Source organism: Psychrobacter sp. DAB_AL32B (assembly GCF_002224105.1).
GTDB lineage: Bacteria > Pseudomonadota > Gammaproteobacteria > Pseudomonadales > Moraxellaceae > Psychrobacter.
Genome location: NZ_NEXU01000020.1, coordinates 1 through 55,035, shown reverse-complemented (window position 1 = coordinate 55,035; position 55,035 = coordinate 1). Strand labels below are relative to the sequence as shown.

Sequence of the window (55,035 nt, the reverse complement as noted above, 5' to 3'; positions counted from 1 at the left end):
CTTTGGTTGATCTGCTGCATCTAAAATTACATTATCAAAACGCCAATCATTATGAATAATGCAGGTTTTGCTATCAGCAGGCGTATGCTTACCAAGCCATTGTCTTACCAGTGCAAAGCTTGGTACGTTAGGCGTCTTGGCTTTGACATAGCGCTTATCCCAGCCACTTACTTGGCGCTCACAGTAGCCATCACCGCGACCAAGGGTCACCAATTCAGGATGCTCTTTATAATCTACTTGATGCAATTCAACCAAAGCATCGATGACATTTGTACATAGCGTACGTGTTTGCTCTGGATCTAAATCAATACCTTTTGGTAAATTGGCACGCGGAATAATGCCTTCCATGCGCTCCATGACATAAAAATCAGCACCGATAACGTCTTCATTGGTACATAGCGCGACCATTTTTGGTACATAAGGATAAGCGTCTTTTAAGGCTTTTTGAACGGTGTATTCTCGTACCATATCATGCGCAGATTTGGCTTTGGTGCCTTTTGGTGGGCGACGCAAGATTAAGTCTTGGTTTTTCCCTTCACCATCATATTGCAAGCGATAAGTCCAGTTTGAAGCGCCACCTGAGAATTGAGTAACCGTAGGTTCGCCTTGAATGTCGACACCTTGGTCGCGTAACCATGAGCTGACAGCTTGTGCATCAAGCTCTTCGCCCTCTCGCACTTCGCCACCTTTATCTAATACTTTATTAGGTGTTTGTTTATCGGTAGCAGTATTTTTGGCAGAATTAACAGTTGCCATGAGATATTCCTTATCGTGTGGTCACTTATTGGTTTTTCGTTAAAAGGCTTATGATTTAAAAATTCACTATCAAATAATCAATAGTGAATTTTTAGTTAGCATCATTATTAACTTAATTCTGAGTACCTCTAAGCGATCAGATTATGAGTAATCAGAGCCAGTGGTAACAAAGTCAGTAGTAATAAATATTATGCTTTGACAGGTGTAGACGAACGGCTAAAACCCTGACGTTTCAATTCTAATTTCGCAATCATGGTTTTATGTACTTCATCAGGACCATCGGCTAAGCGTAGCGCACGTGCTTGAGCAAAGAAACTTGGCAACATCGTGTCTTGGCAAACGCCCATACCACCATGAATCTGGATTGCCATATCGACCACATCTTGTAAGACTGTTGGCGCGACGACTTTAATGGCAGAGATTTCAGTGAGTGCCGCTTTCGTTCCTTGCGCGTCCATCTTTTGCGCCGCATATAGCGTTAATAGACGCGCTTGATCAATTTTAATGCGCGCATCAGCGATACGTTCGAAGTTACCGCCCAATTGTAGCAATGGCTTACCAAAAGCAGTACGTTCCATGCCGCGCTTAACCGCAAGCTCTAGCGACTTTTCGGCGGCACCAATACAGCGCATACAGTGATGAATCCGACCTGGCCCTAGGCGACCTTGCGCAATCTCAAAGCCCATACCTGGTCCACCAATAAAGTGACTGACTGGCACGCGTACCTCATTGAAGCTGACTTCGCCATGACCATGTGGTGCATCATAATCACCAAATACTTTAAGCATACGCTCGATGTTTACACCCGCTGTTTTTGCCGGCACTAACACCATAGAATGTTGATGATGACGGTCTTTACTTTCATCAGGGGTATATGCCATAACAATCAATACATCAACCGCAGGATCACCGAGACCAGATGACCACCATTTACTACCATTGATGATAATCTCATCCCCTTTCACCACAGCCGTCGCTTGCATATTGGTCGCATCACTTGATGCCACATCAGGCTCAGTCATACAAAATACAGAGCGCGTCTTACCTTCTAATATAGGCGTTAACCATTTGTCTTGCTGCTCTTGCGAGCCATAACGCCATAGCAGTTCCATGTTGCCACTATCAGGCGCATTACAGTTAAATACATAAGGTGCTAGCAAACTGCGACCCGTCAATTCTGCAATCGGTGCATAATCCGTAACCGAAAGCCCTGCGCCCAATTCATCATCAGGTAAGAATAAATTCCATAGACCTGCTTCGCGTGCTTGTTTGCGCAAGCTTTCGTACTTTGCTGGCCACTGCCAATTTTTCCAATTACCATCAGGATTTTGCTCATGACAATCTTGCCAAAATTGCGCTTCTATTGGTTCAATTTGCGTCTCAATAAACGCTTTGACTTTGGCATGCATGGCTTGGCCATGTTCTGTTGCGGTAAACATTAAGGTGTTTGTAGACATAGATGACATCCCTTTCCTTGATGATTGTCTTAATCAAGCTTTTATAAAAAGCTTAATTAAAATTTTATAGTGTACGTACGTATACTCTCATTGGTATCCTATATTTATAACACAGGGATTATTAATAAACAGCAAAAAGGCGCGACCCGCTGGGACACGCCTTTTACAAAATACAAACAATGGATGGATTAGAGTCAAATCACTACAGCATTACCCTCTAAAAGCTCATCTAGAAAGCTACTTTAAAATATTTAAACGGCTATTGAAATCAAAGCGCATCAAAGCATCGGGTAGTTTCTCAACTGCCATATTTAACGTTGCTTCTGCGGCTTGTGACAACCCTAATTTTTCTGCTAGTGTTGGCTTTTGGCGTGAATGCAGTGCATAGACGTCGTTGTTTTCCATACGCTCTAACAGATAACTATCTGATGTCTGTAATTTATCGACTAGGTTCAAATGCAGCGCATCTTCGCCATACCAATGCTCGCCTGTCGCGACTTTATCCACATCAAGCATACCGCGATAACGATTAACAAAGTGCTTAAATAACTCGTGCGTTTGCTCTAACTCTTCTTGATATTTGGCACGATCTTCGTCGTCATTTTCACCAAACATAGTCACCGTGCGTTTATAATCACCAGCCGTAAACATCTCATAATCTACATCATGATTTTTGAGCCATTTATGGAAATTAGGCAATTGTGACACCACACCGATAGAACCAATAATGGCAAATGGCGCAGCCACGATATTGTCCGCTACGCAGGCCATCATATAACCGCCACTAGCTGCAACTTTATCGACACATACTGTTAGTTTAAAGCCGGCATCTTTTAGGCGAGCCAATTGTGCTGCTGCTAGTCCATAACCATGTACTAACCCACCGCCTGATTCTAAGCGCACGACGACTTCATCGCCTTTATTCGCCGTACTAATAAGCGTGCTAATTTCTTCACGTAGATGTTTGACAGCAGTTGCTTTAATATCGCCATCAAAGTCGAGTACAAAGACTTGTTGCTTATTATCGGTATTTTTCTTCTTGTTTTTGGTTTTTAGCGCTTGTTTTGCTTTCTTAGTCATCGTTTTTTTGAATTGCTTGAGGGCAGCTTTACCTTGGGTTGCTTCCATCAGGTCTTCGCGGCGTTGCTCTTGATTCTTATTTAGATGTATAACTCTTAACTCAACGGGGTTTTTAGAGGGATAAAAAAGCATGAATACGATTCCTTCAATGATTAAGATAATTTTAGTATGATTTTATAAGTTAGGCTGATATGTGCACGCTAGCTGATATTTTCAAGCAAAAGAACAATATTTAACTTAATGCAATTGTTACAGCATAAATACGCCATATACCTATCCTTGCTGAGCTTTGATTGGGCTGATTCGGTTGTATAACAAAGGCATATTAGGCATAATATGCCTTTACACTAAATTTTCTGTAGCCAACGTGATGACTATTTGTCTTAATCGCGTTGTTTGTGCTTTTTAGCGGATAGCTTGAATCGCGCAACGATGGCTGCATGATTGTATTTCGAATTGGGCTGACAACTGGATAACCTTATTATGACGCAAAGCATTATGACGCATAGCGAATACCGAGACGAATATTGCGGAGCCGTAACCGAAAGCTTAATAGAGCAAACCATTAGTGTCGTAGGCTGGGTACATCGTCGTCGCGATCACGGTGGAGTAATTTTCTTAGACATGCGTGACCGCGCTGGTATCTTGCAGGTAGTCGTCGATCCTGATACCCCAGAAGCGTTCGCTACTGCTGATGCGGTACGTCCAGAATACGTGCTAAAAATTACGGGACGCGTACGTCGCCGTTATGAAGGTACTGAAAACAATAATATGACCAGTGGTCACATTGAGCTATTGGCTAAAGAAATTGAAGTGTTGGCAAAGTCTGAAACGCCGCCATTCCCATTAAATGATGAGAAAACCACGGTATCAGAAGACTTGCGTCTAAAATATCGCTATCTTGATATGCGTCGTCCGCAAATGCAAGATCGCATGGTATTCCGCGCTAAAGCTACCTCAGCGATTCGTCGTTATCTAGATGACCATGGGTTTTTAGACGTTGAAACGCCTATCTTAACTCGTGCAACGCCAGAAGGTGCGCGTGATTATCTTGTTCCTTCGCGTACACGTCCGGGTAACTTTTTTGCCTTACCGCAGTCACCGCAGCTATTTAAACAATTATTGATGGTGGCAGGTTTTGACCGCTATTATCAAATTGCCAAATGTTTCCGTGATGAAGATTTACGTGCTGACCGTCAGCCTGAATTTACCCAAGTAGATATCGAGACTTCCTTCTTAAATGAAGAAGAAATCATGAATATCAACGAAGGTCTTATCAAGCATGTCTTTAAGACCATGATGGACGTTGAGTTTGAGCAATTCCCACGTATGACCTACGCGGAAGCGATGCGTGACTATGCTTCAGATAAGCCTGACTTACGTATTCCGCTTAAATTGATCGACGTTGCCGACTTGATGAAAGACGTTGATTTTAAAGTATTTGCTGGTCCTGCTAACGATCCTAAAGGTCGTGTTGCTGCCCTACGCATACCTGGTGGCGCCTCATTAAGCCGTAAACAAATCGATGCTTATACCAAGTTCGTTGGTATCTATGGCGCGCGCGGTTTGGCTTATATTAAAGTCAATGACGCTAGTAAAATCAACAACGGCGTGGACAAAGAGTCTGGTCTACAGTCTCCGATCATTAAAAATATGACGGATGATGTATTGGTTAGTTTAATCGAACGTACTGCTGCAGAAGATGGCGATATCATCTTCTTTGGTGCGGATAAAGCCAGTGTGGTAAATGATGCAATCGGTGCACTACGTCAGAAAATCGGTCTAGACCTTGAAATGACAACTTGTCAGTGGGCACCGCTTTGGGTGACTGACTTCCCGATGTTTGAAGAGACTGACGATGGAAAATGGACGTCAATGCATCATCCGTTTACTAAGCCTAAAGGGACAGTACAGGAGCTAAAAGACAGCCCAGAAACTGCGCTATCTATTGCTTATGATATGGTCTTAAACGGTACAGAAATTGGCGGTGGTAGCTTACGTATCAACACCTTTGATATGCAGCAAGCGGTACTTGAGGCTTTAGGTATCGGCGCGCAAGAGGCTGAAGACAAGTTCGGCTTCTTGCTCGATGCGCTAAAATTTGGTGCGCCGCCGCATGGTGGCTTGGCTTTTGGTTTAGATCGCTTAATTATGTTGATGGTAGGCGCGGACTCCATTCGTGATGTCATCGCTTTCCCAAAAACTAAAACTGCTGAGTGTCCACTAACTCAAGCACCTGCGGAAGTAGATAGCAAGCAGCTACGTGAGCTTGGTATTCGTGTGCGTGAAAAGGTGCAAGCTGACACCAACAAACCTGCTGAATAAATGGTCTGATAATGCGCAGATATTTTTTACAGTGCTTATTATGTGATTCGTCACCATGTGAATGGTCATGAATCCGTATCATATTTTCAAAATCGTGCCACTGTCTATTTTGCAGATGCTGGCACGTTTTGCTGCTTGGGTAATTTTAAGGATGCCAAGCGCTAGTATCATGCGCACTGTTAAAATCAACATAGCGCTGATTGCGCCTGCGTTATCTGATCTGCAAAAACAAGCGTTAATCAAAGAGATTATCTATCATCAATGCTTGACCAGCATTGAGTCGATCAAAAGCTGGGCAATGCCACCTAAATGGAGTATCGCGCAAATTCGTGACGTCCATAATAAAGACATTTTACTTGACGGACTTGCCAGCTCTAACGGCATGCTCGCGATCGTACCGCATCTAGGTACGTGGGAGATGATGAATGCTTGGCTCAATCAATTTGGCTCGCCAACCATCATGTATAAACCCGTAAAAGGTGACATTACCAACGATTTCATATTACAAGGTCGTGCCCGCCTCAATGCGACGTTAGTACCGACGGATGGTAGCGGGGTAAAGGCAGTATTTAAAACACTCAAACAAGGTGGCTTTAGTATTGTCTTACCCGACCACGTTCCTGATCCATCGGGCGGTGTCATCGTGCCCTTTTTCGGTGTTGAGACGTTAACCAGTACCCTTGCCTCTAAACTTGCTAGTAAAACTAAGTGCGCACTGGTCGGATTGGCATGTATTCGCCGTGATGACGGAGGTGGCTTTGATATTTATTGCTATAAACTCGATGACCCAGCATTATATGATCGAAATACTGAAACGGCGGCTTATGCGCTCAATCTAGCAATGCAACGTATGATTGAAGACAATTACAGTCATTATATGTGGGGCTATCGACGCTTTAAGCATATCCCTATGATAGATAATCCCTATAATGTTGATGACGCTGATTTAGCAGAATTTATTCGTACCTATCACGCTAGAGTCGATAATAAATAACATCGACACAGTGAGATTCGCATGCTACTGACTGCTCTGACTACTGGTATTAGCTGACTTTTATACTCTTTATTAAACCTTTAATAGCTAGTCCCTTATTTATATAAATATGAGTGCACTATGGCAACTGACGTAAATCAAAATTCATTAACCAATCAAACGCTAACAGACAGCAAAAATTCTGAACAGCGTTACATCATTTGTATGAAATGGGGTGAGAAATACGGTGCTGAATATGTCAACCGCCTCTATAATATGGTTCGTCGTAATCTGACCTTAGACTTTCAGATGGTCTGCTTAACCGATGACAGCACTGGTATTGACCCGGCTGTTATTTGTCATCCGATACCTGAGATTAATTTACCTGCTGGACCTGAGCGTGGCTGGAAAAAGCTCACTACTTTTAAGCCAGAATTATATGACCTCAAAGGCGTCGCATTATTTTTAGATATTGATATCGTGATCGTTGATAATATCGATGGCTTTTTTACTTATGAAGCTGAGCACGAAGACAGCGTAGTGATTATCCGTGACTGGAAAAAACCGTGGCGTATGATTGGTAATAGCTCGGTATATCGCTTTAATATCGGTATGGGTACTTATCCTGACTTGCTCGCAAACTTTGAGCGTAACTTTGATACGATTCGACAACAAGTTCGTCATGAGCAAGCTTACCTGTCTAATTATTTACGTGAGCATCATCATCTTGAATATTGGGATAAAGACTGGTGTATCAGCTTTAAATACCAGTGTATCGCGCCCATTCCTTTTAACTTCGTACGCGCGCCTACTCTACCTGATGGCGCAAAAATTGTTATCTTTCATGGTGAGATTAATCCACCCGATGCCATTAATGGCGGTGGCGGTAAATGGTATCGTCACGTGAAACCGAGTCCTTGGCTAAAGGCGTATTGGGTATAAATACCAATACAGGCGTCGAAAATAATAGACATCGAAAATATCTGGAGTTGAACTTGGCATTACCTCCTATCGTTGAGTTTGACATTAACAATCAAATCGTATCTATTCATGCCTTTAATGCAGCAGATACTCAGCAAAACTTAAATAAGCAAGCCGTCAATATTATTGCTTCAGGTCCGTCTATTGTTGACGTAGATTTTACCGATTTATTAGCCACTGCAACTATTTTTATTAATGGTAGCATTAGTCTCACCGCTCAGCACCACTTTACCAATATCGTCGGTTATGTCATTAGCGATGCACGCTTTATTTTGCATCAGTACGATATCTTAGAAAAGTATTATACCGGTCAGCCGTTATATGCCACTTTGGCGGTACTAGAAGCATTAGCCATTGCTCATCCTCAGATAATAGAAAACTACCATCATCAGATACGTATTATTTATCCTGTCGATAGACCTTGGGGCGTTAAAGCAAATGATTCAGAATTTAGTCGTTTGCTGCTAAAAAAAGACTCACAACTCCAAGCGCTCAATAGAAAAACACCACTATCAGCATTTGCTCAGCACCCTCAATTTGTTATCGATAGCCATCATCAGCCAGTATCTATCGGACTGTCTTTAGACATGACTCACGGTTTTGTAGAAGCAGGAACCGTTACTTATGTTGCTACACAGTTGGCTTATTCACGTGGTGCTGGCGCCATCCATTTATATGGTCTTGATCTGTTAAATAGCAATGAGCCACGTTTTTACGAAGATAAAGAGCGTAGCGCGCCGACTGTGCTTAACAATGTTATCAGCAATACCATTGTGCCATCGTTCAACTTATTGGCTAAAACCTATCAGCAACTTGGCGTGAACATTGTTAATCATTCTCCTATCTCTAAATCTCTCTTCAACTTTAATTAATATCATTTTTTACTCCTTCAGCAAAATCTAAATACTGCTTGGCTATATGACTTGGCAATAGCTGCTGATTCAACGGAACCTTATAGTGATTCAAATTATCTATTGCCTGATTTATCAGTGCTGCTAATGCGTTGATATCGCCGACAGGCACTAAGTTTTTCTTTGGCAGTAGCTCTCTTGGGCCAAAGGGACAATCCGTACTGATGACAGGCACATTTAATGCTTGCGCCTCGACGATCACATAGCCAAAGCCTTCAAACTCAGAAGTCATTACTAGCAACGCTGCTGCTGCAATAAACGGATAGGGATTGGACTGAAACCCTAAAAAGTGAACACAGTCATCAATGCCCAGCTCAATAGCCAACCGTTTCATTTCAGCTTCAAGTCGTCCTTTCCCCACCAATACCAAAGGTAGCTTTCGTTGGGTTTTAGCATAGGCTTGTAATAATTCTCGATGACCTTTCATCGTATCGAATGATGCTACATGAATAATATACATTTTATCAATCAAGCCAAACTGCTCGATAGTTAACGGTTGATCAGCAGCTTTTTGAATCTCATTAACATCACATGGATTATAAATCGTTGTCGTTCTATTCAAGTTGCCTATTAACGCTAATAAGTCTTGGCGTGCACCTTCGCTGACACAACTACACGGATGAGCACCATAGACGATTTTTAAATGAGCAATAGTTTGAGCAGGGATGGTCGCTAGCTCTTCTTGAAACTGTTTGGATAATGCGGTATGTAATACATTGACAATGTTTGGTAGTTGGCTATACGCCATGATCCAGTTGACTTTGTAGATGTTAGCAAAAACTAAATCAGGCGTTCCTATGTTCTTTAGGACATAGGAATCTATGCGCTCAGCAACCTTTTTATAAACATCGGCCTGCTCAGACTCTGTCTCAAATAGCGGCTGATTGTAGGGCACGACATGATACTGAATGCGAGAGTCTAGTCGCATGTCCTGCGACTTTTCTAAGCACAGAACATGAACATGATAGCTCATCTCAATATAAGCACGTGCCAATGTCGTGACCATACGTTCAGCGCCCCGCCCTTCCAATGCTTTTAATATCAGTAATATAATAGGTCGATTTGTAGACGTCATAGTAAGGTATCTTTCGTATTTGTGATGCATATCTTGTTATAATTAGCTCTCAAAAAGTATGTACTGCTGATAAACCAGTCGGTTAATTATTGCAGCGCTCTTGCTTTGTATGCTAGTCTCCTCTATTTTTAGATTAAGACCAAGCATATATTAAGATATATACTTATCAGTAAAAAAACACTCTTTCTTATGATGTCATTAAGCTTGAGTATTTTAGCTGTAGTAATAAGCACTATTTTAATGCAGGTCAAAAATTGTTGTTAGGAGAATATTAGGTATGCAGAAACCTAAAACAAAAATACAAAATTTTTTTTCATTCAACCAACATCGAAAACGTTTTGGATCGTCAAAGGTTGTCTCTGATATTCATAATACTGAATGGCAAGTTATGAAAAAATGCATTATCAGTGGTGATACTGCTAAACATACTCATGGTGCTGATAAAAATCTAAAACAGCATACTGAAAACCTGAAGAAAGAGTTTGTTGGGCAGCCTGAATTAAACTATCATCATGCTATATTAATTTTACTTATTCGTCGCGATGTTAATGTAGACAAAAATTTTCTTCAGTTTCAGGAGCTTTGGCTACAAGAACATGGTTTTTTATTAGCCTCGCTCAATACTCGTTGGCTTATATCAGCTTGCGATACATTTATTGATCATAGCAATGACGACCACCTCAAAGCCTTATTAATCAATGCTGTTATATTGGTTAATACGATTAAGCTACAAGAGAGTGAGCGCTACTTAACTGCAACTGATAGTGCTAAGCCAGATGAGGAACGCCAAGCTTCTTTGCAAAATGAGAGATTGGCTTTATTTGATGGGGTCGCAGGATTTGCTGTTGGCACTGATGACACGCTACGTAATATGCGGTGGCGTTTAGATAAGTTGGCACAATCTCATCCACTAGGCGACTTAGTTATTGAGATATTTGAACGAGTTCAAAAACCCGAGGCTGATACGGTATATTCTCGTTTCCGTGCTTTGCATCATCGTGATAAAACTGCTTGGTGGACGGAATAAAAACAATGCCTAATCAATCAAAAATAGCTGCTTTAGTAATCAACCTAGATAGTGCTCAAGAGCGCTGCGACTTTCAAGAAAAACAATTATATAAACTGGGTATAGATTATCAACGTTGGGAAGCGAACTCTGTTGATAGCTTAACAGATGATGAATACGAAAAGTGGGCAAATGATTGGCAGCGTAAACTTCGCCGTACAGAAGTAGCCTGTTTTTTAAGTCATTATCGAGCTTGGCAGTATATTGTTGATAGTGGAAAACCGTTTTTAATTCTTGAAGATGATGCTCTATTATCTCAAGACTTGCCAAAGACTCTTCTTGAGATAAGTGGCAATCAAGATATTAAATATAATCATATAACCTTTGAAACTCGTGGACGTAAGAAGTTGATTAGCAAGCAAGGCTTTGATCTTCGTGACAGTATTGCGCTACACAAGTTATTTTTAGATAAAACTGGGGCTGCCGCCTACTTATTAACGCCAATAGGTGCAAAAATACTGATTGATCATGTCGTTAAATATGGTGCGGGTTTAGCTGATGCGCTACTTTGCCATACCAAGCTATTAAAAAGCATGCAATCTGTACCCGCTCTCGCTATCCAAATGGATATGGCTACTCATTACGGACTGCCCGAGTTACAATGCGATAGTATCGCTACTAGTAACATCTCAACTCCAAGTAATATCAAACCGATTTCTAATAGCATAACCAACACATTAAAGTATAAATCGAAACGTATTAGTGCACAATTAGGTATGGGCGTTAATCAATTAAAAAACTCGTCAGATGGTTGCTATAAAGAAATTATACCTAATAATGATAGCTTCAAATACTTGCGTTGTTTAATCGATAGTTAAATTTTTGTACCGCCAAAGGCAATATGTTTATGCAAAAACAGAAAGTATGTTTTTTAGGATTTTTTCCTGATTATGAGTATCTTTTTTTTAAAGAAATTGAGAATGAAACTCTAGATATTAGCTTCTTTAATCCAATAGATATTACTGAAACAAAAAAATGGTTTAAAAAACTACCAAGATATTTTAAAAATAAATATCATAGAAAACTGATAAAAAAACATATTAAAGAAAATACCAATACGACTTTTATCTTTACTGAACATCGATTGGTGCTTCAATCAATACTCAACTATCTAGAGAATGTAACAAAGCCTGATTTTAGAGGCGTCTTATTAATAAGAAACCCTCTTAACGATAATCACAAAGTTAGGCTACTATTACCCCAACTAGAAAAATACGATGTAAATATTTTTACTTTTGATAAGGTTGATGCTGAAAGATATGGTTATAGATCTTATTCACAATTCGCATCTAAATTATCTCAAGTCTCAGATATAACAATAACTTATGACTTTAGCTTCGTTGGAAGAGATAAAGGTCGTAGTGAGATGTTAAACAATTTAAAAACTCAGCTTGAGGATATGGGTTATCGTTGCAATTTTGACATTCGCTCAATTGATCAGCCTAATATTTCATATATTGATTACCTAAAAGTATCATTATCTGCAACTTGTATGATTGAAATACTTCAAGAAAACCAGTCAGGTATGACTTTACGAGCTATAGAAGCCATGCTTTACGGTCGTAAGTTATTAACTAATAACACTAATATTAAAGAAGAGCCACTCTATGATGCATCTGACATATTGGTTTGTGATAATAATTTAAATCTTGAAAAAATACACCAGTTTATGAGCATTACTACGAGAGATCTGGACACTCAAAAATCTATCAACTCTCATGAATCAGCGACTGTTATAAAATCTATAATCGAATCGATTAACAAATAGTGAGTTTACAATGAAGTTGGCTAAAACCTTAACTTTTCCAATAATCGGTGATAGTAGAGGCTCTTTAATTGCTCTTGAAGCCTTTGAAAACATTCCTTTTGACATCAAACGAGTATATTATGTTTTTGATACTTTAGTTGATGTCTCTCGAGGTTTCCATGCTCATCGAAATCTAAAACAAGTATTAATCTGTGTAAAGGGCAGCTGCAGGATTTTACTCAATGATGGTAATAGTAAAGATAATATTATCCTTGATAATCCTCAAAGCGGCTTGTTCATTGAAGGTTTAGTTTGGCATGAGATGCATGATTTCTCTGAAGATTGTGTATTACTGGTATTAGCCAGTGACTACTATGACGAAAGCGACTATGTTAGGGACTATGATAATTTTTTAGAGCTGGTAAAACTATGAGTTTTATTCATGATTTAGCAGACGTAGCCAAATGTAAAATTGGTGAAGGCACAAAAATTTGGCAGTTTGTAGTGATCCTTAAAGGTGCTGAGATAGGTCGAAACTGTAATATTTGCGCTCACACATTAATTGAAGGTGATGTGATTATTGGTAATAACGTCACCATAAAATCAGGAGTATATATTTGGGATGGTACACGTATTGCTGACGATGTTTTTATCGGGCCAAATGCTACTTTAACCAATGACTTAATGCCTCGCTCTAAGCAATACCCTGATTCTTTTTCAGGCATTAGATTGGAAAAAGGCTCGAGTATTGGTGCTAACGCTACACTATTACCAGGTATTACAATAGGTAAAGAGGCTATGGTTGGCGCCGGCGCAGTTGTTACCCAAGACGTTCCTGAATATGCAGTTGTTATCGGTAACCCAGCAAAAATTATTAGGTATATAAAATGATCTCGTTTCTTGATCTCCAAGCTATTAATGCTCAGTATCGCAATGAGCTTATCACTGCATGCACTCGCGTTATTGACTCAGGTTGGTATATTAATGGTAATGAGCTTGAACAGTTCGAACATGACTTTGCCAAGTATTGTGGCACTAAGCATGCTATTGGTGTTGCTAATGGTTTGGACGCTCTAACTCTTACCTTAAGGGCTTGGAAAGAACTTGGTAAGCTTCAAGATGGAGATGAAATTATCGTTCCATCGAATACTTATATTGCGAGTATTTTAGCAATTAGTGCCAACAATTTAATACCCGTTCTGGTTGAACCAGATATCACAACTTATAATATTTGCCCTGATAAAATTCAAGCTGCCATTACAGATAGAACAAAAGCAGTATTACCGGTTCATCTATACGGACGTTTAGCTGATATGCCAGCTATTATAGATATTGCTAAACGCTATAATTTACTAGTCCTAGAAGATGCTGCCCAAGCTCACGGCGCAAGTATTCACGGTAAAAAGGCAGGCAACTGGGGTGATGCATCAGGATTTAGTTTTTATCCAGGTAAAAACTTAGGCGCACTAGGTGATGCAGGAGCAATAACGACTAATGATGATGAGCTTACCAATACGTTGCGTGCTCTACGTAACTACGGCTCACATGAAAAATATAAGAACCTCTTTCAAGGTGTAAACAGCCGATTAGACGAAATGCAGGCAGCTATGCTCAGTGTGAAGTTACAGCATCTTGATACAGAAATTGCTCATCGCCGTAAAATTGCGAAAGCTTATATTGAGGGTATTGATAATCCAGCGATAATACTGCCCTCTCAGCAAGATAAAAACCATGTTTGGCATGTGTTTGTAATTCGCTGTAAGCAACGAGATGCGCTACAGAATTACTTAGCTGAAAATGGTGTACAGACATTAATACATTATCCAATTCCACCACACCAACAGCAAGCTTATAAAGAATGGAATAACTTAGGCTTTCCTATTTCAGAAAAAATACATAAAGAAGTATTAAGTTTACCAATTGGACCTACGATTACAGATAACCAAGTGATTAAGATAATATCAAGTATAAATAACTTTAATCAGGTTAGTTAACTATGAATAATTTAATATCAATAATTATGCCTGTATATAACTCAGAAAAATATTTACAAGAGTCTATCGAATCAGTAATTGATCAAGAATATAAAAATTGGGAGCTAATTTGTATAAATGATGGCTCTACTGACGACTCATTAGACATACTTATGAAGTATGAAAAAAAACATCATAATATCAAATTTTATAATCAGAAAAATGCAGGACCTGCCCAAGCAAGAAAATTAGGAATAGGTAAGTCAAAAGGTGAGTACATTTCATACTTGGACTCAGATGATGTGTATAGTAAAGATTATTTATATGAAACACTGAGTCAAGCCTTAGCAACTGATGCTGATGTAACTATGCCTATTTTAATTGCAGATTGGCAAAGTGACAATGAGTATAACTTTAATACTAAGCATAATTTAAATTATGGTGAAGAAATCCTACCGTCATCAGCATTTTTAAGGACATTTCTATGGAGTGTTCATGGTCTCTGTTTATATAAAGCATGTCACATTAAAAAATATGCACTTACAGATATTAGTGATGTTAATAATTTTAATGCTGACGAGTATTTAACAAGATTCTTGCTATTATTTGCTAATAAAATAGTGATTAGCAAAGGAGAATACTATTACCGCTGTAATATGCAATCAATAACAAGAAGGTTCTCTATAAGTCAGTTCTCTTCTTTAGAGGTAGATAAATTACTTTTTGAACTAGCTTTACGAGAAAATTTCAGCTATGAAGATTTAGCTGTTATCGCTGAGCATCTTTTTTTAAACAAAATGAGACTTAAAAAAACTTACTTAAATAATTTCAACTCTCTATATGAGAATGACATACTTAAAATAGATAGTTATTTCAAAAATATTCGTGAAAAACCATACTTAAAAATGAACGGTCTAAAAAAAATGAGACATTACATGTATCTTAAAACAGAAGGCGAACTATTAATACGTTATTCTATATTACGTAAAATATTAAAAAGTAAATAATCTTAAATCGCATACTGCCTAATTATATTATATTAAAAGCTCCCATTTCAAAGTTGACTCTATGAAAAATAAAAAAACATTGGTCTCTATAGTAATACCTTGCTATAACCATGACAGTTTTGTACAAGATGCAATTCAAAGCGTTGTAGATCAAACATATAAAAATATTGAGCTTATTATTATTGATGATGGCTCTAAAGATGAATCTGTGATAAAAATTCAGGAAATGATTGATGTTTGTCGCGAAAGATTCACCAGATTCGAGTTTAGATCTAGACCCAATAAAGGCTTGAGTGCAACTTTGAATGAGGCTATAAAATGGTGTGATGGGAAATATTATGCAGCTATTGCTTCTGACGATATAATTCTACAGCATAAAACTCAGATACAAGTCGAGTATTTAGAAGATCATCCAGAAATAACTTCCTTATCTGCTAATGTAGATATTATTGATGAAAATAATAATAGTGTTGGAAGCATACGTAGACCAACAAAAGAAGCGTTCTTCAAGGAAATATTCTTAAGTAACTTTCTTTTAACACCTCCTCAAATGCATAGACTAGAAGCTGTTAAAAGTGTTGGAGGCTATAATGAGAATGTTATTATTGAAGATTGGTATATGTGGCTTAAGTTAGCTCATTCCGGTAAACGAATCATGTTCCTAGATGATGTAGTTTGCTTATACCGTATGCATCCAACTAATACATCAAAAAACACAATAGCTCTTCTTAAGTCTCAAATACAGATATGCGATGATTTTAAGGATAGCAGCTATTACTACTATGCTGTATACAAACTAGAAAGACAAATCATAAGTGAATTATACAAAGAAAATGGAAATAGATTAAGTTATAGATATAAAAAATTAATATCAAAAATTAAATACTACTTATTTAATTTAAAAAATTATAAATTATAAATATTTTTATATTTTTCATGCTTAAAAAGCCTATATCTTACTCTAGTCATAAAATTTTTATGCTTACTTATTCTTTTTTTCTCTTTCTTTTCCTCAAGGTTTCGGTGAGCATAAGCGCCAATCAACAGGTTCTGAAAATAAATACCATTCTCAATATAAAAATCATAATGTTTGCTATATATTTTAAACATATTTTCAGATACCTTATCTTTATTCGTAGTATTAGATACAGAAGATAAGTCTTTTCGTTGTCTGTAATAAAATAAGGTTTCTGGCAGTTTACACAACTTACCACCATTTTTAACTAAGGAAATATATAAGTCCCAATCTTCAAATTGATTTAGACTTTCATCAAAGCCGCCAATTTTATCAAATTCAGATTTACGTATAAGCGCTGAAATATAAATACAATTTCTATATAGGAAGTCTGGCAGCTTAAACTCAGGTAGCTTCCATTGTTCATTTTTTGCATCAAAAAAATCTGCCCTACTATATACCGCCGCTATACTTTTGTCTTTTTCAGCCACTTCACAACATTTTTCAATATATGTATGGGCAATTTTATCATCGGAATCTAAGAAAACTAAATACTCGCCTAAAGCATGCTTCATAGCATTGTTACGAGCGATGATATTATAAGTATTTTGTTGTATGATTACTTTTAATTGAGAATGCTTTTTTTGATTTTCTTTCAGCTTTTGTAAGGTATCATCCGTTGAACCATCATCGATAGCAATAACTTCAATGTTTTGATATGTTTGACTGAATACACTATCTAATGTTTCTTGAATATACTCAGCTGTGTTATAACAGGGGATAATAACAGAAACTAAAGGCATGTTAGTTATACTAGCCATGACAAAGACCCTTTTGCTAAATTTGAACATTTAGATCTTATAAATAAAGATAAAAATGTTATGATTTGAATCTTTTAATATAATAGCATATTACAGAGTAATAATAGGTAAAAACACTTTAATGAACATACTAATTACAGGCGGTGCAGGCTTTATCGGTTCAGCCGTTATTCGTCACATTATAGCCAATACTACAGACACCGTTTTAAATATAGATAAGCTTACCTATGCTGGTAATCTCGAATCATTGGCCAGCGTATCAGACAGCACACGCTATCAGTTTTCCCAAACCGATATTTGCGATCAACAAGCTATGGAAGCACACTTTACTGGTTTTCAGCCAGATATCGTCATGCACTTAGCGGCAGAATCGCATGTTGACCGCTCTATCACTGGTTCAGCCGCTTTCATGCAAACCAATATTATTGGCACACATACCCTATTAGAAGTGGCAAGACATTATTATGAGACCCTAAGCGACGATAAAAAAAGCAGCTTCCGCTTTCATCATATCTCAACTGATGAGGTCTACGGAGATTTAGAAGGTACAGATGATTTATTTACTGAAACCACCTCTTATGCGCCAAGCTCTCCCTACTCAGCCAGCAAGGCAAGCTCAGACCATCTCGTACGTGCTTGGGATCGAACTTACGGCCTACCAGTGGTAATTACCAACTGCTCTAACAACTATGGTCCTTATCATTTCCCAGAAAAACTAATACCGTTAGTCATTCTAAACGCATTAGCGGGTAAACCTCTGCCTGTATACGGTAATGGACAACAGATTCGAGACTGGTTATACGTTGAAGATCATGCCCGTGCCTTATACTTAGTCGCTACCGAAGGTGAAACAGGTGAAACCTATAATATTGGTGGGCACAATGAGCATACTAATATTGAGGTCGTGCAAACGATCTGTGAGTTATTAGAGGAGCTAGCACCAAATAAACCTCACGGTATTATAAGTTATGCTGAGCTCATTACTTATGTGAAAGATCGTCCTGGACATGACTTGCGTTATGCCATTGACGCCAGTAAAATTCAGCAATCATTGGGATGGACACCACAAGAAACTTTCAGCTCAGGTTTACGCCAAACCGTCCTATGGTATCTGGATAATTCAGAATGGGTTGAGCATGTGCAAAGTGGTGAATATCAACACTGGGTAAATCAGCAGTATCAATAATAGATAAAGCCAACAAAAAGACTGACAAATCGATTATGAATATTATTTTACTTGGTAAAAATGGCCAAGTTGGCTGGGAGTTACAACGTGCCTTGCAACCACTAGGAAACGTTATTTCTTTGGATCGTCAAATAAATAATCATGGGTTGTGTGGTGATATAGTCAACTTTACGGCTATAGAACAGCTCTATGCCACCATAAAGCCTGATGTAGTTATCAACGCAGCCGCTTATACTGCTGTAGATAAAGCTGAAAGTGACTATAAACAGGCTGATTTAATCAATCATTTAGCGGTTAAGCACTTAGCTAATATGTCTAAGCGCTATAATAGCTTGCTGATTAATTACTCTAGTGATTATGTGTTTGATGGTACGCTAGATACGCCTTGGTCAGAAACAGATAATAGAATGCCCATAAATAACTATGGCAAAACTAAGTATGATGGAGAAATTGCTTTAGAGCAAAGTGGTGCAAGATTTATTAACTTTCGCACCAGTTGGGTATATGGCACCCATGGTAATAACTTTATTAAAACTATGCTAAAGCTTGCTCAAAACAAAGAAGAGCTTAATATGATTGCTGATCAAATCGGTGCACCAACTGCGGCAGCTTTGATTGCTGATATTACTGCACAAGCACTGCGTTACTACTTATTAAATGAACACCCCAGCAGTCTTCATGGACACTATAACTTAGCAGCAAAAGGTGAATGTTCGTGGTTTGATTATGCTGAGTTTATCTTTGCGACCGCACAAAAAGAAATGGGTACAAAATTACTCATAAAACAGCTGAACCCTATTCCAACATCAGAATATCTTACCCCTGCAACACGTCCGCTCAACTCGCGTTTAAATACTAAAAAACTACAAACCCAATTTCAACTGCATTTGCCGCATTGGCAACAAGGTGTTGCTCAAGTATTAGGAGAGTTATTATTATGATTCAAACCAACCGTAAAGGTATTATTCTGGCTGGGGGCTCCGGTTCACGCTTGCACCCCATCACGTTAGGCACATCCAAACAGCTTCTGCCGATCTATGATAAGCCTATGATTTATTATCCCTTGTCGGTATTGATGCTCGCAGGTATTCGAGAGATTTTAATCATATCCACTCCTGAAGACTTACCAAATTTTGAAAAGCTACTTGGTAATGGTGATGATTTGGGAATAGAACTATCCTATAAAGTTCAGCCTTCACCTGATGGTCTAGCTCAAGCATTTATCTTGGGTGAAGAGTTTATTGGTGATGATAATGTTTGCTTAGTATTAGGAGATAACATCTTCTACGGGCAAAGCTTTAGCCAGCAATTACGCCGAGCGACTGAACAAGAAGCAGGAGCGACAGTATTTGGTTACTATGTGAGTGATCCTGAGCGTTTTGGTGTAGTAGAGTTCGACCAAGATGGCAAAGCACTCAGTATTGAAGAGAAACCAAATCACCCTAAATCAAGTTATGCAGTGACCGGTTTATATTTTTATGACAATCAAGTGGTAGACATTGCTAAAAATGTGCAACCATCACATCGTGGTGAATTAGAAATCACTGACATCAACAACGCTTACTTAGAACGACAGCAACTGAATGTTGAACTTCTAGGGCGTGGCTTTGCTTGGCTGGATACTGGAACTCACGATTCATTGCTAGAGGCTGGTCAATTTGTGCAAACGATTGAGCATCGTCAAGGCCTTAAAGTAGCGTGTCTTGAAGAAATTTCTTACCACAATGATTGGATTGATGATGCCCAATTGCTAGAACGTGCTAACTTTTTCAAAAAGACAGGCTATGGGCAATATTTATTAAAATTACATCAAGAGCATCAACACTAAATTCATAACCACATTAGTATATTCATTATGAACATCATTGAAACCAAGATACCAGAATTATTAATACTTGAGCCCCGCGTTTTTGAAGATGACCGTGGCTGGTTTATGGAAAGTTTTAATCAAAAAACCTTTGCCACTCTTTTAAACGAGCGCGGGTTTGAAGCACCAGATTTTGTCCAAGACAATCATTCTAGCTCTCAAAAAGGAGCACTGCGCGGCTTACATTATCAGCTAAATCCTTTTGCTCAAGCCAAGCTGGTGCGAGTAGTACAAGGACGAGCTTGGGATGTGGCGGTAGATATCCGTCAGCACTCACCTACTTTTGGTCAATGGGTAGGGATAGAGCTGACAGCAACCAATCATCGTCAGCTTTGGATACCGGCAGGATTTGCACATGGTTTTATCGCACTCGAAGACAATACTCAGTTTTTGTACAAAACTACTAGCTATTATCATAAAGAGAGTGAGCGAACTATTCTATGGAATGATGATAGTTTAGATATTAACTGGCCAATTGAAGGTTTAGAACTCAAATTAACTGAGAAAGATAGTGACGGAGCGACTTTCGATAAAGCTATAACGAGCGGCGATATCTTTTAATCTTAGAAAGCATTATTGTCCTAACTTTATATTCATCAATCTTTTCCTCAATGTGGCTTATAAGTCACACTGCTTTAATTTTGCATAAAATACGCTTGGCAAACAAATAGTAAAATACCTTTTTTTTATATCTTTAAGCTAATCTTTATAACTAACCTCGTAGTAATCCTACCAATCATATAAACCTGCATCTATTAGCAATCATATTAATAAGCGATTACAATACGCGTGTCCCATCAATGCCACTGATAGTGATTGCTAAAACACACACACTTATAAACCGATATTCATATTATATTGACGAGTTTATCCATGTCTAGCCCTACCCCTAATAAAAACATATATCAGAACTGGCGACCATTTTTTGTATTTCTATGCTTGTATTTTATAGCTTGGAGTATATTGCCTGCATTTATTTCTAGTAGCGTACCTTTAGATGTGAGTGAAGGTATTAGTTGGGGTAGTGAGTGGCAATGGGGTTATTATAAACACCCCCCACTATCGTCATGGATATTATACAGCTTTTACCAGCTATTTGGGCATGTAGGCCCTTACTTGCTTAGCCAATTGTATGTGCTACTAACGCTGTATTTAGTTTATCAGCTTGGTAAAAAGGTTTGGTCACAAGAAACTGCATTGTTGGGTAGTGCACTGACGCTGGCGGTTCTATATTACACTTATCCTAGTCTTGAATTTAATCATAATGTTGCTCAGTTTCCTATCTGGGCAGGATTGTACTTAGCGTTTTATCAATCACTGACTAAAAATCGTTTAAGAGATTGGATTCTGCTTGGTGTATTTGGTGGACTTGGGATGCTGACCAAGTACACGGTGATATTCTTACTGATACCAATGGCGTTGTATCTAGTGTTGCCAAAACAATGGCCACTTTTAAAACAGCCAAAACCGTGGATAGCGGCTTTTGTGATGCTTGCTATCTTTTCACCACATTTGTATTGGTTGATAACACATGACTGGCTACCGCTCAGTTATGCAAATGGGCGCTCACATGAGGTTGATGATGGCGTGTATAGCATCAAACGCCACTTTAGTTGGATAGGGTTTATTACCGCCCAGCTTGTCGCTCATATACTATTAATAGTGATGTTTATATTCAATCGTAAACGTTTAGTTAGCATTAAAGAATACAAACACAACCTGTCTGATAATGCCTCATTGCTATGGTACATGTGGCTATCGCCAATAGCAGTACTTATCGTATTAAGCTTAGTATTCGGAGTCGGTCTACGTGATATGTGGGGTATGCCAATGTGGGCGTTGTCGGGGTTGCTCGCAGCCTCATTTATCGCGCCTGCTACAAAGTTATTGACAACCATCAAGCTTCGTAAAGCACTTATTATTTGGTTGTCTATTGTAACCGCACTAATGATAGTATATGTGGGTTTTGGCGATAAGATTCGTCATAAACCTTCTCGTATGCAATGGCCAGAACAGGCGTTAGCGATTCAATCTCAGAACACTTGGCAGGTGTTAAGTAGCTGCAGCCTCGATAGTGTGTCGGGCGATCGCTGGCTTGGGTCTTTGGTAGCGATGAATAGCGGCTTTCCATCACAAATGATATCAGGACTTGCCAGTCATTCGCCTTGGATGACTATCGAGCGTCTTCAAGAGAATGGTACGTTAGTGATATGGCAAGAGGGTAAAGAAGATATCGTGCTGCCTTTACTTAACAAGGTCAATGTCATTACGGCCGATGAACTAAGCAGTAATGATAGTAATGATAATATTCTAGTCAAACAACAAGGTCAATGGCAGGTTGATTGGCGTGACGATAAAGTAGAGAAGCCATTATTAATAAACTGGATGGCTTATGTTCCAAGCCGCTGCTTCCGGCATTCTAAATAATGCATTGTCTATAAACGGCTATTTAACGATCATTTATATTGAATAAAATAATTGAGTTTTTTATGTCACATCATCTGTCACAATCTCGCCCTTATTTATCTATTATCATACCCGCGTATAATGATGCTGATGCTTTACAGGCTTTTTTACCAGAAGTCTTTGCATTTACGAAGACACTACGCGCTCCTGTAATAGATACATCGTCGACAGAACAAAATAGTGAAACAACAATAGCAAATTGTGAGATTATTATTGTCGATGATGGCAGCCGCGACCACTCCGTTGATGTGGCTACAGATTTGATGACCACGCGCCCATTAAATACAGAGCTAGATATCATACGTTTATCACGCAATTTTGGTAAAGAGCCTGCGCTTAGTGCTGGGCTTGCAGTAGCGCGAGGCGATGTGATTGCTATGATTGATGCTGATGGACAGCATCCTTTGTCGGTGTTAGCGCAAATGCTAACGATGATGGAACAATCAGATATCGATATGGTCGCAGGTATTCAAGCCAATCGACCGCATGAGAGTAGATTGGCAAAAACGTTAAAGGGCAGCTTCTATCATTTTATCCAAGACAGCCAGCGCTACGAGATACGACCTAATGCCGGTGATTTTCGCGTGATGAACCGCAAGGTATTAGATGCATTACGCGCATTACCGGAGCGACAGCGCTTTATGAAAGGTCTGTATGCTTGGGTCGGTTTTAATACCGTCTACTTGCCTTTTACTGCTGATAACCGTGATACCGGTGAGAGCAAATTTAACTATGGTAGCCTGTTTGAGCTTGCCTTAGTTGGTATTACCTCATTTTCCCAGCGACCGTTACGATTAATTTCACGCATGGGCTTTGTCGTCTCTGCCCTAGCCTTTTTATATGGCTTATATATTGTGATAGAGACCTTAATATTTGGTAGTGATGTCGCAGGCTGGGCAACGGTAGCAGCAGGCATTATGTTTTCTACGGGTATTCAGCTGGTTTGTATTGGCGTGATTGGCGAATATGTCGGCAGACTATACGAAGAGGTCAAACAGCGTCCGCTATATTTGATTGATGAAACCATTAGTAGTCAGCAGTCCAATACAGATATTCATCCTATCACTGAGCGCGCGATGGATAAACTAACTGATGAATAAAATAGTAGCGACAAACTCAGCCTCTTTGCAAGCATTAAGGTTTTTAGCGGTTGGCGCGAGCGCTGCTTTGGTACATTTCTTAGTACTCGTGAGCATCGTCAATTTCACAACAATCACGCCAGCGTGGGCAAACGTGGGTGCTTTTTTAATCGCTTTTGTTGTGAGCTTTCTTGGGCATTTCTATCTCACTTTCAAGCAAGCAGATCACTCAACTGAGAACCCCCAACACCATAATGGTAAGAAAAATAGCAATAAATACTTATCTGCATTAGTAAAATGGTTTAGCAGCTCAGCAGCAGGTTTTATAGCCAACCAAGCTTTATTTGTTTTAGGTCTAAGTTGGTTCGGTGAACGATACTATATTTTGATTTGGTTAATCGTGACTGGCGTCATTACCATAATGACCTTTGCATTAGGTAAGTTCTGGGCATTCAAATCATGAGTAATCCTAACTCTCAAAACCCAGCTTCTCAGCTGTCTAATGAGGCACGTGCCGTTATTATTAATGTTGATGACCTAGGGCTGTCTGGAGCGGTAAATGATGCTGTCATCCATCTTGCTGAGCTTGGGCGCATTGGTGCCAGTAGTTATATGGTAGGCGGTAAAATTACGGATAGCGATATAAATCAATTAAAAAAATTCAATGTCGATGTCGGCTTGCATTTGGATTTGACAGGAATATTCCCCTCTGCTCTACGTGGTTCATTAAAATCAATTATAATCGCCTGCTACCTACGCCGTTTTAACCCTATGCAAGTAACTAAGGTGATTAAGCAACAATTGGATGCTTTTGAAGATCGCTTTGGACGTGCGCCCGTATTTATTGACGGGCATCAGCATATTCACCAACTTCCTGTTATTCGTCAATGTTTAATCAACGAGCTGAGCGCCCGCTATAGTGTTGAGATATCAAAAGGCATGCTTAGCGCACGCGTTACGACGCCATTGGTTAACGATCTAAAGTCTTGGATAATCTACGGCTTGGGCGGTTACGCTTGGCGCAAATCATGTGAGCATAATCGTATTCCAACCAATGACAGATTTGGTGGTGTATATGGTTTTGATGCTGATAGCCAGCAACTAGCTACCTTGTGGGAGCAATGGTTACAGAGTGCGCCGCCTAGCGCTGATTTACCATCAGGGCTGCTAACTCTAGATACGGCGCTACCTATATCATCTGCCAGCTTATTGCCTACTCTGATTATGTGTCACCCTGCTGTACCTGACAATGGTAGCAATGACTGGCAAGATGAAATCAAAGCAGCTCGAGAGCTTGAGTATGAATGGTTAATAAGTACTGAGTTTGAAGATGTACTGCGTAAATATCAAATTAGATTATTGCGGTGGTCAGATATGATAGCAGTTAAATAAATTCTTAATGATAGCGACTCTTATTTTAGATAGAAAAAAAGCTAAGACTATTTAAAGTCTTAGCTTTTTTATAAAATAAATTTTAACGTTTCAAAAATTAATCAATAAAGCTTAACCAATCCATATACTGTTCATTGCGACCGTGCACCACATCAAAGTACAAGGTTTGCAATTTCTCAGTCAAGGGTCCACGTCCACCGTTGCCAATAGTACGATCATCGTATTCACGAATAGGCGTAACTTCAGCAGCAGTACCAGTCATAAAGATTTCATCCGCCAAATAAAACTCATCACGAGTGATACGGCGCTCAACGACTTTAATGCCCAAATCATCTGCAAACTGAATGATGCTGCGGCGAGTGATACCGTCAAGTGCGCCGCCTGCTAAGTCGGGCGTATGCAGCACACCATCTTTTACTAAGAATAAGTTTTCGCCAGCACCTTGGCAGACATAGCCTTGTGGGTCCATCAAGATGGCTTCGTCATAGCCATTACGGGTCACTTCTTGATTGGCCATGATGGACACTGGATAATTGCTCGATGCCTTTGCTTTACACATGGTTACATTGGTCATGTGATGGGTAAATGAAGAGGTTTTGACACGAATACCGTTTTTGATACCTTCTTCACCAAGGTACGCGCCCCAATGCCAAGCGGCTACCATGGCATTAATGCTATTGTCGCGTGAAGACAGACCCAATTTTTCTGCACCCACCCAAATAAGTGGACGAATATAAGCTTCTGCGAAGTTGTTTTGCTTAACCACGTCTTTGTGCGCTTGCTCAAGCGTTGCTGCATCAAAAGGTACATCCATCTGAAAAATTTTCGCTGAACCTAACAGACGCTCAGTATGTTCTTTTAGGCGAAAAATTGCCGTACGATTGTCAGCCGTTTGGTAAGCACGTACGCCTTCAAAGACGGCCATACCATAATGCAGGCTATGTGTAAGCACATGAACCTTGGCATCCGGCTGTTCAATCATCGTGCCATTCATCCAAAGCTTGCCTTCCTGTGTTGCCATATTCATCTAATAGTCCTTATGCTAGCGCTGACGTCTAACTTTTTTGTTGAGTGTTAAGTGGATACTTTAATTAAAATTGCATGCTGACACTGAGTGTCTATTTTTCAGGTGCAAATTTTTTCATGTACAAATTTAATGCGCAAATGATTATATCACCGGCACGCCACGCAAATGAAATATTTTAGTTTGTCACTGCATGGCTTTTATTTATACACCGTTGAATACAAACGGTATGGTTATACTCATAACGTTATTCTACTGATTCTACGCCCATAAGATGCTGCCACTGCGCTTGTACCAGCGCTCGTGTTTCTGTCCAAAGCGACTCATCAACCAACAACGACTGCTCGGATAATGCCAATTGGTGAGTCGCAGCGCGTATGCGTAAATAAGCATCGGTCAAATCTTGACAGACTGCTGATTCCCAAATCCCTAGTGCCGCGACTTCTTCAAAGATACGGACGTTGTCACTCCATTTGGTCAAAGTAGGATGTTCATGTGAATAGGCCAATACTGCAAATTGCGCCAAAAACTCAATATCAACAATGCCGCCTGCATCTTGTTTGAGATGAAACTTGCCAGCTTGTTGTTGCCACTGACTGGTTCCTAGATGTTTTTGCATTTTAATACGCATACTCGTCACTTCGATACGGACTTGCTCAATCGTACGCGGTAATGCCAAAACGCTTCGGCGAATATCACAAAAACGTGCGGTGACGCGTTTATCGCCGCAGATTGCTCTTGCTCGTACTAGCGCTTGATGCTCCCACGACCAAGCTTTCTCAAGCTGATAGGTTTCAAAAGCGTGGCAAGAAACCACCATCATACCGGCATTGCCAGAGGGGCGCAGACGCATATCTACTTCATAGGCACGGCCGTCACGAGTTTGGGTATTGAGATACGTCATGAGCTTTTGCGCAAGGCGCGCTGCAAATTTCATACCACTGACTGATTTCTCACCCGTGGTCATGCCCTGCTCTTTTATTTTATGCAAAAACACCAAGTCTAAATCGGATGAATAGGATAATTCAAGACCGCCAAGCTTGCCATAGCCAATAATCGCAAAGCCGCAATCGGCTTCAGTAACCGGATCACCATCTTGACTAATAGGATAACCATAGCGTTTAACGATTTCTGCAAAAGCACGCTCTAATGCCGCCTCCAATACCACGGCTGCAATATAAGTCAGTGAATCTGATACCTTCATTATCGGGCGCTCAGCCAATACATCACTGGCAGCGACCGCTAGGACTTGGTTCTTTTTGAACAATCGTAATACGCTCAGCAGCTCCTCTTCATCATTGGGCTCCACCCGTAATAACTGCTGGCGCAAAATATCATGCAGCTCAGGCTTGTCTGGCAAATGTCGATAGCGCTGCTGTAAAAAAGTATCTAATAATACTGGATAATGAGCCAGCTCTTTAGCAATCCAAGGGCTGGCTGATAACATCGGGATCAGCTCAACCGTGGCGTTGGGATTCTCAGCAATCATAACCAGATAAATAGAGCGACGGCAGATAGCTTCAAGCAAGGCAATCAAACGTGGCAATGCTGTATTGGCAAGTTGCTGCTGTTCTTGATGCGCAAGTAGCGCATGCACTATCACCGGATAAGCGTCATCCAAGCGTTCACGAGCCTCATCACTCAAATTAGCAACCATTTTTGACTGCCAAAAACCTTGTAGTTGAGCACGATTTTCTTCAGTCAATACCTGATTTAAACGGGCAATTTGTTCATCAAGTTGAGCAGGTTCAAGCTCATTATCGTCTTGAGCGGGAACTTGACGCTCAGTGACCATACGCTCAAACGGCACATTGACATTGTATCGATGATGATTGAGGGTATTGAGCAACCCTTCCCAATTGTCAAACCCAAGCGTCACAGCCAGATTGTGCTGCCAGTGTGTATCATGAGGTAAGCGCTGGGTTTGTTGATCGTTAATCGCCTGAATACCGTGCTCAAGTCGACGCAAAAAGCGATAAGCGCCTTGCAGTTCTTGATAGGTATCATGCTCTAAATACTCAAGCTCACACAGTACTTGCATTGCCTTTAAGCAAGACTTGACCTGTAGCTGCGGATGCCGACCGCCATAAATTAATTGAAACGCTTGGACGATAAACTCAATATCTCGAATACCGCCCGCGCCAAGTTTTATATTATCCAAGTCTTCACGCTGTGCAACTTGATTTTGAATAAGAGACTTCATCTCTCTGAGTGCCGAAAAAGCACTATAATCAACGTAATACCGAAAGACAAATGGCTTAGTAAGCGCTTGTATTTCATCGTAAAACGGTGGCGCTATGTGCCCAACCACGCGCGCTTTTAGCCAAGCAAAGCGCTCCCATGCGCGCGCGTTTTGAGCAAAGTACTTTTGTAATGCCGATAAGTGAATGGCCAAATCACTGCCATCACCCCACGGCCGCAGACGCATATCGACCCGAAATACAAAACCATCAGCCGTATTGTTATCGAGCAGCTTGATAATACCCTGACCAAGCCGCGTCATAAAACGCTTATTATCAATACTGCGGGTGCCTTTTTCTTTGTCACCGTCAGTTTCACCGCGCGCCTGATGGACAAAGATAAGGTCAATATCACTCGATAAGTTCAGCTCATGCGCGCCAAGCTTACCCATCGCCATAATGGCCATATCATCAACTTGCACATTACCTTTGTCATTAATAAAGGTTGGCTGCCCGTACTGGTTAACAAGATGCTGATAGGTATAATCCTTCGCAAATAAAATACAACCATCGGCAAATTCGGACAACTCATCCGTTAATTGCTCGAGCTCAATGACTGCCAATGCATCTTGCCAAACCCAGCGCATCATCAATAGCATACGCAAATGACGCAATCCGCTCATTACTTTAATTTCATTCGCGAGTTGATAGTTTTCATCCAAGGTATAATCTTGAATAAGATCATCGATTTGCTGGCGAGTTAAGGTACTCTCTAAGGGGTAACTACGCAAAAACGTCTGACATGCACCCGTTCGACTCTGCCAAACTTGATAAGCAAACTCACTTGCTGTTTGTAGCGCTTCTAGCTGCTCTGATGTGGGTTGATAACCTTTATCATTGAATACGGTAGATAGCATAACGATGACAACTCCTTGCAGCAGGCAATTATGAAACTACATGAACTTAGGATTTAACATGAATCTAGAGCCTAACCTTAAGGTTTTTTCTGACTAAATGCTCATGACAAATGATGAACATACTGAGCATAAAATAACTGTTAACCATGTCGATACCATTCGATTTGAGCGGTTTTATGGTAGCATAAATAACTTAACTATAAATGATGACTGCATTTGTGCGCAGCAAGATGCAGTAAATTATTGTAGATATGGTTATTAGTAATAAAATGTGTTCATGATAGTATGTTCCGTCCATCTTAAAGCCTTAAAAAGTTTAAAATAGCCTTAAGACTTTTAAAGGTAACAAATAGGTAATCAGAAATGAAAAATATAAATACAAAAGAACAAAACCAAGAAATTGTACTGGCTAACCACCCTTCAGGTATACCGACGACAGACACGTTTAAAATTAATGACATCGATATGCCGACACTCAAAGAAGGCGAAGTGCTACTTAAAAGTATTTACGTATCCGTTGATCCTGGCATGCGTGGCTTTATGAATAAAGGCACGGATGATGCAGCTGGCAACAAATTTCAGCTAAATAAACCTATCACCAGTCGAACGGTCGCCCAAGTTATCGAAAGCAGTGATGATAATTTTATGGTCGGTGATATTGTGCATGGTCGATTTGCTTGGCAGAAATATCAAGCGGTTAACATTGCAGATATTGAAAAAGTAGATCCGACACTTGCGCCTATCTCTACTGCAGTCAGTATGCTTGGTATTCCTGGTCTCTCTGCCTACTTTGGTATGCTAAATATTGGTCAGCCTAAAAAAGGTGAAACGGTCGTCGTCTCCGGTGCAGCTGGCTCTGTGGGTAGTATCGCTGCTCAAATTGCCAAAACAAAAGGCTGTAAAGTTATCGGTATTGCCGGCTCGGCCCAAAAAATCGCGTTCTTGGAAAACGATTTAGGTTTAGATAAAGGCATTAACTATAAACAAGTCGATGATATGGAGGCAGCCATAAAAGACGCTTGTCCCAATGGCGTTGATGTCTTCTTTGATAATGTGGGTGGGGAATTGTTCGATGCCGTGTTTGCCAATATCAACGAGCATGCCCGCATTGCTATTTGCGGTCAAATCGCAGATTACAACGAAGAAAACCCACCACAAGGACCAAGACCGATGCACACCTTAATCAAGAAAAGTGCTCGCATGGAAGGTTTTGTGGTCTATGACTTTAAAGACAACTTTGCAGATGCTAAGCAACAGCTTGCTGACTGGTATAATAATGACAACCTAATCTATAAAGAAAACCTCATTGAAGGCTTTGAAAACATTCCCGCAGCGTTTATCGGTCTGTTTTCTGGTGAAAACATCGGTAAGCAGATGATAAAAGTTGGCGGTATAGTAAATTCATTTTAAAAACGATACAGTGCTATTGACTATAAGTTTTTTGCAGCCTCTGTCACGCCTGCGAACAGCAAGCAAGAAAAAATATAGTCAATAGCACGTTATTACAATCGTATCGCTTTTATTTTGAACTGACTATAACAAGGACCATAAACCATAAAGTGTGGCTGGTTTTTATATTGTTATAACCAACCATTAATGAGCACTATTAATAATAAATCAGCTACGATACTATAATTTGCGATACTAGGCCTATGACTATGACTACTGCTTCTACTCCCTTACTTTTGATAACTGCTGACCCCAGTCATCCGCTTGCTCATATAGCACTACGCTATGCTCGTAGTTATCTGCAAATAGCAGCAATAAATGGTAAAAGTGATAACAGTAACCGACCTGAAAACCAGCAAGCACTACTGAATATTTTTTTCTATGCAGATGCAGCAAATATTGCCAATCGGTTACGCTGGCAGTCAGCTGATCAGATGAACATAACCCAAGAATGGCAAAATCTCGCTGAGCAGTATCAGATATCACTGCCGGTCTGCGTCAGTACCGCGCTCAGTCGCGGTATCTCGGATAGCGACAATAGTGCGCGCCATCAGTTAGATAGCGAAAATCTGGCGACAGGTTTTAGTTTAGTAGGACTGAGTGAGCTTGCCATGATGATGCAAGGCGACTGTCGCTTGATACAGTTCTGATACTAGCAAGCTCAATAATAGCTAGCTTAATAACAGCGGTTAGCGATAAATAAGATTAGGAATAAACTATGAAATTACTCATTCGCTTGCAGACGCCTACTGAAATGGCAAGCTATGAAGGCTGCGCGCTCGCTTTGACCTTAGCCACCTTTGGGCATGATGTACAACTGTATTTGGATGCACCGGTATTTGGGTTTTTGATGCAGTCTGACGCACGTCTACATGGCATGATTCAATCGCTTGAACTATATGATATGCCGCCAGCTTGGCTACCTGATGATGTATTTAGCGGCTGGATTGCTGGAATGCTACCGACCGATGTCGCGACCCAATTAACCTTGATTCCAGAAGTTATTAACTCCCAAGACTTTGATCAAATTCTCAATTTTTAATATGAAGGCTTTAAATGTGAAAGCTTTGAATAGCAGATACTAGCCAAAATTTTTACTATTAAAATAAATACAGTAAGCAATCGGATACGACTATGGCAACTTTATATCAATTACATAGCACCATGGATACGCTCAGACGCAGCACAGAACAAATGGCGTTGACATGGCGTGCTGGTGACAGCATCCTCTTATTAGGCACAACCGTCGCTTTTATTGATTGGCTTAATGCTTATTTAGGTGATATTGAGGAAATCGAAATGGAAGATATAGCTGGTATCTACGCCCTCGCTGAGGATGTGGCGCAGCTCAATCAGAATACAACAGCAAAACTTAATCTCGCTGCTAAGGTAACAGGTATTTTAAGCGATAATGAATGGGTTGCGATGACCCAAGATAGTCGCTTTGATAAAGTGATAACGATTGCCTTATGAGTACTTCTAACACCTCTACCATTCCCTCTGCTACAGCAATCAACGTAGCCTTAGACCAAGATGGTCATTTATGCGACCACACTGTTTGGACGCCTGCTATTGCACAGCAGTTAGCCAATACATTGGATCTAGATTTAGATGCTGAGCATTTAGCGGTATTGCAACAAGTACGCGCGTTTTTTGTCAAGTTTAATCACGCCCCAGCCACACGCCCGCTGATTAAGTGGCTCCAAAAAACCTTACCTGAAGACGACATCAGCAACCAAAAGCTACAGCAGCTATTTAATACTGGCTTGGTCGCCCGTCATGTAAACCGTCTCGCTGGGCTGCCGAAACCCCCTAACTGTTTATAGTAAAGCAAGTTAAGACAAAGCAAGCTAAATTTTTATAGTGAACGGCTTTCTTATATCGTTTAAACATCTGATTACTAAAGCTTTAGGGCTAATAGAGCGGCTACTTTGGGTCGTAGACCGCCAGCGTCTCATAACCGATACTGCGACCTTCATCACCAGTAAAACCTTGCTGCCGCCATACTTCATACAAGCATATTGCCACGCTATTAGACAAATTCAAACTGCGCGAATCAGCCAGCATTGGCAGTCGCAACCAATTATCCGCACCAATATTCTCACGTATATCCTCTGCCAACCCTGCCGTCTCAGAACCAAAAACCAGCGCAATATTAGCTGGCGATTCCAAAACCGTATCTGAGCTGTCAGCTACTTGCCCACTAAAATCATAATCATAGAATGGTGTGCTCAATTTGGTCGTTAGCGCTGTAATGATATGACAACCAGCAGCTTGCAATGCCTGTTTGGTCATCGCCCAATCGTCGTGTACTTGCAAATGGGCGTACTCATGATAATCCAATCCTGCGCGGCGCAGCTTCTTATCGTCCAGCTCAAACCCTAATGGCCTGACTAAATGCAGTTGTGCCCCACTATTAGCGCATAAACGAATAATATTACCGGTATTGCTGGGCATCTTTGGCGCTACCAGCACGATATGAATGGTCATACTGACTCCGTAAGTGGTTAAAGTTTTATTATTTAGGCTTATATATCAAGCGTAATCAAAAGTTACAGTTTACTGCCGATAATTACATTTTGATACTGTGCACCGATTTTAACTTTGACTATGATGGCTGTAATGGATAACGAGATAATTTAAACACATTGTTATCGTATCCTATAACCCTTCAGTGAGGCTTAAGTAAACTGCTTAGCATCACTGTTGTTATTTATAATCACCCATTTATTTTTGAGGAAATTGTTATGAAAAAGCTAATCATTGCATCTTTAACGGCTATGTTTGTATTAACTGGTTGCAACACTTTTAAAGGTCTAGGTCAAGACGTATCTAGCGCTGGCGATGCTGTAACTGGCGGTGCACAAGACGTACAAAATAAAATCTAAGTACTAACTTTGTTAGACTTATTTTTAAGAGGCTTATCATTCGGTAAGCCTCTTTTTTTGTTTTAATGTTCGCTTGCTGAATTATTTTAGTCTATTCGAAGAAATCAAAGCTTTCAGTATAATATTACAAAATGATATTACAAAAACTCTCTTAAAATCTGATTGAGGTATCTTCTGCCCAATGCGGTCGGCTGTAACTGTTCAGCATCATCCATCAGTAAGCCTTGTTGTATTAATTTATTCACTTGTATAGCAATGCTGTCATAGCTCAGCCCTGTGCGAGCCTCAAATAACGACCATGCCACACCAGCATGCAAACGCAACGCATTCAGCATAAACTCACTAACCAGTTCATCACTGGCAATCGTCTGCCAGCCCACCATTTTTGGTGACTCTTCAGTTGTTTCATTGTGGTGAGGCGCGTCTTGATAGTCCATATAATCTTTCGGCATCCGTGATTTGCTAAAGCGATAAATACCCACCTCTGCCAACTTTTCACTAGCCACTTCGCTAATGGTTATTTTTTCAGCAGCGGCGTTATTCACAGTTACTTTACCATGCGCGCCTGCACCAATCGCTAAATAGTCACCAAACTGCCAATAGTTGACGTTATGACGGCACGGCTTATCTGACGCGCCAGCCCACGCCGACACCTCATAATTGTGGTAGCCTAAATTTTGTAGTAATGTCTGACCCGCCTGTTCAATATCAGCTAAGCTATCCTCATCGGGTAAGATTGGCTGACTGCGATAAAAGACCGTATTAGGCTCAATGGTCAGCTGATACCAAGATATATGAGTCGCTCCGGCATCATGTGCTGTCTGGATATCGTTTATTGCTTCATTCAAGGTTTGCTGCGGTAGACCATGCATCAAATCAACATTGACGCGCTCAAACCCAGCCGCACGAGCTGCTTTAATCGCTGATAATGCTTGTTTGGGATCGTGAATACGCCCCAATGTTGTTAGCTGCTCGGCAGAAAAGCTTTGTACACCGATAGACAGACGATTGATGCCCACATCTAAATATTCAGCAAAGGGTGCATGCTCAAGGGTGCCTGGATTGGCTTCCATGGTGATTTCAATATCATTGGCAAAATTAAAACATGCTCGCAATCCAGAAAATAAGCGCCGATACTGCGCCATAGGAAGTAGCGACGGTGTGCCACCACCGATAAATATCGAGCTGACTTCTCGCCCTTGGGTTAATGACTGCTGCGCTGCGGCATCGAGTAATAGCGCATCGACGTACTCGTCATACATGGACAACTGACTGTCAATCGGTAGCTCATGCGAATTAAAATCACAGTAAGGACATTTTTTCACACACCACGGGATGTGGATATACAGCGCCAATGGAATGTCGCTTACTTCTATCGCACTCGCAGTAGAATGATTAAAAGCGCTCAGATTATTGGAAAAGTGAACAGATTTGATATTTGACATAATCGGTCTATCTATAAATGAGTAACAGCTATCAGTAGCAGAAAGTATCGCTAGGATAACGGCTAAGCGTCCGAAAAAAAAGGGTATCTTAAATAAAAGCGTATCAATAACAAAACCAGTAACAAACACTCATGTTAACGGCGTTCTATTACAGGCAAAATATCTAACAACCACTATTACTGCATAAAACGATAATGAATGATAAGCAATCATTAAAAGGATAAAGACAATGGCCTATTGGCTGATAAAATCCAATCCAAAATGTTTTAATATAAAAGACCTACAACGCGCAGGAACAGAGATGTGGGATGGCGTACGTAACTACCGCGCCCGTAACTTTATGCGTGATGATATGAAAGCAGGCGATAAGGCCTTTTTTTATCATTCAAGTGCTAGACCTTCTGGTGTCGCTGGTATCGTGATCATCAGCAAAGCAGGCTACGCTGACACGACCCAGTTTCATCCTGAACATCGGCACTATGATCCCAAAGCGACTGAAGAGGAGCCGCGCTGGTATATGGTAGATGTGACTTTTGAGCAGGCGTTTACCGATATACTGCCACTATCAGAGCTTAAATTTTTGCCTGCGCTTGAGGATTCTTTATTACTCAGAAAAGGCTGTGAGCAATTAACCATCCTTCCGCTTGAACCCAAGCACTGGCACGCGATTATGGATATGGCTGAAACGCTTGATCTGATAGCGGATGAGGTGGATTCCATCTAACTGCTAATGCGTCGATCATAAACATTAAAATGTTAGGAAAAACCATAAATGAAATTCATCAAACGCCTCTAAAACATTGACATCATACTCTTGCTTCTTTACCATTATCTCTACTTATGACCTGTTAATTCATTATTTGAATTGACGGGTTATTTTTATTTTAGCGTCATCGATTTTATTTACATACTCTGCCTGCATATTCTTGTTAAGAAGGGGCTTGCTCATATTATTTATCGGAGTATTATCGTCGGCACGACTCCTACCTTACTGTCTCACTATTGATTTATTGATGGCAGTATTTGCTCATCAATAATAATTACCGCAAAGAATAAAAAGTTGCTCATTATGTTTTTCCCATTATCTTTTAGAGATTTTAAAAGCTACAGCTTACGCCTAGGCGTGCTCGCGCTCCCCATCTTAATTACCCAATTCTGCCAAGCTGCGCTTGGTGTCGTCGATGCCATTATGGCCGGTCAAGTCTCCGCGCTCGACTTGGCTGCTGTGGCTGTTGGTTCTGGTATTTGGCTGCCTCTGTTTTTATTAGCCACCGGTATTTTAATTGCCACCACTCCTCTTATTGGTGAGGCAATTGGTCAAAATAAACATAACCAAGTACCCCATATCACCCAGCAATCTTTATGGGCGGCTAGCGTAATTGGTATTCTTGGCTTTATTATTGTTAATTTAGCACCAAATATCCTTGGCATAATGGGCGTCCCTGAAAATATCCAACCGATAGCGACGCAGTATTTACATGGCGTATCATTTGGCTTTCCTGCTATGGCCATATATGCCGTGCTACGTAGTTATTGCGAAGCGCTTGGGCGTCCTGAACCAGTAACTGTTATTAGCATCATTGGTCTGCTCGCAGATATTCCGCTTAACTATATATTTATCCATGGCTTATTTGGAATGCCTGAGATGGGCGGTGCCGGCTGCGGGGTTGCAACTGCAATTGTATTATGGATAAACGTCTTATTACTTGCTGCTTATACCAGCTTCACTAAACGTCAGCAATTTGCCAGCACTCGCTTTTTTTATGGTTTTGCCAGCCCCAATCGTGCACAAATAAAGAAACTACTGAAACTTGGTATTCCTATTGGTATCTCTATCTTTTTTGAAGCAAGCTTATTTAGCTTAGGTGCGCTGGTGATTAGTCCATTAGGTGCGCTGGCAACCGCGTCGCATCAAGTGGCATTATCAGTGACCTCGCAGCTGTTTATGATACCCATATCGGTCGCTATGGCACTGACAATCATGATATCCAATCGCTTCGGTGAAAAAAACCTCTTGGCATTACGTCAAGTGCAAGCCACGGGTCTCATATGGACAGTAGTGATTGCCTTCGCTTGTATGCTCGGTGTCTGGTTATTTAGACCACAATTGGCAGCAGCTTTCACCGACAATCCAATCGTACGAGCACAAGCCATGCACTTACTTATCTTTGCATTGGCTTATCAGTTATTTGATGGCTGGCAAGTTAATGTGGCTGGTATATTGCGCGGTATGCAAGACACGACTGTACCAATGTGGGTCACGCTATTTTGTTATTGGATAGTCGCTCTGCCGCTTGGCGTTTACTTAGTACGCTTCACGGATCTTGGCCCGCAGGGTTTTTGGATGGCATTAATTACTGGGCTATTTTTATCCTCTATTTTGCTTACATTGCGTCTGCTCTATCAACAAAAGCGCTTGACGGCGATGTGGGGTTAATCATTAGATATTATTTATCCAAACCTATTATACAAACCTAGTATCTGTTAATCATGACTAGCGCTACTTAACCACATAGACTATGATAAATCATTAAGCATTTCTTACTCGAAAGAGTGCTTACGTCATAATATGTAAAAAAATTCAGTTAACAACTGTACATCGATTGCTCATTGCCGTGAATATAGGTATCATTAGCAATTATCTACACAATATTTAGTTACACTATTTTCTCGAATTTAGTACAAGGCAAAATTAAAATTATGGATATTGAAAAAATACGCACCCTAATCGCCCTCATGGAAGAAAGTGAACTGGTGAATTTAGAAATCAGCTCAGATGATGAACACATCAGTTTAACTCGTCACTATGATGCGCCAGCACCAACGATGATGGCCGCTCCTACTGCCGGCGCTGCCCCTATTGCAACTGAAGCAAAAGCAGCCGTCAAAGCTGGTAGCGTTGAGACGTCGCCGATGGTTGGTGTTTATTATTCAGCCCCTAGCCCTAATGATCCGCCATTTATCAAGGTGGGACAAAAAGTACAAGCTGGTGATACGCTTGGCATTATTGAAGCGATGAAAATCATGAATCCTCTTGAAGCGACTCAAAGTGGTGTCATTGACGAAATCTTAGTCAATAACTCTGACGTTGTACAGTTTGGCCAACCTATCGTCCGCTATAAAGCTTAACGATATTCGCCATACTTTACTTCGTTATGATTGAGACTCGTTATCATTCATACGGCAACGTAACTTGAGTTCGCTTAATGTACTGTAGCTAAATTCTATGATGCCAAAGATAGCGACTCTATCAATAAACGCCGCTTCGACAAGGATGACCCCATGATAAAAAAACTGCTCATCGCCAATAGAGGTGAGATTGCCCTACGTATCGTTCGAGCTTGCAAAGCCCTTGGTATTGAAACCGTAGGCGTCTACTCTACGGCTGATGCAAACTTGATGCACTTGCGCTTTGTTGATGAAGCCATCTGTATTGGTAAACCTAACGCCAATCAAAGCTATCTTGATATTAATACTATCTTGACGGCGGCTGAGATATCAGGTGCGGACGCTATCCATCCCGGTTATGGGTTTTTGGCTGAAAATGCTGAATTCGCTGAGCGCGTCGAAGAAGCAGGGTTGACCTTCGTTGGACCTAACGCTGATCATATTCGTTTGATGGGTAATAAAGTCTCTGCTATTAATGCCATGAAAAAAGCAGGTGTACCAACCGTACCGGGCTCTGTAGGTGCTGTCACGCTTCATAATGCCGAAGAGCAAGCGCGCAATATTGGTTTTCCGTTATTAATTAAAGCAGCTTCTGGTGGCGGTGGTCGCGGTATGCGTGTCGTTGAGCGCTTTGAAGAAGTTATCGGTCAAGTACAAGCGGCAAAACAAGAAGCTGAGCTGTGGTTTGGCGACGATACTGTGTATATGGAACGTTATCTACAAAATCCGCGCCACGTTGAAGTGCAAGTACTTGGCGACGGTAACGGTAACGCCATTCATCTTTATGATCGCGATTGTTCATTACAACGTCGCCATCAAAAGGTATTAGAAGAAGCGCCAGCCCCTGATATCCCTGACGATGTTCGTCAGCCAATTTTGGAAGCCTGCGTCAAAGCATGTCAGCTAGTCAAGTATCGCGGTGCTGGAACGTTTGAGTTTTTATTTGAGAATAATGAATACTTCTTCATTGAGATGAATACTCGTGTTCAGGTTGAGCATCCTGTTACTGAGATGATTACGGGTATCGACGTAGTAGTCGAGCAATTAAAAATTGCTGCAGGTTACGGTCTGTCCTATCGTCAAAGTGAGATTGAGATTCAAGGTCATGCTATCGAATGCCGTATTAATGCTGAAGATCCGACCACATTTATGCCTTCACCAGGTACGGTCACGCAATTGTTTGCACCAAGTGGCGCCGGCGTGCGTTTTGACTCTCATCTTTACCCTGGTTATGAGATTCCAAGCTATTATGATTCATTGATTGGTAAGCTCATCTGTCATGGTCAGACACGCCAGCAAGCGATCTCTAAAACGCTACATGCACTTGATGAGTTGGTTATTGAAGGTATCAAAACCAATATCCCCATGCATCGTGATGTAATTTTGGCAGATAAAAACTTTATTGAAGAAGCACAAAATATTCATTATCTTGAAAGAGAAATGCTAACTGCCAATAAAGCAAAAGCAGATTCATAATCTGCTGAAATGTCTTGATTGATAAAAAACCGCTATCTGTCAGATAGCGGTTTTTTAATGCAGACCAATTAAGATTGTTATAAATGGTGCTATTTAACGAAAAAAACCTTATTAGGGCAAAATTCTTTTGAAGTTCATAAAGCATTTTGTACCATCAGGGTCAGCACACCACTGCATCTGATTACCATCATGGTTTAAAAAGGCAATCAGCGCCTCATCAGTCTGGTCTACCTGATTGCCTGAGCAATCTACCTCATTGTTATCATATACCGTCTTGATAGCAATAATGGGTAATCCTTCTTCACGGTGCGTGACTAAGTAGCGACCGTACGTACGCTCTTTGCCACTTACCGACCACATCTCATTGTCAGCAGCAAAATTATATAGCTCACGGCATTGATTTGATTTCGCTGCAGAGGCCATAAGTTTTTTACTGGTATTCGGCTGAATATTAATGATACGCTTTTCATTTTGTGTCAGTAGTCCCTCACCTGCACTTATTTTAGGCTCGTCACTTTCTATATTTTTTACGTCTTTTAATGCCGCTTGTCTAGCTTCAGCTTCTTTGGTCATCGTGATATTATTATTTAGATCGATTTCCCACTGTCCAGCAATCGCAGGACTGATATGGGTGGTAATAGTCGGCTTACTAACTACTTCGCCATTTACTGGCAGTGACGCTAAAATAGCTGCTAATGAAAATGAAGCAAATGAGATAGGTTCCATAATTAACCTTTTTATTTATAGTATTATAATAATGAGATATATGTACATTAGCGTAAGTCTTAGTCACTAAAAACACAAGTAACATTATGCTATTAAAGCTTTAACGCCTATCTGATAAGCGTCACAGTAGCACATAAATTAATGAGTCTTCAAAAATTAAAAAAAATAACGCCATGGCTCTTATTTGCTAATCGCAACGAGTCATGACGTTATGGAATCCAATACTAAAATTGGATAATCAGATGCTAAGCGGCGGATGTACTAACTGCTTGAGCAAAGGCGGACAATGCCCCTTTAAGCATCGCTGATACGGTGCTGCTGCAAGTACCGATACCTGAATAAACCTCACCATCAACATTTAGCTGAATATAAGCCGCAGCGTTGGCATTGGTTTTATTGTCGCTATTAGTATCATCATCGATACCGTCAACGCTATTATGCTGCGGATTAATCGCGTGCTCAGCGTAGTTAATGACATGTATTGACTTACCGGTATGCTGAGCAAGTCCATCAATAAATGAAGATAGTGGACCATTACCTGTTCCATCAATGGTAATAGTCTCGCCATTCATCTGTACTTGGCCGTTAAAGTAAACTTCACCACCTTTATTATTGACGCTGTAATCTAATAACTCAAAGCTACCTTGCTGTAAGTAAGTGTTTTCAAAGGTTTGTAAGATTTCATCATTTTGTAGTTCACGGGCAGCCGTTTCAGCTTGATGCTGTACCACACGGCTAAAGTCAATTTGCATCCAGCGCGGTAGATTGAAACCATAATTGCGTTGAAGAATATAAGCGACACCACCTTTCCCAGATTGGCTATTGATACGTACCACATCCTGATAACTGCGACCAATATGCGCTGGATCAATCGGTAAATAAGCGACATCCCAAACGTTTTCGGTCTGCTCGATATGTTTCTCATTATAATCAAGGCATTTTTTGATAGCGTCTTGATGAGAGCCACTAAAGGCAGTAAATACCAATTCACCAACATACGGATGGCGTGGGTGTACTGGTAAGTTATTGCACTCGCTAACCACCTGCACAATCTCACTCATGTTACTAAAATCAAGCTCAGGATCGATACCTTGGCTAAACAAGTTCATCGCCATGACCATGATATCCATGTTGCCGGTACGCTCACCATTGCCTAAAAGCGTGCCTTCGATACGATCAGCGCCAGCAAGCACCCCTAGCTCAGCAGCAGCCACTGCACAGCCACGGTCATTATGAGTATGCAAACTGATCGTCACATGCTCACGCTTGGCAAGGTTACGGCAAAAATACTCGACTTGGTCAGCAAATACGTTAGGCGTTGACGCTTCAACAGTCGCTGGCAAGTTTAAAATCACCTCTTGACCATGTTCAGGCTTCCAAACATCACAAACGGCATCACAGACCTCGACGGCATATTCAGTCTCAGTTTGGCTAAAGCTCTCAGGTGAATACTGGAATACCCACTCTGTTTCCGGATATTTGGCAGCATATTCAACCAATAATTTAGCACCAGTAATCGCAATCTCTTTAATCTCAGCTTTATCCTTACCGTATACTTTTTCACGTTGGATGCGGCATGTTGAGTTATAGACGTGAACGATGGCACGCTTGGCACCTTTCAATGACTCAAAAGTACGGGCAATCAAATGCTCACGAGCTTGCACCAACACTTGCAAGGTCACATCATCTGGCACATGATTTTCTTCAATCAATTTACGAGCAAAATCAAACTCAACTTGCGCGGCCGATGGAAAACCAATCTCAATTTCTTTAAAGCCTACGCCAACCAGAGTCTTAAAAAAGCGCATTTTTTGTTCGATAGTCATCGGATCAATTAAGGCTTGGTTACCGTCACGCAGATCTACACTTGCCCATATTGGCGACTTCTCAAGCGTTTTACTCGGCCATGTGCGATCTGGCAACGATGGCGCAAATGCAAAAGGACGATACTTTTTATAATCGAACGCGGTATGTTTTGGCGTTACTGTCGCAGGTGCGGCAGGCGCAGCTTGTATGGTGCGTGTGGCTTGTTCAGACATGATCAATCCTTAGATGAGATGGCAGTTTATATTTCTAACAAATTATATTTTTGGTAAATAAGTTTAGTAAATGAGCTAATAAATCAGATTTTATGATACGAGATAATATGAGTTTATGCCATTATAATAACAAAGTTAATAAAGTGAAAAGCTGTTTTATTTTACATATATCGCTATTATTTTAGTGATAAACGCTATTATTATAGATATAATTGTATTAATCCACCAAATATTGAATAATATATGCTAAATAGCCATTCCAACAGCCAATTGCCGACTGATATCGATGAGACGGACAGACAGCTATTACGCTTATTACAGACCCAAGCACGCATGAGTATTACTGAGCTTGCTGAGCGCGTTAATCTATCTGCGACACCCTGTGCGCGCCGTATTAAACGCTTGGAAGATAGCGGTGTTATTACCGGCTATCATACTCAAACCGATGCACAAAAACTGGGCTATCCCTTAGCCGTATTCATCGCCATCAGTATGGATCGACATACCGCTGATCGCTTTGAGCAGTTTGAGCGTAAAGTTCAAAGCTTCGATGAAGTGATGAGCTGTAGCATCGTCACCGGTCGTACAGAAGATTACTTAATTAAAGTACGCGTACGCGATATGGCCCATTATGAGGAGTTTTTATTACATCGGCTGAATCGTATCGAAGGCGTGGCTCAAGTGCATACCAGTTTTGAGCTACGTGAAGTGTTTAACCGCAGCGTGGTTTAAGCAGTCGTTCGTTGCTCTGGTTGGGATTGACGACGAAAGAAGCACACTAAAACCAATCCTATCAATAGTCCTATAGCAGCGACCAATAATCCAGCATTAAAATTATCATTTTTCCCAGCCAGTGCCACCGTTACCAGTGGTCCTATGAATTGCCCGAGCGCATAGGCCAAAGTCGCCAGTCCCATCAATAAGTTAGAATAAGCAGGATTGATATTTTTAATCAAAATGAGCGTCATTGACACCATACCGACAAAGGTTAATCCTAAAATAACGGCATTACCATATAAGCCAATAGCCCCATCAAACCATATAGGTAAATACATACCAAACGCTTGTAGTAACGTTAAGCCCATTAAAGTTTTGGTCTCACCAATTCGCTTGGCAAGTGCGCCCCAAATAGGGTTTGATAGCATGGCAAAAACACCAACAACCAGCCAAATTAGTAGTCCAGCATAGGTTTGTGTCGTCAAGCGCTGAGCTGCCATCACCGGCAAAAAAGTGGCAGAAGTAATATAACCAAAGCCTGCAAGCACATAGCTTGCCGACAATAATATAATAGGCTTAGTATGGCCAGCCGCTGCCTCGTATAGAGAGCGCTTAAAATTAAGATAGGTTTGGCGAATTGAGGATATTTGATTATTATTTGGCTGAGAAGCACTAAGACTGGTTGGACGTATGGCATAAAGCAACCATAATAGCGGTAGACTAATGATACCTGCCACCAGCCAAATCACATTGAAATGGTAGCCAAGCGTTAATAACCACCACGTCAGTATGGCAGAAGCGCTAATACCGACGCCAATACCGGCATAATGTAAGGCTGAAAGTACAGAGCGGCGCTCGTTACTAAAGCTCTGAATCACTAACGATGAGCTTAAAATCATCGTTACACCGCTTGCGATCCCAGAAAACAGCCGAATGACATACCATAGCTTTAATGACATATTCGGTACAACCAATAGCATTGTCGTGATGACACTGACTATCGTCCACACCATCAGCATTTGCCATGTCAAACGATGCGGCACAAACATCGCAATGAGCGCGCCAATAAAATAACCACTATAATTGACCGATGCCATCCAACCTGCAATAGTCGTCGATAGCGATAATTGAATCATAATATCAGGTAAGGTGGCGGTAAATAAAAACCGTCCAAACCCCATCACTACTGCTAAACAATACAGACCTATCCAAGCGATGGCCGTTTCATTAGTGATGATAATAAAAGCACGACTTTTGAGAGCAGTCATCATGACGGAGCCATTTTGTGGCAATGAGCACACAATCCTTTGTGTTAAAAGCAATCAAAAGCAGTGATAAACCGCTAATTTGAAAAAGTATTAAATACGGTATTGAATCCTACGAGACATCCAGCGTTGGAGGATTCGCTTGATCAAATGTCTCTGCTTGTCCTAACATCTGTACGCGCTGATCGCTAAACATATCCATATCAGGCGCAAGCGTACGCATAAAACGATCAAAATATAACATCTGCTTGGTCAATAAGGCAAAGTCACGCGGGAAATGAATGCCATGGCGCTTGCCGACGTCGACAATCTCAAGCATCATGGTATTGAGCTCGTCAGCCTGCTCTTTGGTATTAAAAGGGATACCGCTGGTAAAGGCCTTATCTTCTGCCATGATACTTTTCATCATACGCTGCAAATCGTTACCCAATGCCACCACATCAACCTGATTACCACCATGGGTCATTTCCATGTCAATCATATGATGCGCCATTGCTTGGTAGTTATTGTCCTGCATTGCTTGCATCATACCCATGCACGCACGCCAGCTCTCAGCCTTTAGCTTACCGACGATACCGAAATCTAAAAAGCCAATGCGTCCATCGGTCAATAGCATCAAGTTACCCGCGTGCAAATCGGCATGGAAGCTATTACACAACATGAGGCTTGCAAACCAGGTATTTAGCGTATCCGCCATCACTTGTGCTGGATCAGTACAATACTGACGCATCAAAGTTTCATCCACCATTGAGACACCGTATAAGCGACTCATGGTCAGTACACGCTTGGTAGTGTGCGTTTCATATACTTTTGGCGCCACTACGCGTGTATTACCTGATACTGCCAAAAACTGCTGAAAGTCGCGAATGTTTTGTGCCTCAGCGATAAAGTCTGTCTCAGCAAGCATACGTAGACGAATCTCATCAATAATTGGTGCAATACTGGCAAATCTCATCGATGGCATCAGCAGTTCAACTAACTTAGTCACGCCATGCAATACGCCTAAATCCGTCTGCATGATGGTTTCAACGCCAGGCTTCTGCACCTTTAAGACAACTTCATCGCCATTATGCAAACGCGCAGCATGGACTTGGGCGATAGAAGCTGACGCTAGCGGCTTTGAGTCGATATGCGCAAACGTATCTTCAAGCGTTAACCCATTAACGGCTAGCTCTTCCTTTAATACTTGTTCAATATAAGCATAGGATAGCGGCGTGGTTTGATCCAAACAGCTCTGGAACGCTTGCACGTAATCACGGGGAAATAATGACGGCGTACTGGCAATAAACTGGCCTATCTTGATATAAGTCGTGCCCAATTGCTCAAAGGTTTCTTTTAGCAGCATAGCATCAGGTTTTTCGCCCTTTGCCACTCTAAGCGCGGACAGACCAGCGACACTTGCCGTTTGACGAACACGGTTAACGACATTAAAGGTATGCTTTAATAAATGCGGACGATGAATTTTCATAAAAAACAACTATGGTCATAAAAAGGATGTTTGAGAATGGATAATAATAAGTGATAAAAGCTAAACCGTTACCAATCAATGATAGCCGCTACAGATGGAACATTCTGCATCTTTCCGATAGCCCATCAGCCGTTGCTGCATCTGGCTACCATCCCATATTAACAGTTTATTTGTCAGTGGATTTTTGGTTAAGCCTAGATATTGCAAAGCGGCATTGGCTTGCAAATTGCCCATGATAGCAGTGGTACTGGCGAGCACCCCTGAATTGGCACAAGTACGCTCATCAGCCTCGGCATCAAGCACCACTGAACCAAACACGCAATGATAGCACCCCGTATTTAGATGCGGCTCGAACAATGCCAACTGGCCTTGCATCGCAATCGCTGAAGCAGACAGTAGCGGAATTTGATAGCGTACGCTGATACGATTGATGATATCGCGCGTGGCAAAATTATCCGTACAGTCTAACAATAGATTTGGCTTACCGGACGCCATATCAAGTAACTCATAAGCGTTGTCTTCACTCAATCGCGCCACTGTGCCACGCGCTGTGATTAAAGGATTAATCCTCTCTAACATTTGCGCAGCTGTCAGCGCTTTAGGCTTACCAATATCTTCAGGTAAAAATAGCGTTTGCCGTTGTAAATTACTCGCTTCAATCACATCATCATCAATCAGATGAACCTGCCCAAGTCCTGCTCGAACTAAAGTCTCAGAAGCAGGACAGCCTAGACCGCCTGCGCCTATCATAACAATGCGAGATGACTTCAATCGTAGTTGAGCGTCAATATCCCAGCCATCAAGTAATACCTGACGGGCATAACGCAGTAGCTCTTCATCTAATAATTGCCCTGCCTGTAACGACTGCGCCATATTCATCACCAAAACTTATTATTGAAAAACATCTTATTAGGGCGTATATAACATCAGGTCATCATAAGAACCAATCTCTAGATTTGACCAAGCGTCACCCTATCGTTACCACCAAAATCTTTAATCGTTTGTATGTCATCGAAGTGATTGTCAGCAAATACTTGGCGAACAGCAAGCCCTTGATCAAAACCATGCTCAATTGCCAGTATCCCGCCTGCTCTTAAATATTTCGGTGCTTCATGCACGATATGTTCGATATCAGCCAAACCATGATTGGGCGCACTCAAAGCGCTGATAGGCTCTGCTAGCAAACCTGCCAAATGGTCATCCGCTTCATCAATATATGGCGGATTTGAGACAATCACATCGAATAATTTATCATTATCAATAGGCAGCTCCTGATACCAGCTGCCGCGCACAAATTCAATATTAGCAACATCATTGATGACTGCATTATGCTGGGCAACTTTTAACGCTTCTAGCGAAAAGTCGACCGCGACCACTTGCCAGCTTGCTTTTTTTAATTCATGAGCAAGGCTAATCGCAATGCAACCAGAACCAGTGCCCAAATCTAATAGTCGCTTAGTGGTATTACTAATCGGCTGATTTTTTATCCAAAGCAGCACTTGCTCAACCAACACTTCAGTATCCGGTCTAGGTATCAAGGTATGTTCATTAACGGTAAAATCAAGCGACCAAAACGCCTGTGTGCCCGTTAAATAAGCCAATGGCGTACCCTGTTGCATCTTGATCACGCCGCTATTAAATCGCTCAACCTCACTATCACTTAGCTGATAGCCATAATCAGTCATTAAAAATATCGCTGGCTTATCGATGACATGTAATAGCCAATCCGTTATCCAAAACGGTGGCACAGCTAGATATTTCACCGTTTGCGCTGCTTGCTGTTTGATTTGCTGTATTGTCATGTCTGGTACTTTAGGCACTGTCATAAATGATTCTTAATAATTATATGCATTTTCTTTGTTATAAGCCGCACCCTATTCTGCCGCGCGCGGTGGCTCATTAGTGCTGGCTAAATTAGGATTGGCTTTGGTTAACTCAACACCTTTATTACCACCACTATTATCGTCGTCACCGTCACCATAAATATCATCGTTGTCACCAATCACGATATATTTATCAACATAATAAATCAGTGCAAGAATGGGAATACCAATTAAAAAGGTAAACATAAAGAAGAATTGATAATTGGTATTATCAACGATAGTGCCAGAATAACCACCCAAGACCTTAGGTAATAAAGTCATCAATGAAGAAAAAATTGCATACTGGACGGCGGTAAAGCGAATCGAAGTCAGTGCTGATAAAAAGGCAATAAACACCGCACTGGCAAGACCAGCGGCCAAATTATCAAGACTCACTGCCAAATACATATAAGGCAAACTACCTGGATGATAAGTCAATAGCACAAATAGTAGGTTGGTCACGCAGGCGAGGATTGCTCCAACCATCATGGCACGCATGATGCGCATTCTTTGTGCCAATAACCCACCTAAAAAGCCACCGGCAATGGCCATAATGACCCCAAATAACTTCACCGCATTGGCAATCTCAATCTTAGTAAAGCCCATATCTAAGTAAAAAACGTTAGAGATAACCCCAGCGACAATATCAGAGACACGGTAGAGTCCAACTAACGCCAACAATAGCAGTGCTTTTTTACCATAACGCCGGAAGAAATCAGCAATGGGCTCAATCCACATCTGCATCGCCATTTGTTTTTTTACCACACCCGCTTTTACTAAACCATAACCAATAATCAAAGCAGCGGCTAAGCTCAAGGCCAGATGTACGACCTCTAATAAGAATCCAAATACTGCGCTGTCAGTTTCTGGCAGGAGCGAACCAGCGGTAATAAATGCCCATACAAAACCAGAAACAGATAAAACAAATACTAAAAATAAACGCGCGTAGTCTGACGTTTTGCGAGGCATTTGAAGCTGATCGCCATCTGATGTATTGGCAGTGAGCACCTGACTAATAGCAGGCTCACGAATAATCAAGGTGGTTACCACCCCCGCTCCCATGACTGCTGCCATAACCCAATAGGTGTTACGCCACGCCTCATAGCTATATAAAGCTTCGGTGGAACCAAAATAGTCAGCCAAATACAATGCACCAGCACCCGCCACAATCATGCCGATACGATAGCCGGCGACATACATGGCAGACAGCACAGCCTGTAGACTAGGCGGTGCTAGCTCAATACGGTAAGCATCAACCACGATATCTTGCGTCGCTGATGAGAACCCAAGCAGTACCGCACCAACTGCCATCAGCGTTAAGCTATCCTCAGTAATCGGGTTAACACTCGCCATGATACAAATCGCCAAAATAATCATTAACTGTGCGACCAATATCCAAGCACGCCGACGACCCAGTAGTTTGGTCAATATCGGCAACGGCACCGCATCGACCAAAGGCGCCCAAATAAACTTAAACGAGTAGCCGAGTGCTGCCCAACTAAACATCGTCACTACGCCACGGTCAATCCCTGCTTCGCGCAGCCACAATGACAGACTGGAGAAAATCAGCATAATAGGAATGCCGGCGAAAAATCCCAAGAACAACATGATCATCGCGCGGCGGTCAAGATAGGCTTTAGCCGCCTCACCCCATGGTTTTTTGGCGACTGGAGGATTAGGCGGTATAGATTGGACAGCAGACATAATAACTCACCAAAAATTTTAGAAAAAATACGACAGTGGGCTATTTTTTAGCCAAAAATTATATCGAGTGCACTTATGATATCAATACAATTGGGATAAAAATTGCCTAAATCTGTACAAAGAAAATGACATTTGCTGCAAAATTGAATTATGGTACTTGAGAACGTCTACCTTGACTAGATATTTTTGCATTAACTTTTTGATGGTAGCGCTGAGCTGCATCCTATATTTCACGATCGTAACGGCGTGTATCATAACCTTGCATTATCACCAATTCGATTAATAGTCTTTAGCCTAATGATTTTTATCACCCTAAATGATATCAAAATATCTTTCTATATTCCTAATTACTATAAATTGATAGCTATTTATTATATACAAGAATAATAGCTTTGATTTACACTAGCTGCTTATTGAATATTTGTACGTTTTTATTTTTATATACAGACAAGGTTTGTATATTTATACAATAGGGTCAAGTGATGGCAATCGACGTAGTGGTTAATCAGCGGCATCTGCAAATTCAACTCAAGCAGTTGGAGACGGTGTGGCATACAGTAATCAATGGCTATAACTTAAGTCAAGCAGCAACGGTGCTGCATACCAGTCAATCAAGTCTATCAAAGCATATTGCTGCTCTTGAAAATCAGCTCAAAACCGAAGTATTTGTTCGGCAAGGCAAACGATTAACCGGACTTACGACGATGGGCACCGCGCTCATGCCACATATTGAGTCTATCTTTGCTGAAATTCGTACGATTGAAAATTTAAGCCTAGACTTTAATAATCCAAATGTTGGTACATTGACGATTGCCACGACTCATACTCAGGCGCGTTATGTATTACCAGAAGTCGTTAAAGCGTTTAAAGAGCGCTTTCCTAAGGTTAATCTCATCCTACAACAGGCAGATCCTGAAACCATCGCACAGATGGTGATACGCGGGCAAGCCGATATTGGCATTGCAACCGAGTCTTTGCTGCACAATAACTATCTGCGCTGCTATCGCTATTACGACTGGACACATCGGGTCATCGTACCAAGCGATCATGAGCTTGCAGGGCTAACATCTATCGACTTGCCAACCCTTGCCAGCTATCCAATCGTGACTTACCACGGCGGCTTTACAGGGCGCGGCGCCATTGACAAAACCTTTAGCGATGCAGGTCTTGAGCCTGATATTGTACTGGCCGCACTTGATGCCGATGTCATTAGCACTTATGTTGGCTTGGGTTTAGGTATTGGTATTATCGCGGAGATGGCTTTTGAGCCAAGCCATTATCAGAATCTAACGGCCATTCCAGTCGATCATTTTGGGCGCTTTACCAGTTGGATGGCGGTACGTGATGATGCAGAAATTCGTCAATATGGACGGGCGTTTATGGAGCTGTGTCAAAAACAATTTAGTCAATAACATTCATAAAAATGAATATTAAAACTTTATATAAAATTAAAACATAATTCAAAAAAAGCACTCAAGATTAAAACCTTGAGTGCTTTTTTATAGCTGTTTTCAAATACTGATAAGCTATTGTACTTGCTGAGTTATTCTTTACCAACCATGATACTACTGGCTTTGATAATAGCGACTACTTCATCTCCGATACTCAGATTCAAACTATCTGAAGATCCTGTCGTGATACTAGAAACAACTTCTACACCATTTACGTCTATAACCACTTCTGTAGACACAGGTCCCGTTTTAATTTCTTTTACCGTACCTTTAAGCTGGTTTCTTGCTGAAATATTCATGTAGTTACCTTTCACAATGAGTCATTATAATTTTTAAAAATCTAATATCAATCGTGCATTCGAAGCAAAAATTAATCAGTCTTTAATTCGAATGGATATGACTATACTCGTAGTCGTTACCTTCTGTCAAAAATAGGCAGCGTCTCAGTGCTTTTAAAATATTTAGGCGTTATTAAATGGTGAGATTTGTTACCAATATAAATATGCGCTTTATATCTCGTTCAATCACCCCATTATAGGAGATGTGAATCATTCAGCACCTGTTTCATTCTTAGTAGATTGCAAAAAAGCTCCTAACAACGAAACAGATTTCAAAATAAAAATATCCGCTAAATATTATAACCACATGATTCTATAATAAATAATACTACCATTAACCATATGGTATCTAAAAATAGGTGATTTATGAGTAACCACATTCCCTTATCCTTCTTGGACTTAGCCCCCGTTCCTACTGGCAAAACCATCGCTGAAGGTATTGCCCAAACGGTTGAGATAGCGCAGCAGGCTGAAAAATCTGGCTTAAACCGCTATTGGATGGCAGAGCATCATAATATGCCGGGCATTGCTAGCGCAGCGACCTCGGTATTGCTGTCGCATATTGGTGCTAAGACCAAGCATATACGCATTGGCGCAGGCGGCGTGATGTTGCCAAACCATGCACCACTTGTTATTGCTGAGCAGTTTGGTACTTTGCAAGCTTTATATGGCGACCGCGTAGATTTAGGTTTAGGACGCGCCCCTGGTACGGATGGCGCAACCTTTCAGGCGTTACGTCGGCAAATGCAAGATGCTGATCGCTTTCCACAAGATGTTCAAGAGTTGATGTACTTTTTGGGCAATGGCACCGATGATAGTCCTGTACAGGCATTTCCAGGTGCAAAATCTAATATCCCTATTTGGATATTGGGTTCTTCATTATTTGGTGCGACCTTAGCGGCGCATTTGGGATTACCGTATGTGTTTGCCTCGCACTTTGCGCCGCAAATGCTTACTCAAGCCATCACAGCTTATCGCGAACAATTCAGACCATCAGCTTATTTAGAGAAGCCTTACGTCATGCTAGCGGCAAATTTATTGCTTGCGGACGATGATGCCACCGCCCATTATCACTTTACTTCAGCACAGCAGAGTTTTGTGCGCTTGCGCCGTGGTGAAATGGGTCAAATGCCAAAGCCAACCCATGATATGGATAGTATCTGGAGCCCTGCTGAGAAAATGATGGTCGATAGCGCTTTGTCGGTGTCGTTTATCGGCTCTGTTGAAACCGTCAAGCCAAAGCTTGCTGCGTTTCTTGCTACCTATCAACCAGATGAGCTGATTGTCACTGCTAACGTCTATGATCAGGCAGCACGTTTGCGCTCACTTGAACTTACAGCTCAGCTAAATTTGTTTACTTTACAATAGATCATTACGCTCGCATAATTATAGATAAACTTTAATGGGATTACGGTCATGGAACCCTCTGCTGCTATTGGTTCATCAATATTTTTATATATCTTGGCTTTTATTGCAGTTATGATTGTTGCCGGCTATTTTACTTATAGTATTAGTCCTCGCGGCAAAAAACGCCGCGAAGAGAAGCGTGATAATCGTCGTTAGTCAATATATTATCGTTCATATAATTTTTTATATAGTCGTAAAAGCCTCCTATTTATATAAGAATAGGAGGCTTTTTTAGAGCTGACTTTTGATAATTATCCAATGAAAGCGACTATTTATTACCAGCGCATGTTAAATATTTAGGAGAGACAAACCTTTAAGAGAGCCCCGTATCTAAAATAGAACAGTACCAAGATTTTTCTGCTGAGCCAGTTGCGTAATGTATATGGCCACTGCGGCATCAAAGCTTGCTGCACCGACCGATTTAAATAAGGTCATTCCTTTATCAGACTTCATTGTTTGTTGTTTTAACGCGCCTGTCACCAGCGCTTGCAAATCACCGCTCAGATCATCCCATGTCCATGTACAATCAACAGCTTTATAAGCTTGAATTAGATCCCCTGCTTCATGGCGACAACCTACTAAATCATCAACGACGATCATGCTACTATTTTCGATGACTTCATTACTGACTTCTTTCATCGATGGCAAATACGCTCCTACCGCATTGATATGCACATTCGGTTTGATTTGCTCGGTGCTAAATAAACCTTTATCAGAACGAGTCGCAAGATTAATAATATCTGCGTCTTTAATAGCATCTTCAAGCTGTTCACAAACCTTTAAAACCACATCCCATTGGTGATAATCACGAGCAAATTGAGCTTTAAAACTCTCTGCCCCTTGCATGCTTCTATTCCAAAGATAAACTACTCTAATCTCAGGGCGCACAGTAAGCACAGCATGTAGTTGCTCATAGGCCATGCCCCCACAACCAACCACTGCCACGCTTTGACAGTCATCGGGTGCCATATATTTGGTCGCAATACCTGATAATGCTGCCGTACGTACCTGCGTGATATAGATACCGTCCATCACCGCTAGAATCTCGCCATTTGCATTGTCCGACACCGTAATAATCGCCGTCGTGGTTGGCAGATTACGACTGGGATTGTCAGGGCAAATAGTGACCAATTTCACCGCCGTATATTCTTGCGTGCCATCATAAATAGTCGCAGGCATCGATAAATGCGAGCCTGTGCTATTTTTATCATTATCACTAAAAGTCTCAATGACCAAACGTTCTGGTGCTTTGGCCCAATTAGGATGCTCAGCTTGCAAATGTAACAGCTTTTCAATCGTATCAATCGTCGCTTGCATCGTTAAGTGTTTGGTGACGGTTTCTTTATTTAACCATTGCATGATAATGACTCCATTTATTAATTCATTCATTCATTCATTAATTGATTTATTGTTATAAGGTTTACTTGTTGTTTAAACCACCCTGCTACATCAGCCCCATTCCGCGTAGTATACCGGCTCCAATTGCCATACCAAACATTCCCACTACGGTAGTGAACCCTAAAATATTGGCCGCTAAAATATCGTTGCCACCCATTGCTTTTGCCATGACATAGCTTGCAGCGGCTGTCGGTGCGGCTGCCATTAAAAATAGTACGCCCATGTGCATACCTGTTAGTCCAAAACTAAGCCCTACCGCGATGGCTATCAGCGGCGCGATGACGATGCGACCTATACTCGCCTGCATCGATATCCCTGAAGGGCTGAGCATAGATTTCAGATCAATGCTCGCACCTGCGCAAATGAGCGCTAAGGGTAAGGCAACTGCCGCGAGCAAATCACCAGTAATATGAAGAACGCCCGTTATTGGCGGTAAGGAAAAAGCTTTATAAGCAAAAGCGGCGATCAGTGCCACCATAAGCGGATTAGTAGCCAATTTTTTGACAATTAAGACAATGCGACTAATCCAAGTATCGTTTGCATTTTTGGACACACGACTAAGGGTAATAACGGCTAAGATATTAAATAATATCGTCACAATGCCCATGTATACCGCGCCGATACTTAGCCCTATTTCCCCATAAGCATTGGCAACGGTTGCAAGACCAATAATGGCCATATTGCTGCGGAATACCCCTTGTACAAAGACGCCTTGATCTGCAGGCGCACTGATAAAGCGACTGGCATACAGCTCAGAACCAATATATAAAATAAAGGTAACAACAATGCCAGCGGCTATCAATACGACTTGCTTGGCATAATCGACATCACTATCGACCACACTAAAAAATAGTAGACAAGGTAAACAGTAATTAAATACAAAATTTGACGCTTGATTAATAAACGCTTGGCTGGCTTCGCCGCGTCTTTGCATAAAAAAACCCAACCCCATTAAAAAAAGGTTGGGCATAACAATCGTAATCGCGAATAAAATAG

The 55,035-nt window shown here is 41.0% G+C and carries 53 protein-coding genes; 34 read left to right on the top strand and 19 right to left on the bottom strand.

The window, feature by feature from the left end; translation table 11 throughout:
- The 3 genes from CAN34_RS03025 to sohB all read right to left on the bottom strand — a co-directional run.
- Window positions 1-756 (bottom strand): phosphotransferase family protein (locus CAN34_RS03025; RefSeq protein ID WP_133063014.1); only part of this gene is annotated, 756 nt, incomplete at its 3' end.
- Between the two features lie 188 nt (window positions 757-944).
- Window positions 945-2,195: an acyl-CoA dehydrogenase family protein gene (locus tag CAN34_RS03020; RefSeq protein ID WP_174668338.1), complete on the bottom strand. Its 1,251-nt coding sequence runs from the start codon at window positions 2,193-2,195 to the stop codon at window positions 945-947.
- 255 nt (window positions 2,196-2,450) lie between these two features.
- Entirely contained in the window at window positions 2,451-3,443 is a 993-nt protein-coding gene (sohB, locus tag CAN34_RS03015; protein WP_302476508.1) for a protease SohB, read from the bottom strand.
- Window positions 3,444-3,791: 348 nt separating this feature from the next.
- Between sohB and aspS the strand changes: the two genes are divergently transcribed.
- From aspS to CAN34_RS02995, 4 genes are all read left to right on the top strand, one after another.
- Window positions 3,792-5,618: an aspartate--tRNA ligase gene (gene aspS / locus CAN34_RS03010; protein WP_089554392.1), complete on the top strand. Its 1,827-nt coding sequence runs from the start codon at window positions 3,792-3,794 to the stop codon at window positions 5,616-5,618.
- A gap of 67 nt (window positions 5,619-5,685) precedes the next feature.
- Window positions 5,686-6,612 (top strand): lysophospholipid acyltransferase family protein, encoded by a 927-nt coding sequence (locus CAN34_RS03005; RefSeq protein WP_089554387.1) that lies wholly within the window; start codon window positions 5,686-5,688, stop codon window positions 6,610-6,612.
- Window positions 6,613-6,732: 120 nt separating this feature from the next.
- Entirely contained in the window at window positions 6,733-7,533 is an 801-nt protein-coding gene (locus tag CAN34_RS03000) for a glycosyltransferase (protein ID WP_089554386.1), read from the top strand.
- Window positions 7,482-8,444, top strand: a complete 963-nt coding sequence (locus CAN34_RS02995) for a hypothetical protein (RefSeq protein WP_254423059.1) — start codon at window positions 7,482-7,484, stop codon at window positions 8,442-8,444. Before CAN34_RS03000 ends, CAN34_RS02995 begins: the two co-directional genes overlap by 52 nt.
- Here the strand turns inward: CAN34_RS02995 and CAN34_RS02990 are convergent.
- Window positions 8,437-9,558, bottom strand: coding sequence for a glycosyltransferase (locus tag CAN34_RS02990; protein ID WP_089554385.1), 1,122 nt, complete (start codon window positions 9,556-9,558; stop codon window positions 8,437-8,439). The genes CAN34_RS02995 and CAN34_RS02990 overlap by 8 nt on opposite strands.
- 277 nt (window positions 9,559-9,835) lie before the next feature.
- Here CAN34_RS02990 and CAN34_RS02985 point away from each other — a divergent pair, with 277 nt between their 5' ends.
- The 8 genes from CAN34_RS02985 (at window position 9,836) to CAN34_RS02950 (ending at window position 16,270) form a co-directional block, all read left to right on the top strand.
- Window positions 9,836-10,585: a hypothetical protein gene (locus CAN34_RS02985; protein ID WP_089554384.1), complete on the top strand. Its 750-nt coding sequence runs from the start codon at window positions 9,836-9,838 to the stop codon at window positions 10,583-10,585.
- Window positions 10,586-10,590: 5 nt separating this feature from the next.
- Window positions 10,591-11,442 carry a glycosyltransferase family 25 protein gene (locus tag CAN34_RS02980; RefSeq protein ID WP_089554383.1) on the top strand — a complete coding sequence of 284 codons (852 nt, stop codon included), beginning with the start codon at window positions 10,591-10,593 and terminating at the stop codon, window positions 11,440-11,442.
- A 29-nt stretch (window positions 11,443-11,471) separates the two neighbouring features.
- Entirely contained in the window at window positions 11,472-12,392 is a 921-nt protein-coding gene (locus tag CAN34_RS02975; protein ID WP_089554382.1) for a hypothetical protein, read from the top strand.
- A gap of 10 nt (window positions 12,393-12,402) precedes the next feature.
- Window positions 12,403-12,804: an FdtA/QdtA family cupin domain-containing protein gene (locus CAN34_RS14650; RefSeq protein WP_089554381.1), complete on the top strand. Its 402-nt coding sequence runs from the start codon at window positions 12,403-12,405 to the stop codon at window positions 12,802-12,804.
- Window positions 12,801-13,262: an acyltransferase gene (locus tag CAN34_RS14645; protein WP_089554380.1), complete on the top strand. Its 462-nt coding sequence runs from the start codon at window positions 12,801-12,803 to the stop codon at window positions 13,260-13,262. The genes CAN34_RS14650 and CAN34_RS14645 overlap by 4 nt, the downstream gene beginning before the upstream one ends.
- Window positions 13,259-14,365: a DegT/DnrJ/EryC1/StrS aminotransferase family protein gene (locus tag CAN34_RS02960; protein WP_089554379.1), complete on the top strand. Its 1,107-nt coding sequence runs from the start codon at window positions 13,259-13,261 to the stop codon at window positions 14,363-14,365. Before CAN34_RS14645 ends, CAN34_RS02960 begins: the two co-directional genes overlap by 4 nt.
- 2 nt (window positions 14,366-14,367) lie before the next feature.
- Window positions 14,368-15,351, top strand: coding sequence for a glycosyltransferase family 2 protein (locus tag CAN34_RS02955; protein ID WP_089554378.1), 984 nt, complete (start codon window positions 14,368-14,370; stop codon window positions 15,349-15,351).
- Between the two features lie 61 nt (window positions 15,352-15,412).
- Complete coding sequence (locus CAN34_RS02950; protein WP_089554377.1) at window positions 15,413-16,270, top strand: glycosyltransferase; 858 nt, start codon at window positions 15,413-15,415, stop codon at window positions 16,268-16,270.
- On the opposite strand, the gene CAN34_RS02945 is transcribed toward CAN34_RS02950, so the two are convergent.
- Window positions 16,258-17,127: a glycosyltransferase gene (locus CAN34_RS02945; protein ID WP_165767602.1), complete on the bottom strand. Its 870-nt coding sequence runs from the start codon at window positions 17,125-17,127 to the stop codon at window positions 16,258-16,260. The genes CAN34_RS02950 and CAN34_RS02945 overlap by 13 nt on opposite strands.
- 121 nt (window positions 17,128-17,248) lie before the next feature.
- Here CAN34_RS02945 and rfbB point away from each other — a divergent pair, with 121 nt between their 5' ends.
- The 8 genes from rfbB to CAN34_RS02905 all read left to right on the top strand — a co-directional run bounded on the left by rfbB (window position 17,249) and on the right by CAN34_RS02905 (window position 25,117).
- Window positions 17,249-18,313, top strand: coding sequence for a dTDP-glucose 4,6-dehydratase (gene rfbB / locus CAN34_RS02940; RefSeq protein WP_089554375.1), 1,065 nt, complete (start codon window positions 17,249-17,251; stop codon window positions 18,311-18,313).
- A gap of 35 nt (window positions 18,314-18,348) precedes the next feature.
- Complete coding sequence (gene rfbD / locus CAN34_RS02935; protein WP_089554374.1) at window positions 18,349-19,254, top strand: dTDP-4-dehydrorhamnose reductase; 906 nt, start codon at window positions 18,349-18,351, stop codon at window positions 19,252-19,254.
- Window positions 19,251-20,141 (top strand): glucose-1-phosphate thymidylyltransferase RfbA, encoded by an 891-nt coding sequence (gene rfbA / locus CAN34_RS02930; RefSeq protein WP_089554373.1) that lies wholly within the window; start codon window positions 19,251-19,253, stop codon window positions 20,139-20,141. The genes rfbD and rfbA overlap by 4 nt, the downstream gene beginning before the upstream one ends.
- A 27-nt stretch (window positions 20,142-20,168) precedes the next feature.
- Entirely contained in the window at window positions 20,169-20,741 is a 573-nt protein-coding gene (gene rfbC / locus CAN34_RS02925; protein WP_089554372.1) for a dTDP-4-dehydrorhamnose 3,5-epimerase, read from the top strand.
- A gap of 312 nt (window positions 20,742-21,053) precedes the next feature.
- A complete protein-coding gene (locus CAN34_RS02920) occupies window positions 21,054-22,607 on the top strand; it encodes a glycosyltransferase family 39 protein (protein ID WP_089554371.1) in 1,554 nt (517 codons plus the stop codon).
- 62 nt (window positions 22,608-22,669) lie between these two features.
- Window positions 22,670-23,746: a glycosyltransferase family 2 protein gene (locus tag CAN34_RS02915; protein WP_089554370.1), complete on the top strand. Its 1,077-nt coding sequence runs from the start codon at window positions 22,670-22,672 to the stop codon at window positions 23,744-23,746.
- Window positions 23,739-24,188 carry a GtrA family protein gene (locus tag CAN34_RS02910; protein WP_089554369.1) on the top strand — a complete coding sequence of 150 codons (450 nt, stop codon included), beginning with the start codon at window positions 23,739-23,741 and terminating at the stop codon, window positions 24,186-24,188. Before CAN34_RS02915 ends, CAN34_RS02910 begins: the two co-directional genes overlap by 8 nt.
- Window positions 24,185-25,117: a ChbG/HpnK family deacetylase gene (locus tag CAN34_RS02905; RefSeq protein WP_089554368.1), complete on the top strand. Its 933-nt coding sequence runs from the start codon at window positions 24,185-24,187 to the stop codon at window positions 25,115-25,117. The genes CAN34_RS02910 and CAN34_RS02905 overlap by 4 nt, the downstream gene beginning before the upstream one ends.
- A 97-nt stretch (window positions 25,118-25,214) precedes the next feature.
- On the opposite strand, the gene CAN34_RS02900 is transcribed toward CAN34_RS02905, so the two are convergent.
- The gene (locus CAN34_RS02900) at window positions 25,215-26,144 is read right to left on the bottom strand and encodes a branched-chain amino acid transaminase (RefSeq protein WP_079691922.1); all 930 of its coding nucleotides are present in this window, start codon (window positions 26,142-26,144) and stop codon (window positions 25,215-25,217) included.
- 244 nt (window positions 26,145-26,388) lie between these two features.
- Window positions 26,389-29,238: a bifunctional [glutamate--ammonia ligase]-adenylyl-L-tyrosine phosphorylase/[glutamate--ammonia-ligase] adenylyltransferase gene (glnE, locus tag CAN34_RS02895; protein ID WP_089554367.1), complete on the bottom strand. Its 2,850-nt coding sequence runs from the start codon at window positions 29,236-29,238 to the stop codon at window positions 26,389-26,391.
- A gap of 363 nt (window positions 29,239-29,601) precedes the next feature.
- Between glnE and CAN34_RS02890 the strand changes: the two genes are divergently transcribed.
- The 5 genes from CAN34_RS02890 (at window position 29,602) to CAN34_RS02870 (ending at window position 32,513) form a co-directional block, all read left to right on the top strand.
- Complete coding sequence (locus CAN34_RS02890) at window positions 29,602-30,648, top strand: NADP-dependent oxidoreductase (RefSeq protein ID WP_089554366.1); 1,047 nt, start codon at window positions 29,602-29,604, stop codon at window positions 30,646-30,648.
- 248 nt (window positions 30,649-30,896) lie between these two features.
- Window positions 30,897-31,337, top strand: coding sequence for a sulfurtransferase complex subunit TusD (gene tusD, locus CAN34_RS02885; RefSeq protein ID WP_089554365.1), 441 nt, complete (start codon window positions 30,897-30,899; stop codon window positions 31,335-31,337).
- Between the two features lie 68 nt (window positions 31,338-31,405).
- On the top strand, window positions 31,406-31,729 hold the full coding sequence (locus tag CAN34_RS02880; protein WP_089554364.1) for a hypothetical protein: 324 nt from the start codon (window positions 31,406-31,408) through the stop codon (window positions 31,727-31,729).
- Window positions 31,730-31,821: 92 nt separating this feature from the next.
- On the top strand, window positions 31,822-32,160 hold the full coding sequence (locus CAN34_RS02875; protein WP_089554363.1) for a hypothetical protein: 339 nt from the start codon (window positions 31,822-31,824) through the stop codon (window positions 32,158-32,160).
- Window positions 32,161-32,198: 38 nt separating this feature from the next.
- Window positions 32,199-32,513, top strand: coding sequence for a TusE/DsrC/DsvC family sulfur relay protein (locus tag CAN34_RS02870; RefSeq protein WP_165767603.1), 315 nt, complete (start codon window positions 32,199-32,201; stop codon window positions 32,511-32,513).
- Between the two features lie 100 nt (window positions 32,514-32,613).
- Here the strand turns inward: CAN34_RS02870 and CAN34_RS02865 are convergent, their stop codons facing one another.
- Window positions 32,614-33,177 carry a tRNA (cytidine(34)-2'-O)-methyltransferase gene (locus CAN34_RS02865; RefSeq protein ID WP_089554361.1) on the bottom strand — a complete coding sequence of 188 codons (564 nt, stop codon included), beginning with the start codon at window positions 33,175-33,177 and terminating at the stop codon, window positions 32,614-32,616.
- A gap of 257 nt (window positions 33,178-33,434) precedes the next feature.
- Here CAN34_RS02865 and CAN34_RS02860 point away from each other — a divergent pair, with 257 nt between their 5' ends.
- Window positions 33,435-33,575 carry an entericidin A/B family lipoprotein gene (locus CAN34_RS02860; protein ID WP_037025595.1) on the top strand — a complete coding sequence of 47 codons (141 nt, stop codon included), beginning with the start codon at window positions 33,435-33,437 and terminating at the stop codon, window positions 33,573-33,575.
- A gap of 137 nt (window positions 33,576-33,712) precedes the next feature.
- On the opposite strand, the gene hemW is transcribed toward CAN34_RS02860, so the two are convergent.
- Window positions 33,713-35,020 carry a radical SAM family heme chaperone HemW gene (hemW, locus tag CAN34_RS02855; RefSeq protein WP_089554360.1) on the bottom strand — a complete coding sequence of 436 codons (1,308 nt, stop codon included), beginning with the start codon at window positions 35,018-35,020 and terminating at the stop codon, window positions 33,713-33,715.
- Between the two features lie 229 nt (window positions 35,021-35,249).
- On the opposite strand from hemW, the gene CAN34_RS02850 reads away from it, so the two are divergent.
- The 4 genes from CAN34_RS02850 (at window position 35,250) to accC (ending at window position 39,664) form a co-directional block, all read left to right on the top strand.
- The gene (locus CAN34_RS02850; protein ID WP_089554359.1) at window positions 35,250-35,744 is read left to right on the top strand and encodes an EVE domain-containing protein; all 495 of its coding nucleotides are present in this window, start codon (window positions 35,250-35,252) and stop codon (window positions 35,742-35,744) included.
- Between the two features lie 345 nt (window positions 35,745-36,089).
- A complete protein-coding gene (locus tag CAN34_RS02845; protein WP_089554358.1) occupies window positions 36,090-37,457 on the top strand; it encodes an MATE family efflux transporter in 1,368 nt (455 codons plus the stop codon).
- A gap of 263 nt (window positions 37,458-37,720) precedes the next feature.
- Window positions 37,721-38,149: an acetyl-CoA carboxylase biotin carboxyl carrier protein gene (gene accB / locus CAN34_RS02840; RefSeq protein ID WP_079691933.1), complete on the top strand. Its 429-nt coding sequence runs from the start codon at window positions 37,721-37,723 to the stop codon at window positions 38,147-38,149.
- Between the two features lie 153 nt (window positions 38,150-38,302).
- Window positions 38,303-39,664 carry an acetyl-CoA carboxylase biotin carboxylase subunit gene (accC, locus tag CAN34_RS02835; protein WP_079691934.1) on the top strand — a complete coding sequence of 454 codons (1,362 nt, stop codon included), beginning with the start codon at window positions 38,303-38,305 and terminating at the stop codon, window positions 39,662-39,664.
- 111 nt (window positions 39,665-39,775) lie between these two features.
- Here the strand turns inward: accC and CAN34_RS02830 are convergent, their stop codons facing one another.
- Window positions 39,776-40,390, bottom strand: coding sequence for a hypothetical protein (locus tag CAN34_RS02830; protein ID WP_089554357.1), 615 nt, complete (start codon window positions 40,388-40,390; stop codon window positions 39,776-39,778).
- A gap of 245 nt (window positions 40,391-40,635) precedes the next feature.
- Window positions 40,636-42,429 carry a 2-isopropylmalate synthase gene (leuA, locus tag CAN34_RS02825; RefSeq protein ID WP_089554356.1) on the bottom strand — a complete coding sequence of 598 codons (1,794 nt, stop codon included), beginning with the start codon at window positions 42,427-42,429 and terminating at the stop codon, window positions 40,636-40,638.
- 243 nt (window positions 42,430-42,672) lie between these two features.
- On the opposite strand from leuA, the gene CAN34_RS02820 reads away from it, so the two are divergent.
- Window positions 42,673-43,161, top strand: a complete 489-nt coding sequence (locus CAN34_RS02820; protein WP_089554355.1) for an Lrp/AsnC family transcriptional regulator — start codon at window positions 42,673-42,675, stop codon at window positions 43,159-43,161.
- Here the strand turns inward: CAN34_RS02820 and CAN34_RS02815 are convergent.
- The 5 genes from CAN34_RS02815 to CAN34_RS02795 all read right to left on the bottom strand — a co-directional run bounded on the left by CAN34_RS02815 (window position 43,158) and on the right by CAN34_RS02795 (window position 49,445).
- Window positions 43,158-44,417: a YbfB/YjiJ family MFS transporter gene (locus CAN34_RS02815; RefSeq protein ID WP_089554354.1), complete on the bottom strand. Its 1,260-nt coding sequence runs from the start codon at window positions 44,415-44,417 to the stop codon at window positions 43,158-43,160. The genes CAN34_RS02820 and CAN34_RS02815 overlap by 4 nt on opposite strands.
- Window positions 44,418-44,523: 106 nt before the next feature.
- On the bottom strand, window positions 44,524-45,879 hold the full coding sequence (locus tag CAN34_RS02810) for an AarF/ABC1/UbiB kinase family protein (protein WP_089554353.1): 1,356 nt from the start codon (window positions 45,877-45,879) through the stop codon (window positions 44,524-44,526).
- 75 nt (window positions 45,880-45,954) lie between these two features.
- Window positions 45,955-46,752: a HesA/MoeB/ThiF family protein gene (locus tag CAN34_RS02805; protein WP_089554390.1), complete on the bottom strand. Its 798-nt coding sequence runs from the start codon at window positions 46,750-46,752 to the stop codon at window positions 45,955-45,957.
- Window positions 46,753-46,829: 77 nt separating this feature from the next.
- The gene (prmC, locus tag CAN34_RS02800; protein WP_089554352.1) at window positions 46,830-47,705 is read right to left on the bottom strand and encodes a peptide chain release factor N(5)-glutamine methyltransferase; all 876 of its coding nucleotides are present in this window, start codon (window positions 47,703-47,705) and stop codon (window positions 46,830-46,832) included.
- 48 nt (window positions 47,706-47,753) lie between these two features.
- A complete protein-coding gene (locus tag CAN34_RS02795; RefSeq protein WP_089554351.1) occupies window positions 47,754-49,445 on the bottom strand; it encodes an MFS transporter in 1,692 nt (563 codons plus the stop codon).
- 482 nt (window positions 49,446-49,927) lie between these two features.
- Between CAN34_RS02795 and CAN34_RS02790 the strand changes: the two genes are divergently transcribed.
- Window positions 49,928-50,857: a LysR substrate-binding domain-containing protein gene (locus CAN34_RS02790; RefSeq protein WP_089554350.1), complete on the top strand. Its 930-nt coding sequence runs from the start codon at window positions 49,928-49,930 to the stop codon at window positions 50,855-50,857.
- A 131-nt stretch (window positions 50,858-50,988) separates the two neighbouring features.
- On the opposite strand, the gene CAN34_RS02785 is transcribed toward CAN34_RS02790, so the two are convergent.
- Window positions 50,989-51,195 carry a molybdopterin-binding protein gene (locus CAN34_RS02785; RefSeq protein ID WP_089554349.1) on the bottom strand — a complete coding sequence of 69 codons (207 nt, stop codon included), beginning with the start codon at window positions 51,193-51,195 and terminating at the stop codon, window positions 50,989-50,991.
- Between the two features lie 405 nt (window positions 51,196-51,600).
- On the opposite strand from CAN34_RS02785, the gene CAN34_RS02780 reads away from it, so the two are divergent.
- Both CAN34_RS02780 and CAN34_RS14195 read left to right on the top strand, forming a co-directional pair.
- Window positions 51,601-52,602, top strand: a complete 1,002-nt coding sequence (locus tag CAN34_RS02780; protein WP_089554348.1) for an LLM class flavin-dependent oxidoreductase — start codon at window positions 51,601-51,603, stop codon at window positions 52,600-52,602.
- Between the two features lie 48 nt (window positions 52,603-52,650).
- A complete protein-coding gene (locus CAN34_RS14195) occupies window positions 52,651-52,797 on the top strand; it encodes a hypothetical protein (RefSeq protein ID WP_165767601.1) in 147 nt (48 codons plus the stop codon).
- A gap of 174 nt (window positions 52,798-52,971) precedes the next feature.
- Here the strand turns inward: CAN34_RS14195 and CAN34_RS02775 are convergent, their stop codons facing one another.
- Together CAN34_RS02775 and CAN34_RS02770 are read right to left on the bottom strand one after the other, a co-directional pair.
- On the bottom strand, window positions 52,972-54,000 hold the full coding sequence (locus CAN34_RS02775; RefSeq protein WP_089554347.1) for an ornithine cyclodeaminase family protein: 1,029 nt from the start codon (window positions 53,998-54,000) through the stop codon (window positions 52,972-52,974).
- A gap of 85 nt (window positions 54,001-54,085) precedes the next feature.
- Window positions 54,086-55,033 (bottom strand): AEC family transporter, encoded by a 948-nt coding sequence (locus CAN34_RS02770; RefSeq protein ID WP_254423058.1) that lies wholly within the window; start codon window positions 55,031-55,033, stop codon window positions 54,086-54,088.
- Window positions 55,034-55,035: the final 2 nt, after the last annotated feature.

What these genes read in the sequence shown, in the direction of transcription:
- CAN34_RS03020 (WP_174668338.1), bottom strand. Translation starts at nt 2,195, where the DNA reads ATGTTTACCGCAACAGAACATGGCCAAGCCATGCATGCCAAAGTCAAA.
- aspS (WP_089554392.1), top strand. Translation starts at nt 3,792, where the DNA reads ATGACGCATAGCGAATACCGAGACGAATATTGCGGAGCCGTAACCGAA.
- CAN34_RS03005 (WP_089554387.1), top strand. Translation starts at nt 5,686, where the DNA reads ATGAATCCGTATCATATTTTCAAAATCGTGCCACTGTCTATTTTGCAG.
- CAN34_RS03000 (WP_089554386.1), top strand. Translation starts at nt 6,733, where the DNA reads ATGGCAACTGACGTAAATCAAAATTCATTAACCAATCAAACGCTAACA.
- CAN34_RS02995 (WP_254423059.1), top strand. Translation starts at nt 7,482, where the DNA reads ATGGTATCGTCACGTGAAACCGAGTCCTTGGCTAAAGGCGTATTGGGT.
- CAN34_RS02990 (WP_089554385.1), bottom strand. Translation starts at nt 9,558, where the DNA reads ATGACGTCTACAAATCGACCTATTATATTACTGATATTAAAAGCATTG.
- CAN34_RS02985 (WP_089554384.1), top strand. Translation starts at nt 9,836, where the DNA reads ATGCAGAAACCTAAAACAAAAATACAAAATTTTTTTTCATTCAACCAA.
- CAN34_RS02980 (WP_089554383.1), top strand. Translation starts at nt 10,591, where the DNA reads ATGCCTAATCAATCAAAAATAGCTGCTTTAGTAATCAACCTAGATAGT.
- CAN34_RS02975 (WP_089554382.1), top strand. Translation starts at nt 11,472, where the DNA reads ATGCAAAAACAGAAAGTATGTTTTTTAGGATTTTTTCCTGATTATGAG.
- CAN34_RS14650 (WP_089554381.1), top strand. Translation starts at nt 12,403, where the DNA reads ATGAAGTTGGCTAAAACCTTAACTTTTCCAATAATCGGTGATAGTAGA.
- CAN34_RS14645 (WP_089554380.1), top strand. Translation starts at nt 12,801, where the DNA reads ATGAGTTTTATTCATGATTTAGCAGACGTAGCCAAATGTAAAATTGGT.
- CAN34_RS02960 (WP_089554379.1), top strand. Translation starts at nt 13,259, where the DNA reads ATGATCTCGTTTCTTGATCTCCAAGCTATTAATGCTCAGTATCGCAAT.
- CAN34_RS02955 (WP_089554378.1), top strand. Translation starts at nt 14,368, where the DNA reads ATGAATAATTTAATATCAATAATTATGCCTGTATATAACTCAGAAAAA.
- CAN34_RS02950 (WP_089554377.1), top strand. Translation starts at nt 15,413, where the DNA reads ATGAAAAATAAAAAAACATTGGTCTCTATAGTAATACCTTGCTATAAC.
- CAN34_RS02945 (WP_165767602.1), bottom strand. Translation starts at nt 17,127, where the DNA reads ATGGCTAGTATAACTAACATGCCTTTAGTTTCTGTTATTATCCCCTGT.
- rfbB (WP_089554375.1), top strand. Translation starts at nt 17,249, where the DNA reads ATGAACATACTAATTACAGGCGGTGCAGGCTTTATCGGTTCAGCCGTT.
- rfbD (WP_089554374.1), top strand. Translation starts at nt 18,349, where the DNA reads ATGAATATTATTTTACTTGGTAAAAATGGCCAAGTTGGCTGGGAGTTA.
- rfbA (WP_089554373.1), top strand. Translation starts at nt 19,251, where the DNA reads ATGATTCAAACCAACCGTAAAGGTATTATTCTGGCTGGGGGCTCCGGT.
- rfbC (WP_089554372.1), top strand. Translation starts at nt 20,169, where the DNA reads ATGAACATCATTGAAACCAAGATACCAGAATTATTAATACTTGAGCCC.
- CAN34_RS02920 (WP_089554371.1), top strand. Translation starts at nt 21,054, where the DNA reads ATGTCTAGCCCTACCCCTAATAAAAACATATATCAGAACTGGCGACCA.
- CAN34_RS02915 (WP_089554370.1), top strand. Translation starts at nt 22,670, where the DNA reads ATGTCACATCATCTGTCACAATCTCGCCCTTATTTATCTATTATCATA.
- CAN34_RS02910 (WP_089554369.1), top strand. Translation starts at nt 23,739, where the DNA reads ATGAATAAAATAGTAGCGACAAACTCAGCCTCTTTGCAAGCATTAAGG.
- CAN34_RS02905 (WP_089554368.1), top strand. Translation starts at nt 24,185, where the DNA reads ATGAGTAATCCTAACTCTCAAAACCCAGCTTCTCAGCTGTCTAATGAG.
- CAN34_RS02900 (WP_079691922.1), bottom strand. Translation starts at nt 26,144, where the DNA reads ATGAATATGGCAACACAGGAAGGCAAGCTTTGGATGAATGGCACGATG.
- glnE (WP_089554367.1), bottom strand. Translation starts at nt 29,238, where the DNA reads ATGCTATCTACCGTATTCAATGATAAAGGTTATCAACCCACATCAGAG.
- CAN34_RS02890 (WP_089554366.1), top strand. Translation starts at nt 29,602, where the DNA reads ATGAAAAATATAAATACAAAAGAACAAAACCAAGAAATTGTACTGGCT.
- tusD (WP_089554365.1), top strand. Translation starts at nt 30,897, where the DNA reads ATGACTACTGCTTCTACTCCCTTACTTTTGATAACTGCTGACCCCAGT.
- CAN34_RS02880 (WP_089554364.1), top strand. Translation starts at nt 31,406, where the DNA reads ATGAAATTACTCATTCGCTTGCAGACGCCTACTGAAATGGCAAGCTAT.
- CAN34_RS02875 (WP_089554363.1), top strand. Translation starts at nt 31,822, where the DNA reads ATGGCAACTTTATATCAATTACATAGCACCATGGATACGCTCAGACGC.
- CAN34_RS02865 (WP_089554361.1), bottom strand. Translation starts at nt 33,177, where the DNA reads ATGACCATTCATATCGTGCTGGTAGCGCCAAAGATGCCCAGCAATACC.
- CAN34_RS02860 (WP_037025595.1), top strand. Translation starts at nt 33,435, where the DNA reads ATGAAAAAGCTAATCATTGCATCTTTAACGGCTATGTTTGTATTAACT.
- hemW (WP_089554360.1), bottom strand. Translation starts at nt 35,020, where the DNA reads ATGTCAAATATCAAATCTGTTCACTTTTCCAATAATCTGAGCGCTTTT.
- CAN34_RS02850 (WP_089554359.1), top strand. Translation starts at nt 35,250, where the DNA reads ATGGCCTATTGGCTGATAAAATCCAATCCAAAATGTTTTAATATAAAA.
- CAN34_RS02845 (WP_089554358.1), top strand. Translation starts at nt 36,090, where the DNA reads ATGTTTTTCCCATTATCTTTTAGAGATTTTAAAAGCTACAGCTTACGC.
- accB (WP_079691933.1), top strand. Translation starts at nt 37,721, where the DNA reads ATGGATATTGAAAAAATACGCACCCTAATCGCCCTCATGGAAGAAAGT.
- accC (WP_079691934.1), top strand. Translation starts at nt 38,303, where the DNA reads ATGATAAAAAAACTGCTCATCGCCAATAGAGGTGAGATTGCCCTACGT.
- CAN34_RS02830 (WP_089554357.1), bottom strand. Translation starts at nt 40,390, where the DNA reads ATGGAACCTATCTCATTTGCTTCATTTTCATTAGCAGCTATTTTAGCG.
- leuA (WP_089554356.1), bottom strand. Translation starts at nt 42,429, where the DNA reads ATGTCTGAACAAGCCACACGCACCATACAAGCTGCGCCTGCCGCACCT.
- CAN34_RS02820 (WP_089554355.1), top strand. Translation starts at nt 42,673, where the DNA reads ATGCTAAATAGCCATTCCAACAGCCAATTGCCGACTGATATCGATGAG.
- CAN34_RS02815 (WP_089554354.1), bottom strand. Translation starts at nt 44,417, where the DNA reads ATGATGACTGCTCTCAAAAGTCGTGCTTTTATTATCATCACTAATGAA.
- CAN34_RS02810 (WP_089554353.1), bottom strand. Translation starts at nt 45,879, where the DNA reads ATGAAAATTCATCGTCCGCATTTATTAAAGCATACCTTTAATGTCGTT.
- CAN34_RS02805 (WP_089554390.1), bottom strand. Translation starts at nt 46,752, where the DNA reads ATGGCGCAGTCGTTACAGGCAGGGCAATTATTAGATGAAGAGCTACTG.
- prmC (WP_089554352.1), bottom strand. Translation starts at nt 47,705, where the DNA reads ATGACAGTGCCTAAAGTACCAGACATGACAATACAGCAAATCAAACAG.
- CAN34_RS02795 (WP_089554351.1), bottom strand. Translation starts at nt 49,445, where the DNA reads ATGTCTGCTGTCCAATCTATACCGCCTAATCCTCCAGTCGCCAAAAAA.
- CAN34_RS02790 (WP_089554350.1), top strand. Translation starts at nt 49,928, where the DNA reads ATGGCAATCGACGTAGTGGTTAATCAGCGGCATCTGCAAATTCAACTC.
- CAN34_RS02785 (WP_089554349.1), bottom strand. Translation starts at nt 51,195, where the DNA reads ATGAATATTTCAGCAAGAAACCAGCTTAAAGGTACGGTAAAAGAAATT.
- CAN34_RS02780 (WP_089554348.1), top strand. Translation starts at nt 51,601, where the DNA reads ATGAGTAACCACATTCCCTTATCCTTCTTGGACTTAGCCCCCGTTCCT.
- CAN34_RS14195 (WP_165767601.1), top strand. Translation starts at nt 52,651, where the DNA reads ATGGAACCCTCTGCTGCTATTGGTTCATCAATATTTTTATATATCTTG.
- CAN34_RS02775 (WP_089554347.1), bottom strand. Translation starts at nt 54,000, where the DNA reads ATGCAATGGTTAAATAAAGAAACCGTCACCAAACACTTAACGATGCAA.